The sequence below is a fragment of the Kitasatospora sp. NPDC029312 genome (assembly GCF_055569215.1).
In genome coordinates this window covers 28,244-80,890 of the sequence record NZ_JBVHXY010000022.1, presented here as the reverse complement: position 1 = coordinate 80,890, position 52,647 = coordinate 28,244, and the positions used below count along the sequence as shown (strand labels likewise).

Sequence of the window (52,647 nt, the reverse complement as noted above, 5' to 3'; positions counted from 1 at the left end):
GGATGCCTCCACCGGCCCCGTTGCTGCGGTCCGTTCCGCGCTGCCGGTTCCTGTCCGGCCGAGCATGGGCGACGTCGGGGGCTGCCGGACCTGGTCCAGCGAGCACGGATCGTGGCGGCCGGCCACGAGACCGACCAGACCGTTCGTGGTCGGCCGGACGCAGAGGCGGTACTCCGCCGGGAACCGCGGCAGGGCGCCTCCGCGCAGTGGCCAAGGCGCTCCGCACCGCGTTGTGATCGTCAGTGGCCGGCCGCGAGTTCTCCGCTGAGACGGCCGTGGAGCTCGGCGCTCGGGCTGTTGAGGCCGGTGATCTCGACCGTCTTGCCGCGCCGGGCGTACCTGGTCTCGATGGCGTCGAGGGTGGCGACGGAGGACGCGTCCCAGATGTGGGCCCGGCTGAGGTCGATGACGACCTTGTCGGGGTCGTTCGCGTAGTTGAACCGGCCGACGAGGTCGTTGCTGGAGGCGAAGAAGAGCTCGCCGGTCACGGAATAGACGACTTGGTCGCCGTCGGGATCGGTGACGGAGGTGACGTCGGCAAGGTGGGCGACCCGCTTGGCGAAGACGACCATCGCGGTGATCGAGCCGACGACGACGCCGATGGCGAGGTTGTGGGTGGCGACGACACAGGCGACGGTGATCACCATGACGGCGATCTCGCCGGTCGGCATCCGCTTGAGTGTCGTGGGGGAGACGGAGTGCCAGTCGAAGGTCGCGAAGGAGACCATCACCATGACGGCGACCAGGGCAGCCATCGGGATGCCGGAGACGACCGGGCCGAAGACGATGCACAGCACCATCAGGAACGCGCCGGCGAGGAAAGTGGAGAGGCGGGTGCGGGCTCCGGACACCCTTACGTTGATCATGGTCTGGCCGATCATCGCGCAGCCGCCCATGCCGCCGAAGAAGCCGGTGACGATGTTGGCGATGCCCTGACCGATGGTCTCGCGGGTCTTGTTGGACCGGGTGTCGGTGATCTCGTCGACGAGCTTGGCCGTCATCAGCGACTCCATCAGACCGACCAGCGCCATCGCGAGGGCGTAGGGAGCGATGGTGGTCAGGGTGTCCAGGGTGAACGGCACGTCCGGCAGGCCCGGCACCGGCAGGGAGGACGGCAGCGCGCCCTTGTCGCCGACGGTCGGTACCGCGATCCCGGCCCCGACGGTGATGGTGGTCAGGGTCACGATGGACACCAGCGGTGCGGGCACGACGGTGGTGATCTTCGGGAAGAGCACCATCAGGGCCAGGCCGCCCACGATCAGCGGGTAGACGGCCCAGGGGACGTGGCTCATCTCGGGAATCTGGGCCATGAAGATCAGGATCGCCAGGGCGTTGACGAAGCCGACCATCACGCTGCGGGGCACGAAGCGCATCAGCTTCGCGACGCCGAGCGCGCCGAGCCCGATCTGGAAGACGCCGGCGAGGATGACCGCGGTGACCAGGTATCCGAGGCCGTGTTCGCGGTTCAGCGGGCCGATCACCAGGGCGACGGCGCCGGTGGCTGCGGAGATCATCGCGCGGCGGCCGCCCACGACGGCGATGGTGACGGCCATGGTGAACGAGGCGAACAAGCCGATCCTGGGGTCGACCCCGGCGATGATCGAGAACGAGATCGCCTCGGGGATCAGCGCGAGCGCGACGACCAGGCCCGCGAGGACCTCGGTGCGCCAGAGCTTCGGGTCGGACAACCAGTCGGGCTTGAGGCCGCGCAAGGGGGCGGTCCGCGAAGCAGCAGAAGAGGGCAAGAAACGTACCTGTCGTACTCGGGCGCACCTCTGCGGCGGGCCGAGGTGCGAGGGAAGACGCGGATGGACCGGGGCGGTACCCCGCGGGCAGCTCCGTGAGCGTGGGGCCGTAAGCCGAGACGGAACGGGGCGGGGCTTGCGCGCGAGCGCGGCCGAGCTTACGTCCCGGGTTGAAGCGTCACGGCGGGCAGGTGGCGGCGCCGGGCATCCAGGGCTCGCGCACGCTTCTCTCCTGCAAGAATCGGATCTTCGCCGAGGGCGGCACTCACCCCGACAGGGCACTGCGCGGCGGCAGGCAGCCCGCCGACCTCTGCGGAAACCCTACCCTAACGTTAGGGTAGAGATCGCCGGTGCCCGGACGGGCGTCGACCAGAGGCGACGAGAAGGGCCAGAGGATCACGGGCGTGGACGGCAAGCACATGCAGATCGGCGAGGTCGCCGCACGAACCGAGCTGTCCCTGCGCACCATCCGCCACTACGAGGAGACCGGCCTGGTCGTTCCCTCGGCCCGCTCCCAGGGCGGCTTCCGCCTCTACACCGAGAACGACGTCGCCCGCCTGATGGTCATCCGCCGCATGAAGCCGCTCGGGTTCACCCTCGATCAGATGCGCGACCTCCTCGAGGCCACCGATCGCCTGGACACCGACGAGCAACTCGATGGCGACGAGCGTGCCGAGCTGATCGAGCGGGTGCGCGGCTACGAGCTCGACGCGCAGGACCGGATCACCGACCTGCGGGTCCAACTTTCCCGAGCCGAGGACTTCGCCGCCACCCTCCGCCTGAGGATCGAGGCCGTCGGCCGCTGACGACGAGTGGGGACTCCGCCGAGGCGCCGAAGGCCCTCATCGTCGAGAGGCCCCGGGCGTCGGACGTGGTGATCACCGTGGGCTTGGACGACGCCTCAGGTCAGGCGGAGCCGCGTGGGAGCTCCTGACGCAGGCAGGCGGTGTGGTGCACCCCGGAGCAGTGCCTGAGCCGATGGCAGCAGTAGGAGAGTACCGGCCACCGCAGGGGTTTTGTGGGCGGATGCCAGCCGTCCACGCCGTCGATGTCGCGCTCGGTCCAGCCGCAGGCGAGGCCGGCGCCCTCGGACCTGACGGCCGCCGACCTGCGGGCCATGGTGATGAGCACCGCCACGGGCGGGCAGTGGGCAACTCGGCGCGCCCGGGATCGCGTGGGGGTACTGGCTGAGCCCGCGTCGTGCGCGTCCTACGGGAAGCCGGCTCCCCATCCCGGCCTGGAACAGGAGGGCTAGCCTGTTCCCGACGGCGGGCGGCAGCGGCGTTCGTGTCGGCTGGAACCCGGATGCGAGCCTGTTGCGCCCGGCGTTCGAGTTGCGCAGGCAGCTGACCGACTGCGAGGTGTATGAGCGGTCAGAGGGTATCCGCCAGGCGTCGGTGACCGCGCTGTCCGTGGTGCTAGTCCTGGCTGGCTACGCCTCCGCCCCGCATGAGTGCGCACTGCTGGCTGGTCCGGGCGCGGTGTAAGCGGGGACTCAGTCCGAGGCGGGAAGGGCCCATCGCGGGCAGCCGGACTGATGGCGGTGAATCATGAATACCGTCCCGCCGAGGCCGACGGTGCGTTCCGTACGAACGCGGCAGCACGGCTCATCCCGCGTTCGAGCCGGCGCAGGCACGCCCGGGGCGGGTAGGTCCGGGGCGGGGATGTCCGGGGACGGCTGGTCGGCTGCCGGCCTGGCCGGTGCGGGCGGGGCTGGAACCGCGCGCGGGCGCTGCGCGTCGAGGGCGGCCAGCGGCACACCAAGGGCCTTGGCGCGTGACAGCCTCCGGCTGCGGCGAGGACACCGTTTCGTCATGAGCGACAGCTTGCCCCCGCACACGACGGCCATGCGGGCCGCGACACGGGACCCGCGAGAACCGGCCTCGCTGCGCGGGGGCTCGGGCCGAAGAGCAGGCAGAGGGCCTGTCAGCGCCCCCCGTGCCGTGCCGGTTTCGAGCTCCTCCGAGCCAGACGGGGCGTCCGCCGGCTCTGCGGCCTTCAGCGGAGGGCTGGATGACGATGACGTTGGCCTGCTCGCAGGCATCCAGGCAGTCGGTGGGCCGGACGTCGGCGACCCGGCCAGGGCCTCGCGCAGGTCGGTGAGTTGGGCGCGATGGTCCAGGCCGGGGATCTTGGGGGTGCCGCAGCAGCAGCCGCGGCAGACCGAGACGGTGCAGCGGGCCGCCGCCGGCGCAGGGGCGGCGGCTTTGCGCTGGTTGCGGGGGCTCACGTAGCGGACCTCGGCGCCGGCGCGGTTCCAAGCGGCCTCGCGCAGCAGGCGCAGACCATTGAGGCCGACGATGACGGTGGAGCCTTCGTGCCCGAGGGCACCGAGCGGCAGCGGCAGCGTGAACGCCAGGTCCCAGATGACCAGGCCGGTGATGAACACGGAGGCGATCACCAGGTTCTGTACGACGAAGCTGCGGGCCCGGCGGGAGAGGGCGACGACGGTGGGGACGGTGGCGAGTTCGTCGCGCACGATGACCGCGTCGGCGGTCTCCAGCGCGAGGTCGGAGCCGGCGCGGCCCGCGGCGATGCCGGTGTGGGCGGCGGCCAGGGCTTGGGCGTCGTTGACACCGTCGCCGATCACCAGCACCTTCCGGCCGCGGGCCTCGAGGTGGCGCACGGCCTCGACCTTGTCCTGCGGCAACAGCCCCGCGTGGACCTCGTCGGCGACGATGCCGACCTCTGCGGCGAGGCGGCCAGCGGCACGCGGGTTGTCGCCGGTGACGAGCAGCGGCGGGTTTCCGGTGAGCGTGGTCAACGAGGCGCGGCGGACTTCACCAGCACACTGTGCCGCCCGGCGTTGGCGATCGCCGACAGGAGCGGCGGCATGGTCGCCAGCACCACGGCGCACGGCGGAGCGACGATCATGAACGTCATCGCTCGCAGCAGCGAGCCGGTCAGCGCCGCGCCGAAGGCCAACGGCACCAGGAACACGGCCAGGGTGGCGACCACCATGCCGATCGAGTAGCGCTGTTCGACCTTCTCGATGAACATGAACCCGGCGCCGACTCGGCTGCCGCCACCAGCGCTCAACTCCGCTGCAGGATAGGCGCATTGTCCGCCGCTCGGCAGCCCGCCGCCCCGCCCGTCCGGGAGGGTGCCCGGCGCTCGTGGACGCGGGAGTGTGACCGGTCTGACAGACATGGCGCGGTCCGGACGGGTTACCGGCTGGGGGTGGAGATTGCCGGCATGGACGTGGTCGCGCGCGGAGCGAGCGTGCGCGGGCCCCGGGGAGCGGTGTTCGAGAATCTGGACCTGGGCGTGGATCCCGGCGGGCTGCTGGTGCTCCACGGGCCGGGCGGCTCGGGCCGGACGACGGCGCTGCTCGCGCTCGCGGGGCGAATGCGGCTGGACGGCGGAGCGGTTCAGGTGGGCGGGCACGTCCTGCCCCGCGACGGCCGTCGTGTCAGGGAGCTGGTGGCGGTGGCCCGTGCGGAGCCCGCCCTCGGCCTGGACCCGGACCTGCGGGTGGGGGAGCTGGTGGCCGAGCGCCGCTCGTTGAGCCGTCGGCTGGGCAGGGCGCAGCTCGAGGAGGCGTTCTCGGTCCTCGGCGTCGACGTGGACCGCCGGGCGCTGGTCCGGGACCTGCCGCCGGTGGAGGCACTGGGCGTGGCCCTCGCGCTCGCTCTGGCCACGCGCCCCGCCGTGATCGTCGTGGACAACGTGGACCGCGGGTGCCCGGCGGAGGAGCGCACGCGGGCCTGGCAGCTCGTGGGCCGGGTCTGCCGGGTGGGCTGCACGGTCGTGGCGGGCGCCCTCGACCCTCCCGCACCCGATGCCGGCCTCGACCCGGCGCCGGTGCTGGTGGCCCTGCCCCGACGCAGCCGCCTGCCCGAGCGCCCGGCGCCGGCAGACGAGGCGGATCGGTCGGCGCGACGTCCGTGGAGGGGGCTCGGGCGGCGGGTGCTCGGGCGGCGGGAACCGGACGGCGGGCGCGCCGACGCGCCCCGGGGCGAGGAGGACGCATGACCGCGATCAGGCTGGCCGTGTTGGAGCTGCGCGGCTTCCGGGGCCCGCTGAGGCGCTTCGTCCCGCTCGTGCTCTGTCTGGTCCCCCTGCTGTACGGCGCGATGTACCTGTGGGCGAACTGGGACCCGTACGGGAAGACGAGGCACATCCCCGTGGCGGTGGTCAACGAGGACCGCCCAGCCGACACCCGGCAGGGACAGCGGGTGGACGCGGGCGCCCAGGTCGTGACGGAGCTCAAGGCCTCACGGGAGTTCGACTGGGCGTTCCTCGACGAGGCCGCGGCCCGCGCCGGCCTGGAGCACGGGCGTTACGCGTTCACGGTCCGGATCCCCGCCGACTTCAGCGCCCGCCTCGCCACCGGCCCCGACACCCAACCGGAACAGGCCAGGATCCACATCCTGCTCAACGACGCGAACAACTACATCGCGGGCGTCATGACCGAGGTCGTCCAGGCGAAGCTGCAGGAACAGGTGAACTCCGCCGCTCACGAGGCCTACGTCCGCGGCGTCTACGGCCGGCTCGCGGACATCGGCGGGAAGCTGGACACGGCGGCGCAGGCGGCCCAGGGGCTCGTGAACGCCACCACCGTGGCCCAACAGGGGAGTTCCGCCGCCGCGGGCGCGAGCGCCACGCTGCAGTCCGGCTCCACCCAGCTCGCCGACGGCGCCCAGAAGCTCAGCCAGGCCACGACCCAGGTGCACACGGCGGCCACCGCCCTCACCGAGGCCGCGCCGCAACTGAGCACGGCCGCCGGCGCCGTGGTCAGCGCGGCCACCCTCGTGACCCAGGGCGTGGACGCCGTCCACACCGCGACGTCGGCAGTGAAGCAGGGAACCGCCAAGGCGGTGGCCGGTCTGGACCACCTGGCCGAGGCGCACCCGGGACTGGGCGACGACCCCTTGTTCCAGCGCCTCAAACAGGACATGACGGCAGCCGACACCGCGGCCGGCCAGATCGACGGTCACGCCGCCACCGCCAGTGGCAACGCTCACGCGGCGCTCCAGCAGGCCGTCAGTCTCCAGAAGACGGCCGCAGCCGTCCAGCAGTCGGCCCAGAACGCGCAGACCCCGCTGGCCCTGGTCGACTCCGGCGCCCAGAGCATCGCGGCCGGGACCGCCACCGTGTCCACGGGACTGTCCGCCCTCCAGCAGGGATCCGCGGCGCTGAAGAACGCCGCCGACCAGTCCCACACCGGCGCCACGACGCTGGCCACCCTGATCGACGACGGGAAGAAACAGGTGCCCGTCCTGGATGCCGGACAACTGGACCACGCCTCGCGGGTGTTGGGGACACCCGTCGACATCGACCGGTCGAACCTCCATCCCGCCGGCGTCTACGGCCGCGGACTGGCCCCGTTCTTCTTCGGCATCGCGCTGTGGGTGTTCGGCCTCTTCGCCTACCTCTTCCTGCGGCCGGTCAACACCAGGGCGCTGGCTGCCCGCACCCGGGCCTCCACCCTCGCCGTGGCGGGCTGGCTCCCGGCCGCTGCGCTGGGCGTGCTCGGGGCCGTGATCCTCTACGGCGTCGTCAGCGCCGGCCTCGGGCTGCACGCGGCGGCCCCGTGGAAGACCGTCCTACTCCTCTCGGTCGGCGCCGCCGCGTTCGTCGCCGTCGACCACTGCCTGCGGACCGCGTTCGGTACGGTGGGCGACGTCCTGTCACTGGTCCTGCTCATCCTGCAACTCACCGCCTCCGGCGGCCTGTACCCGATGGAGACCACCCCGGCACCGTTCCAGGCCGTCCACCCCTTCCTGCCGATGACCTACCTGGTCGACGGGCTGCGCGTGACGATCAGCGGTGGCCTGGCCTCCAACCTCACCCGGGACCTCGCCGTCCTGGCGGGTTTCGGTGTCCTGTTCCTGGTCCTCACCTCGCTGGCCCTGCGCCGTCGGCGCGTGTGGACGGTCGCCCGCCTCCACCCCGACCTGGACCTGTGACGGACAGACCCGACCGCCGCCCCGCCCGGGGATGCCGTGCCTGGCGTGGTGCCGACTGCGGCGGCGAGTGGTCAGCGGGTGATGTGCAGCACGCAGATGTCGTCGCGGCGTGCTTCCGGGTGGACGAGGGTGGTGAGGAGCCCGTCCAGGAAACCGGATGGGCCGGCGTGGCTCAGGGCGGTGCGGGGGAGGCGGGCCAGGCCATCGTCGAGGGGCTCGCCCGGATTCTCGACCAGGCCGTCTGTGTAGAGCAGGAGGTGGTCGCCGGGCAGCAGTTGCAGGGTCGCTGCCTCGTAGTGGGGCGCGGCGGTCGCCCCGAGCAGAATGCCTTCGGGGGCTGTCAGGAAGCGGCTGTTGCCCGCCGGCTGTTCGACCTCGCCGAGTGCATGCCCACCGTGCCGGGTGCGGTCGGCGCCTTCCGCCGCTCCGCGCTGCTGGCTGTCGGAGGCGTGGGCGAGGAGACCCTCGCTGAGGACACCGACCTGACCATGGCCATGTGCCGCGCCGGGTGGCGGGTGGTGTACGAGGAGCGGGCCAAGGCCTGGACGGAGGCGCCCGCCTCGCTGGGCGCCCTGTGGCGGCAGCGCTACCGCTGGTGCTACGGCACCCTGCAGGCGATGTGGAAGCACCGCGGCGCGCTCGTCCAGGGCGGGCAGGCCGGCAAGCTGGGCCGGCGCGGGCTGCTCTACCTGCTGATGTTCCAGGTGCTGCTGCCCCTGCTTGCCCCGGTCGTGGACGTCTTCGCGCTCTACGGGCTGGTCTTCCTCGACCCGGTCCGGATCATCGGCCTGTGGGCGGCCTTCCTGCTGGTGCAGATGCTGATGGGCGCGTACGCGTTCCGGCTGGACAAGGAGAAGCTCGGGCCGCTGTGGAGTCTGCCGTTCCAGCAGTTCGTCTACCGGCAATTGATGTACCTGGTGGTGATCCAGTCGGTTGTCACCGTGCTCGCGGGCTCCCGGCTGCGCTGGCAGCGGATGCAGCGCTACGGCACGCTCCGGGTGCCGGCGGGCGGCTGAGCCGGACGACCGACGGGTGGGCGGGAGTCGCGCCGGTGCTTGCGCGGCCCCCGCCGCCGTCCGTCAGCTGTGCTTCCGAGTCACCGAGAAAGAGCTGCCGCCGCTCAGCCCCGAGCTGGTGGCCTTGGTGGTGCCGCCGAAGGCCGTGGTGATGTTGTCCGGGTTGAAGCTGCCCAGGGCCTGCCCGTTGACGGTGGAGCCGCTGCACCCAGGGGCGGGCCGGGAGGGCCGCGTAGGTCGCCGGATGCGGCTCGCGCCGGCCGGCCTGCTGGACACGGTCACTACGGTGAGCCACATGAATATGCAGACAGCGGTCGCGCAGCTGGCCGAGGAAGCCGAGCGGCAGATGCGCTACGGCGTATGGGAACTGACCCCGGGCGACCGCGGCCTCGCGGTCCAGGTCGAGGCCGGGCTGCGCGAGGCTGTCGGCCCGCCGGACGCCCAGGAGATCCTGCCGGAGAAGGACCGGCTGGAACACCTGCGGGAAGTCCTCGCCGCCCTCGCAATCGCCCTTGCCCGCACCCACGGCCGCCTGGCCTGGTTCCTCTCCGGCGCCATCACCGCACTCGAACCCGTCCTGCGCTGGCGCGCCCTGCCCGCCGAAGACGCCTACGCCTTCGGCACCGTCCCTCCGGCCCCCGAGCAGTACACAGAAGCCGAAGACGCCGTCCGCCATCTCCAGACCACCCTCGCCCGCATCACCGCCACCTGACATCGCGTCCGGACAGCGCCGACCGCTCGCGCCAAGGGCAGCCGGCCCGCCGGCAAGCCACCGAATGCGAGCTGCTGCGCCTGCTCGGCTCCGGCCTCACCGACGCCGCCGCCAGCCAGCGACTCGGCATCTCCTCCCGCACCGTCGGCCGCCACATGTCCTCGGTCATGGAACGCCTCGGCGCAACCAGCCGTTTCGAAGCCGGGATCAAAGCCGCCCACGAGGGCTGGATCTGACCCGGACCGCGGTCTGGTCCGCCTCACCTGGCCGAGCGACCCCGCGTCCAGGCCCTCGAGCGGCGCGGCCGCCTGGCCGGCTGGATCGAGGTCTACGACGACCTCGGGAGCTGGCTCGCCCTCGTAGCAGGGAGCCCCGTCGCGGACGCTGCTGACGGCGAACTGCTGCTGTCGGCCAACCCCGCCGACGCGTGTGGCTGCCGGTGGCCGACGCGGCCGGCCTCCACCTCTACCCGGACATCGCAGACGCCCTCGACCGGGCGTCCAACCCAGCGCCGCCGCAGGCCCGGTGCTGCTGCTTCCCCTGACCCGCCGTCACACCTTCGATCGGACTCCCCGGCCCCGTCACCAGGCTCGCGGTACGCGCATCGCCATGCCGAGCGTGATGGCCTGGGCTGCCTTGAGTTGCGCGTCGGACAGGCGCTCAAGGCCCTGGCGCAGTTCGTCTGGGCGGGGGGGATCAGACCGGTGACGCAGTGCATGACCAGACGGGCCCGCAGGAGCCACACCTGGTAGTAGGCGGTGTCGAAGCGGGTGCCCTGGAGCGAGACCTCGGCGACGCCTTCCGCGCACATGGCCTGGGGTGCGTCGGTGAAGGCGGTCACAGCCTTGAGCTGCGTCGTGTTGCCTTCGTGCCAGTTCTGCCAGGTGCCCTGCACGATGGCGTCCGCGCCCCGGATGACCCCGCCGACGACGGTCTGGGCGGCGTCGGGGGCGTACCCGGCGCGCAGCGCCGCCACGTCCCGGGCGTCGATGGCGGCCCAGATCCGTCGGTGGAGGTTCTGCCCCGGGGTGGGGACGGTGTGTTGCGGGGGAGCCGGCGCCGCCGGACGGGGCCTGATGGACCCGGTGACGTGGACCCGGGTCCGCCCGTCGTCCAAGGCGAAGACGTCATAGGCCAGCATCGGGGCGAAGGTGGTCGAGCGGACGGACTCCACGCGGATCACGTCACCCAGGTCGGTGAACTCTTCCACGGCCGTCGTCGTCATCGCGCCGACCGTACGGAACAACTGCGCGTAGCCGGCCAGGATCTGCTCGGCGCCGGCCTGGACCGAGCCCGTCGTCGACGACAGCATCACGGCATCGGGGTGGTAGAGCCTCTCAAGAGCCGCGACGTCCTGCGCGGCCACCGCCGCGCACCACCGGTGGTGAAAGACCTGGCGCGTCACATGCATGGCCCACCCCCGCAACCGAGCGCCCCGCTCCGGCACCACGCTACCGTCAGGCGACCGGAAGCTGGAGGGGTTGAGCCCGCTGGTGCTGCCCCTTCCGACCAAGCGCGAGCTGGCGGCCACGCCGCCGCGCCGCTTCGGGTTCGGCCGGCTGGAGGTGCACCCGGAGTCGGGAGCCGGTCCGCTCGGCTGCGCCGAATGCGCGCGGGTGCTGCTGCTGTTCCAGGTGTTGGCCGGTCCGGGGCTGTCGGCCGCGCCGGGAGCGTGCCCGAGGTGCGGAACGCTGACGAGCGACGTCGCCGCCCTGGTCGACCTGCCCCCGCCCGCAGGCCGCGCCCGGCCCACCGGACGCCACCGACGGCCATGAGCCGAGGGCCCGTCGGCGGCACTTGGATGGCGTGACGGGGAGGCTCGGAGATCGTTACCCGGCCATGAACGTTCGTACAGCTACCTCTTGCTTCGTGTTGATGGGCGTGGTCGCCACAAGCGGGATCCTCGCCGCCGTGCCCGCGTTCGCCGGAGGCATCGGCGTCATCGCCAGCCCGGCCTTCGACAACACCTGCATCACCGTCAACCACCTCAACCAAGCCGTCGGCCATACCACCCACGCAGGCGGAGTCGCCTCCAACCTGGTCCAACTGCCCCTGGACCTCCCCTACCAACACTGCGGCGGAGCAGACTGGCCAGAGTTTCTTGGTCTACTCAGGGCGTAAACCTTCTGCGGAGGCGCAGCCAACCAAGCCAGCAAGGCTTCTATAGCTGCGCTCACGCCCGGCGTGTCGCTGGGTAGTCCGGTCAACAACTCGGTGACGGCCGCCCCACACCACGTCACCTCGACGCGCCGCCCGTCCCGCGCCACGGAGCTTGTCTGCGAGTGATCACCGACGCTGTCTTCCCGCTGGAGGACGCCGCCGCCCACACGCTGGGCGAGACCGGCCGTACCACCGGAAAGATCGTCCTTTCCGTCACGTCGTGACCGGCCGTCCCCGCCTCCCCTGCGTACGTCGCGCGCCGCACCCTCACGCTCTCCACCGCGATCCGCGGCGAAGGCGTCGTCGGCCGCATTGTCGACGAGTCGCTCAGCGTTCGGCGGCCTCCGTGCGGCCACCAGCGGCGCACGGAGGCCATCTCGATCACCGGATCGGGGTGCGGTCGACCTGGCCGCCGCAGGTGAACACGGGCACGGCGACCGAGTGCGGCTGCTGTTAGGCGCAGGCGGCGGAGCACGTGTCGGACCTGCAGCGCGTGAAGGCCGAGGACGCAACTACCGCAGGCGGATGAACGAGATCATCTCGTGGCAGCAGGGACGTAGCCCTAGCTTGGTGGCTCCAGCGATAGCGCCGAGCCGAGCCGTCGTGGTCATTCCGGGGGCGCGACCGGGTGCGCCTGCGGTCATGAGACGGCGGGGCCGGGCGGGCTGGCTCGTGCCCCGATGCGTCGTTCTTAAAGCGACACAGGTTATTGTCATCCGATAGACGACATGCTACAAAGTTGGTGAACGAAGCGTTCCTGTCCTCCGGGACGCTGGAGTGTGGAGGTGACAGTGATGCTGATGCGCACCGACCCGTTCCGGGAACTCGACCGGCTCACCCAGCAGGTGCTGGGCACCACCGGTACGTGGTCGCGGCCGACCGCGATGCCGATGGACGCCTACCGTGCGGGTGACGAGTTCGTCGTCGTCTTCGACCTGCCCGGCGTCGATCCGCAGGCTCTTGACGTCGATGTCGAGCAGAACGTGCTGACCGTGCGCGCGGAACGACGCCCGCAGAACAAGGGCGACGACATCGAGATGGAGATCTCCGAGCGCCCGCTCGGCGTGTTCTCGCGCCAGCTGTTCCTCGGCGACACCCTGGACGCCGACAACATCCGTGCCGAGTACGACGCCGGTGTGCTGACCCTGCACATCCCGGTCCTGGCGAAGGCCCAGCCCCGCAAGATCGAGATCAAGGCAGGGGAGGGTGAGGGTGACCGCAAGGAGATCGAGTCCTGATTCCGGGAGGACGCCATGGCCGCCACGTTCACTTCCACGTGGCCGCCGCCGGCCAACGACCCGTCTCCGCCCACTCCGGTGCGCGGAGACGGGTCGGTCGCGCCACGGCCGCCCCGCGGTGACCGTGAGGTCGCGGTGGTGAAGCTCCACGGCGAGATCGACCTCGGGACCGCCGAGGGCTTGCGCCGGCACCTGATCGCCGTGCTCGAACAGAATCCGGCGGTGACAGTCGACCTGTCCGGCGTGACGTTCATCGACTGCTCCGGGCTGCGGTCCCTCACCGCCGTCCGTCGGCACGCCCTCCGCACCGGCCGCCGCTTCACTGTCCGCAGTCCGAGCCCCGCGGTCGCCCGTCTCCTGGCGCTGCCCACGTGGACGGGGAGCTTCCAGTCGAACCGCGGCCCTCCTGCGACGAGCAAGGAAAGCTGTGACAGCCGGGTGCTGCACCCGCATCCGCACCCCCACGGAGGCGACAGCCATGGGTCTGTCGATGCACGAACGGCGCGTCCTGGCTGAGATGGAGCGGGACCTCACCGCCCGCTACCCAGGCCTCGCCCGCCGCCTCACCTCGTTCCCGAAAACCAGAGCGCTGCTGGTCAAGACGGTGAGTCGGCTGAGACGCCATCCTCGTCTCGCCGTGCTCGCGGCGACCTCACTGACCGCGGTCACTGTTTTGGCCGTGCTCGCCGCCGTGCGGCACTCCGGCGACTACGCGGCCTGGAGCGCCACCATCGCAGCCCTCGCCGCCGCGGCGCTCGCGTTCAGCGCGGCCGGCGTCGACCGTTGAGCCATCCGGTCGCCGGCAGTGCCGGGCCCGCGACCCGAAGGAGGCAGACATGCCAACCGACATCACCAAGCGCAAGGTACCCTTCGCCACGCGCCTTCCTGACCTGGCCGATTGGCTCAATCAGTTGCCGTTCACCCGGCACCTGCGCACCGAACCGCACTCCATCCGGCTTGAGCGGTTTGAAAGGGACGGAACGCTGATCATCCAGGCCGAACTGCCCGGCCTCGACCCGGCCACGACATAGAAGTCGCCCTGGACGACGGGAACCTCACCATCAGGGCCGAACGCAAGGAGGAGCACAACGACAAGCAGCACTCCGAGTTCCGCTACGGGTATTTCACCCGCACCGTCGAACTGCCCGCCGCGGCTCAGGAGGACGACGTCACGGCGTCCTACGACGCCGGCATCCTCACCGTCAGCGTGCCGCTCGACACCGCCCGCCGCGTCGCACGCCGGATCAAGGTCGCCGGCGAGCACTGATGCGGCTGCCGCCACCGAAGTGCTGAGCCAGCGGCAGGCGGTCCCGCCGTCGGCCTTCGCCGGTCAGAGACGAAGGCCGGCGGGAAGGTGCATGCTGGATGTGGCGGGCTTCGGCCGGTGCCCGGTTTCGTGTCCGGGCCCGGCCGTCGTGTCATCATCGGTTTTCGGCCGCCGGTCAGGTTTCTGTGGCGGGTCCGGTGTAGATGAGTTCGGCGGCGGTGTCTGGGCGTGGCGCAGGTGGGCGGCCGCGGACTGGATGGCGGCGATCGCCTCGCCGAGTTCGGTGGCGACGTCGGCCTGCCACTGCCGGGGGTGGGCGGGTCGTCGTAGACGGCGAGATGTGCCGGGTCGATGGCGTTCAATGCGACGGCGAACTGGCGCAGCGGGGGGCAGGCCGTGGGCGGTTCAGGCGTGGGCCGGGATGCGGCGCGGACGTGGCCGAGCGACCCCTCCGCGCCGCACGGGCGGCGCGGAGGGGTCGTCCGGGGGCTGGGCCGGTGAAGCCGGTTTCGCGTCCCGTGCCGCGGCGACGGTCGCCTCGCTCATCGTGGTGCGCAGGTCGGCGACGATCTGCGGCGACCGGTCCGTGTGGACGGCGATGCGGGCGAACGGCGCGGGCGGGCGCAGGTCGATGCTCACCGCGCCGTCGCCGAAGGGGCGCAGGGCTACGAGGTCTCGGCCGCGCGGGTGGCGCCAGATGCCCAGGCACAGCCGGCCGGGGAGCAACAAGCCCCGTTCCCGGGTGCCGCGCAGCAGGCGCCAGGGCTGCCGGGTCTGGGTGATCTGCTGGATTGCCTCCGCGGGTATCCGCACGGTCCGGGTGCCGGTCACGAGGCGTTCCCACCAGGACAGGCCGACCACGAGCTGGCCGCTTTCGACTGTCAGCGTCGCCATCACCTCACACCTCCTCGTGTCCTGCGCCGTCGTGCCGGGCCGCGGGACCGGTCGGGTTGTGGGACGGCTGGGGGTGGGCGCGGGCGGCGAGCAGTGGCGCGGTGTGCCGCTCGGTCCGGTGGGTCGCGGTGTCGGCGATGCCCTGGCGGGGCGTGCCGGGCGATCCGGGCGGCGTGGGGATGGGCCGGAGGGCTGTAGGGCGAGTTCACGGCGGTGCCGTCGAGCCAGAAGTACTTCCAGTCGTGGCCGTTGCGGTCGCGGTAGTTCTGCACGTCGTAGTCGACGCTTCACTGCTGCCAGCAGTGGCCGCAGGTGAACTCCACGCGTTCCAGGGCCAGTTCGGTGATCATGTGGCAGGCACCTCCTCCGCTCGTCTTCGCCCACCAGGCTGGCTCGGCGGGCGGCCCTCTCTGAGTCGTATACCTCCCGTGCCGGGGTCGGAACAAGCGCGGATCATCGGAACAACCGCGGATAAGGGGTTTTCTCCCCTCCACGCCGCATTGGTTGCCGCGACGGCGCACGCGGCCGTCAGCGGCGCCGCCGGTTGCTGTCGCGGCGCAGCCGGTCGGTGTGCGTCGTCAAGGCGGCCTGCCAGCTGTGGGTGGTGGGTGCTGACGTGGGGGCGTACAGCTGCCAGCGGTGCCAGGAGCTCGGCGGCGTCCGGTGCGCCGAGCGCCGCGCGCAGGTCGGAGAGTGCGGGGCGGGCGCTGCGCGGCAGCTCGGTCAGGGCGGTGATCTGCGCGGCGAGCTGGCGCAGATCGGCCGCGCTGCCCCGGGCCCAGGCCGTGACGGCGCGATCGGCGGCCCGTTCGGCGCGGATCGCCTTGACGCGCCCGGCGCCCGTCGCTCCCGCGGCGGCGGTGCCGGGTTTGAGGCGCAGATAGCGGTTCTCGGCGGCCTGGCGGCTGGTCACCCCCATGGGGTGGGCGAGGTCGGCCCAGGTGGCCCCCGAGGCGCGGGCCGCTTCCACCAGCGGCGCTTCCCAGCCTGCGAGTTCGGCGCGCAGCTGGCGCAGCAGCAGGAGCGCGGCCAGTGCCTGTTCGGATCCGCTCGTCCCGGCGGGCGGGGCGGATGGGCGCGGGTTGCGGGCGGTGCGCACTGCCTTGTCGATGGCGTTCAGGGCCGCGGCGGCGGCGAGGAACGAGACGGGCTCGGTGGGCTGGGTGCCGTCGGTGGCGGGCGGGTCGGGTGTCGTAGGCATCGCGTCACTCTCTCGACGACTCCAATATTTGTCATCCGATGGATGACATGTTAGAACATTTTCAGGTGAAGCGCACTGGCAGCCCTTTGATCCCACTGGAGGTGTTCGCGATGCTGATGCGCACCGACCCGTTCCGCGAGCTGGACCGTCTGACCCAGCAGCTGTTCGGCACGACCGGCACGTGGTCGCGTCCGGCGCCGATGCCGCTGGATGCCTACCGCGCCGGCGACGAGTACGTGGTCTGCTTCGACCTGCCCGGTGTGGATCCGGAGGCGATCGACATCGACGTCGAGCGGAACATGCTGACCGTCAAGGCCGAACGCCGCTCCCGCCGCGAGGGCGCCGACGTGAAGTGGGAGCTGTCCGAGCGCCCGGCCGGCGTCTTCTCCCGCCAGATCGTGCTCTCTGACACTCTCGACCCCGAGGGCATCAGTGCCGACTACGACGCCGGCGTCCTGACCCTCACGATCCCGGTCGCCGAGAAGGCCAGGCCCCGGAAGATCGCGATCAGCCACGGCGGCGACCGCAAGCAGTTGAAGGCCTGACCTCGCACACCAGGGCGCCGCTCCTGCTCGGGGGCGGCGTCTGCCGCGTGCCCGGGCGGCGCGACGCGTTATTCGAGCTCACGGACGCGGTCCTGTGCACCGACGGGCCGGTGAGGACCCTGGTGGACCTGGCATGGCGCCCGAGCACTGGCGTGGGCACGGCGCCCTGTACGGCGCGCTGAACAGGGGCCGCCTGGACGCCGACCGGCTGCGGACCGTGCTGGCCGGTCTGCCGCTGCCGCACGCGACCGGCGGCCGCCTGGTGCTGGCGGTGGACGTCTCGCCGTGGCTGCGGCCGGACGCCGGGAGCTGCCCGGACCGCTCGTTCTGCCACACCTACGGCCGCGGCGACGCCAAGCACCAAATGATCCACGGCTGGCCGTACTCGTTCGTTGTTGCACTGGAGACCGGCCGCACGTCCTGGACGGCGGTACTGGACGCGGTTCGGCTGAAGCCCGGTACCGACCTGGCTGCCGTCACTGCCGTCACTGCCGTCCAGCTCCGCGACGTGGCGATCCAGTTGATCGAGGCCTGGCAGTGGAAGGCGGGTGATCCGGAGGTCCAGGTGGTGATGGACGCCTGTTACGACGCCCCGCGCATCGCCCACTTGCTGGCCGATCTGCCAGTACAGGTCGTTGGCCGGCTCCGCTCGGACCGGGTGATGCGCCGCCCGGCACCGACCCGGGCGGAGTTCGCTGCGGCGAACCCGGCCGGGGGCCGGCCGCCCAAGCACGGGGCTGAGTTCGTCTTCGGTGCCCCCGCCAGGTTGGGGCGGCGCGCAGACCGTCACCACCACCGTCACTCGCCGCTACGGCACCACCGTCGCCCAGGCCTGGGACCGGTTCCACCTGCGGCTCACCCGCCGCGCTGCCTGGCTGGACTACGACGGCGAGCTGCCGGTCATCGAGGGCACCGTGATCCGCCTGGCGGTGGAGAAGCTCCCCAGCGGCGGCGTGAACCGGCCGGTCTTGCTCTGGTGGTCACGCACCGATGCCTCATCGGCCGACGTCGACCGCTGCTGGCAATCGTTCCTGCAAAGGTTCGATCTGGAGCACACGTTCCGCCTGCTCAAGCAGACCCTCGGCTGGACCAGGCCCCGCCTGCGCGACTCCGCAGCCGCCGACCGCTGGACCTGGCTGGTCATCGCCGCCCACACCCGACTTCGCCTTGCCCGTCCGCTCGTCGCCGACCTCCGCCGACCCTGGGAACGTCCGGCGGAACCGAACAAGCTCACTCCAGCCCGTGTCCGGCGCGGGTTCAGGAACCTCCACGCGAAGGCCCCCACGCCAGCGCGAGCACCGAAACCAACTCGCCCCGGCCCGGGCCGACCGCCCGGCTCGAAGAACCAGCGGCCGACTGCCCGACACGAGGTGGGCAGAGTCCTCGCCACTGGTGAGGCATACGCCCGACCCGCCAACCATCAGAAGGGCACCAATCCCAGACGAACGGGAGGAGGGCCCGCCTGATAGCGGTGCACTTCGACCGGTTCAGTTGAATGAGCGCATGAAGAGAGACCGGGAACGGAAGCGAGCTCCGTTCGGCATACCGAAGGGCATCGTCCTGCTGGCGACCGCACGCGGTTGGCGCCACAGCCTCATCACGGCAGATGGCGGGCTCGTCTGCGGACACCTACCTGACGTCCCCATAGAGGCTGACGCCGAGCAGACCAAGGAACGCGCCGCCGCGATGGTGAGTGAACTGGGACGCGAATTCCACGGCGCTGTCCTCGAAGTCAGGTGGGAAGAAGCCAAATCGCCCGATTCCTGGACCGGCCGTATCCATCACTCCCCTGGACCACAGCCTGACGAAGCTGACCAGCTCAGGACAGGACGTTAAACGACAAGGTCAGCGTTACCGCGCAGCGCGTGGATTCGGTCCACTGCAGTCTGCGGAATTCGTGTGAGGCACGCGCGCAAGCGGTGCACCGTTGCCAGCTGGACGCTGCCTGGGCCGACAGTGACTGGATCGGGCGCCAGAGGAGCCGTTGAAGCCGCCGCAAGGGCGTGCGTTTGAGAGCCGCCGCAGCAGGCCCGGTGTCCGCTGCGGCGGCCGCGAGAGCACGAGTGTCTGCTTGGAGGGCGCGATGGGGCATCTCCGTACGCGACGGAGAGCCGGTCCTCGGCGGCTTCCCCCAGCTAATCGCCGCACCCGACCGGCCACCCGGCAGGTCGAGCAGGGCTTCGGTCCCGTCGAGGCCGGGCCGGTGCGCCCGTGGGCGTTTGTGCGCCGCAAGCCGGGTAGGCGCATTGGGAGGTCCCCGGTTCACCGGCTCAGTCGGCCCTTCCGCGGTCCGGTGACGGCCCCGGCTGGGGTTGTCGTCGCGCCCGCCCGGACGCAACGGTCCGTACGCCGGAGGACGCTCCTGGGGGACCCGCGATGGAGGTGAGCGGCATGAGTGACATCCGACCCGACGAGCACGCGGACCGGGAGGACCCGCCGATGGGCCCGGGCGGCCCGGGCGGATCCAGCGGCAGGGAAGAACGAGCCGGTGACCACACCGTCCCCGGCACCGCCTCCACGCGGGAGGGTTACCAGCCGGAGCGCGGGACGGGGTCCGGATCGCCGCTGGAGGGCGTCGAGATGGACACGGACGAAGAACAGGAGATCCAGTCCTCCGACACCGAGGACCGCCCTGACGCCGGCCCTGTGCACCGCGCGTCTCGCTGAGTCCCCGCTACCTCCGCTGAGTTCCCGCTCCAGGGCACCCGCCCCATCCTCGTGGCCTGCTCGCCGTGGCAGGCGCGCATGAACAAGGACGCCGGTGTTGCGGGCGGAAGCGGCGCCAGTCGGGGGTGACGGCCAGCTGGCCGGTGTACCACTGGCCGCCCGGGCCGGTGACGGTGAGCTGTCGGCCGTCCGGGACAGCCGACCAGAGCGGGTGCGGCTCGGTCCAGCCCTCGGGCTGGCGCTGGCCGGACCAGCCGTCGCTGCCGCGCGCCGGGCGGGCGGCGAGCTGCTGCGGGTAGACGACGGCGGCCCGGCCGTGGATCAGCTCCGCCCAGGCGGCCCGGCCGCGGTAGGCGGCGAGGGTGCTGTCCACGAGCTCTACTTCTTCGTGGCCCTGGTGCGCAGCCACGGCGATATCACTGCTCCGGAGGACGTCCTGCTGTTGCGCGGCCTGCTCGCGCCCGCCGGCCACATGGCCTGGACCGGCGCCACCGCCGCCGCCCTGTGGTCCGCCCGCGCCGACGGCGGCTGGCGGCGCTTCGTCCTGATCTTCGTGACCGCCGTGACCCTGCACACCGCTTGGGACAGCACCGGGACCTTGCTCGGGTACGTGGCCGTCGGCGCGGCCAGCCTGCTGTTGCTGGGCGCGTTGACCCACCATACGGCGGGGCGCGGCACGACGGAGTTGTAGCCGCGCGCGGTGCGTGTTGGCCGGGGGCTGCCGGGTCGCCGGATCGCCTGGCGGGATCCAGAGGTGGGGTCGGCGTTGTGCATGCAGAACATCCCGGAGGTGGGATCAGCCTCAGCCATCGGCCCGCTGGCGTGCGGATCCGTTTGCGGTGGGCTGTGCCGGTCACCCGCACCACGGGGCATGTGGATCCGCTGACTGTCGTCCTGCGGAGTTGCTGTCTCGGTGGACTGTCTACGGAAGGAACGGGAGTATGCATACCAGTCACGGCTTCGCTGTCATTTTCGCCGCTGGCGCCGTGGCGCTGACGGCGGTGGCCTGCAGCGGCACGTCCACCGGCGGGCAAGGAAGCGGAAGTGCATCGCCCGCAGCATCACTGTCCGTGACCCGGCACCCGACCGAGGTCGCGGGGATTCCCGCGCGTCCGACGGGCACGGAGTTGTCCAGTCTGGAGACGGCCCTTCATCGCATCGACCCCCAGGTCTTCACAGACGGCACCGCCCAGAAACGCTTCTCCACCGCGGGTCACCAGCTGACGCTTGACCAGGCCCGCCAGATCAACGCCGTGCTGCGGCAAAAGCTCTGCTGACCTCCGCTGCATGGCGGAAGCCGCTTCCCCGAGGGGCAGGCGGCCCTGCCGCCACTACCTGCCCGGCGGAGCAGCGGTCGAGCTGTCCCGTGGGCAAAACGGTGCCCTGACCGACCGATGGCTCGCGCGCTGACGAGGCCGGTCGACACACCCGTTCGGCAGATTCCAGTGAGTGCTCCCGGGCACCGCGCAAGGGATTTCCGCGATCTGGGGTAGCTGCGCGAGCAGTGGGTACGCGCGCGGGCATGATGAAGCGGGCACTGTGGCAAGGCCTTCTCGCCGGCTTGGCCGGAGGCGTGGCGATGACGCTGGGGGAGAAGGTGGAGCAGCACTTCACCGGGCGACCGGATTCCCATGTGCCGGCTCGTGTCCTGGAGCGGCTGACCGGTATGAGGGAGCGGCCGGGCCGGCAGCCGTTGGCGTTGAACTGGGCCATGCACTTCGGCCAGGCCGCGCTGTTGGGCACCGTGCGCTCGGCCATGTCCCACGCCGGGCTGCGTGGGGCTGTGTCCTCGGCACAGTTCGCGGTGGTGCGGCTGACCAACGACCAGTTGCTGGAGAACGCGACCGGTGTCGGCGCCCCGCCGGCCACCTGGCCCCGCAAGGAGCTTCTGGTGGACGTCTTCCACAAGGCCGTCTACGCCTTCACGACCGGAGCTGTCGCCGACGCGCTGGCAGCCCGCACTGGCCCCGGCCCCGGCCAGCGCCACGCCGCCGCCCGGCCTGGTCGGCAGTCCGGGGCCGGACCCGTGCCCGCCTAAGGACCGGTGTCGACGGTGAGCGACTTTCCCGGTCTGCCCGACCTTTCCTCGCAGGGCGGCGACTCGTGTACGCCCGCAAGGGCGGCGCGCCAACCTCGACGCTGCCACCGCTCTCGCACGCGCAAGACTGGGCGCGTAGAGGCTTAGCTGCTGAAGCCCACACTGCGGGCGGGCAGCGTCGGATCCCCTGAGGCCCAGGTGGCTCCGACGCCCACAACCGATAGAAGCTGTTGGCAGCTGCTGTCGGCGTACACGAAGGCGGTGGCATCCGTGTCGTTGGCCGCGGAGACCGCTCCGCCGGGCAGTGGCAAGCAACGGTCGTTGGGCGGGTTGAAAAGCGCGTCCTGGCTGCCGGTGTCGTACCTGATGTACGTGAACTGTCCGCCCGCGGCGGAGGCAATACCTGTCGTCATCGTGAGCAGGGCAACGGCGCAACCGACGGCCGTTGCGGCCCTGCGGATTGAATGGATTGTGGTCATAAGCAGCTAACGACCTGGGCGCCCGATGGTGACGCATGGCCAGGAGCGTGTGACGGCGGCATGGCTGACCGACCAGCTCTGGGACCAATTCGCGGTACTGCTGCCCGAGCGCCCGACGGTCGATCCGTCCCGCCCGCTGGGCTGCCACCGGCCTCGCATCGGTGACCGGATCGTGTTCGACAAGTTGCTGCAGCTACCGCGGTTCGGCTGCTCCTACCAGGCGATCGCCGACACGAACTGCTCGGTGACCACCGTCCGCAACCACCGCGACGAGTGGGTCCGGCTCGGCCTCTTCGCCGAGCCTGAAACGCTCTGGCATGACCGATGGTTACGGAATTCCGCTCGGCCGGGTCCTGGCCGGAGCGAACCGCCACGATTCGCCGCTGCTCGCGCCGACTCTGGACCTGTTGGACGACCTCGGGCCGCTGCCCGACGACATCACCGCGCACCTGGACGCCGGCTATGACTCCGACAGGACCCGCGCCGAACTCGCCGCCCGCAACATGCACGGTCGCATCGCGCACAAGGGCGAGAAGGCGCCGATCCAGGCGGTCGACGGTGGCACGTCGAGCGCACGCACGCCTGGCAGAACGCCTTCCACCGCCTCGCTCGCTGCTACGAGCGCCGCACCACCGTCATCGACGCCTTCTTCGACCTCGCAGACACCATCATCACCGTCCGTAACCTGATTCCGACGAGTCTGGACCACCCACCGCTGAGACGACCGTCCCAAGCGACGCCCATGACCGATCACGCATCACCAGGGCACGGGCGTTCCGTCCCAGGAGAAGAAACCACCGGTCGGGCCGTCGTCCGGCAGCAGGGCCAGGCGCAGGGCACCGTGAGCGGCCTCGGCGGGGTCGCCGCCGGCAGCGGCGGCCCCGGGGGTGAGATCGGTTGCCCGCGCGCCGGGGGCGAGCGCGTTCACCTTGAAGCCCTCCTCGGCCAGCGTCTGGGCGTAAAGGACGGTGAGGGCGTTGAGGGCAGCCTTGGAGGAGCGGTAGGCGGCGGCGCGACCGCTTCCCGGGGTGAACTGGGGGTTGGGGTTCTGGCTCCAGGCCAGCGACGCGGTGCCGCTGGAGACGTTGACGATGCGCGGGTGCGGGGACCGGCGCAGGGCGGGCAGGAAGGCGTTGGTCACCGCCACCACTCCGAACACGTTGGTCTCATACGTGCGCCGGAACTCCTCGACACCGGTATCTACCGGTGGGGCGAGTGAGAGTGCGACCCCGGCGTTGTTGACCAGCACGTCCACGTGGTCCACTTGGGCCGCGGCCTTTGTGATGCCGTCGGGATCTGTCACGTCGAGGACCAGCGGGAGGGCGCCGGCGCCGATCTCCCCGACGGCCCGCTGCCCGCGACCGCCGTCACGGGCGCCCACGTACACGGTGAAGCCCTCGGCGACGAGCAACCGGGCGATGTGCTTACCGATGCCCTTGTTGGCACCGGTGACCAGAGCTGTGCGATCGTTCATGGCAACTACGGTTCCCTGGTCGTGGGCGCGCTGCCAGGGACAGCCTGTACCAGGCAGCGGAGGAGGCGGCATGGCGCGGCAGGAGCTGGCCCACTACCTGCGGGACCGCCGGGCGGCCCTGCGTCCGCACGAAGTCGGCCTGACGGAGACGGGCACCGCTCGCCGTACACCGGGCCTGCGCCGCGAAGAGGTGGCCGAACTCGCCCACATGTCGGTCGACTACTACACACGGCTGGAGCAGGCCCGGGGGCCGCGGCCATCGGCCCGGATCCTGGACGCGCTGGCCCAAGCACTGCGGCTCACCCCGGCCGAGCGCAGCCACCTGTTCCGCCTGGCGGGATCGAGCGCGCCGTTCGCCACCAGCGCCGTGCGACGGGTACGCCCGCACGTGGCCCGGATGCTGGACCGGCTGCCGCAGACCGCTGCCATCGTCACCGACGCGGCCTACGGCGTCATCGCCTGGAACCCCCTGGCCCAGGCACTGCTGGGCGACAACCTCACAGACGGGACCACGAACCTCGCCCGGCGCCGCTTCCTGGGCCAGGGCCGGATGCACGAGAGCTCCAGCGCGGAGGAGTTCGGGCACATCGTGGTGGCACGGCTGCGCCGGGCCGCCGACCGCTACCCGCACGACCCGCAGTTGACCACCCTGCTGGCCGAACTGCACGCCGACAGCGAGGAGTTCCGGCAGATCTGGGCAACGCGTCCCATCCACGCCCCCGGCCACCGCACCAAGACTCTCCACCACCCCCAGACCGGCACACTGCGGTTGAACTGCGACGTCCTGCTCGTACCCGAGGACGACCAAGAAGTCGTCTTGATCACGGCCGACCCTGGATCACCTACCGCACGAACTCTGCACAGGCTGGCCAGGCAGACGGCCTGAAACAGAGGACTGGCGCGGCTCTCTCCAGCCGTCACAGCGTGGCAGCTAACGTCATCACCGGGACCTGTACCCGCCGTGTCGGCAGGAGCTGCTCCCCACGCCCCACTGCGAGGTCGGCCTCGTCCATCCGCTGTCACCGCTGCTCGCGCAGCGCGGCCAGTACTCCTCGGTGCGGCGCAGGGCGGCCAGCAGCGGCTCTGGGGTGGTGCCGAAGACCGGCGCGGCCCAGTCGTCCCAGGCCAGCCACTCGTCCCGCGCAGGTTCGTAGGGGGCACGGGCGCCGCCTGGCCCGGTGGTCTCCAGCTGCCGGTAGGTCTCCTCGGCGATGCCTAGGCGCCTGCCACCGCCGGCCTGAGGCAAGGGCGGGGACCGGGGTCGCATCACGCCCGCTACGCCCCTCTGACCTTCTTCGACTTCCCGGCCAAGCACTGGATCCACCTGCGGACCACTGCTCCGACGAGTTCACACGAGCCAACGTCACCCGAGTGCTGGCTCGTGCGCCGCCGCCCTGGCTATCGTCTTCAAGCTCGTCGAGTTCGCCAGGCAGCGGTGGCGGGCCGTGAACCCATCCCACCTCGTTGCCCTTGCCCGCGCCGGAGGCCGCTGCGAACGCGGGGCAGCTCATTCAACGTCCTGGAGGGATGCCGCATGAGCGTTGTTCACCTTCGGCCGGCCGCTCCGGCCGACAGTGAGCTCTGCTTCCAACTCCACAAAGCCGCTATGGGCGACTACGTCGCGGCCATCTGGGGCTGGGACGAGGCGGACCAACGCGCCCATCACGAGCGCGGGTTCGATCCCAGTCGTTGGCAGATCATCACCGTCGACGGGGCCGACGCGGGCGTTTTGATCGTGGTGTACGGCGCGAGCGAGGTCTACCTGTCACGTATCGAACTCCATCCCGACTATCAAGGGCGAGGCATCGGTGCTCAGCTGCTCCAGTCCCTGATCGATACCGCCGGTCAGCGGGACCAGGCCCTCGTTCTTGACGTACTCGATATCAACACCCGTGCTCTGGCCTTCTACCGGTGGCACGGTTTCCGGGAGGTCGTCCGGCACGGCGAGAACAACAGGAAGATTCGCATGCGCTTCACTCACCAGCAGACCAACGAGTAATGCGTGTCCGGCCGGGCGGATCGGCCGAACGCCACGGCGGCTCCATCGTGGGCGGCCAGGCGGGCAGCTCGCGTTCCAAATCGCCGAGCATCGCGATAAGGCACCAGCTGCTGGTACGGCCCGGCCAGCCTCCTGTCGGCCCGGCCGTTGCATGGCTCTGGCGCCAGTTACGCGTGAGCAGCAGGAACCGGGCAGCAGGAACCGGAACGACCATTCGTCAGGGTGCCTCTTCAGCGTATGGCTTCCTCAGCTCCCTGAGGGATCCCAGCCCCCGCTCGGTCGCTTCGGAGTTCCATGGTCCAGGGCCACAGTGGCGTGTCCGTGGATGGAGAAGATGCCCTCGGAGTCTTGTTTCAAGTCGGGGATGCGTGATCGTCGAAATGCGGGGAAGGCGGAGAATCGTGTCATCTCCGCTTTCCGATCTGCATATGCAGGTGCGGCATGCCTTGAGGCAGGCGGGGTTTCACCTGGTTGGTGAGCATGAGGAGGACGGCAGGCCGGGGCTTTCTTTGATGGAGGTGTCGGCCGGGGTGGTGGTGCGCTGGACGGCCTCGGACGGGTTCACCTCACTAGTGAAGGACCAGCGAGCCTCCGGCGACAGCATGAAAGCGGTCGTGCAGGCCGCGGTCTCGCGCCTGCTGGTCCAGCTGGGCCACACGGTCACAGAGCCGTCCGAGCGCGGTGACCTCCTGGTCCAGACCGATCCGGGTCTGTGGTGAGGGCCGATTCAGGTCTTCGGCGATCCGGATCGGGGTGGTGAGGAGTCGAGCTGGTCGGTCGCGGCGGGCGGGCCGGAAGTCGAAGGCCCGGGTGAAGCGCCGGACGGCTTCGGCGACCTTGTCGTGCACCCGGATGTGTCCGACGGAGCGCGGGCGCTGCACGCAGCCGGGCTGCGGCTCGCGACCTTGACCAACGGCTCAACCGCCACCACCGAGCGCCTGCTGGACGGCGCCGGACTGCTGGACTGCTTCGAGGCGCTGCTCGATGTGAGCGCCCCGGCCGCCTGGAAACCGGCCGCCGCTGCCTACCGGTACGCCACCAGCACCCTGGCCGCCGCACCGGAGGAGACCCTGCTCGTCGCGGTCCACCCTTGGGACATCGACGGCGCCCGCCGCGCGGGGCTGCAGGCCGCTTGGCTCCAGCGAGCGGCGACCGGCTATCCGGCGATCATGACGGCCCCGCACTACACGGCGAGCGATCTGCCGGACCTTGCCCGCACGCTTACCCGGGCTACTTCCTAGCCCCCGCCTGGGCCCCGGCGGAGTACGTGGTCGACGAAGAGCCGACGGCTGGTGAGCCGTCGGCTCTTCACGGTCGGGCCGCAGTCCGTTCGCCAGCTACGGACTGGGTGGGGCGGAGCCGTTACGCGGCGACGGCGGCGTCGGAGGTGGAGCGGCCCTGGCGAAGCGTGGCGAGGACGTGGTCGAGGGCGAGCGCGCCGGGGCCGGTGAAGGCCAGGAGCAGGAAGGCCCAGCAGTACATCACGGAGGGCTCGCCGTGGTTCTGCAGCGGCAGCAGTGCGTCGGCCTGGTGCTCCACGAAGTAGGCGTAGGCCATCGAACCCGACGAGACCAGGGCCGCGCTCCGGGTGAACAGGCCGGACATGACGAGGACCCCGCCGACCAGCTGGATGGCCGCCGCGTACCAGTAGGGCCAGGTGCCGGTGGGGACGGTGGCTCCGGTGCCCATGGACCCGCCGAAGACGCCGAAGAGCGAGGAGGCACCGTGGCAGGCGAAGAGGAAGCCGATGACGATCCGGAAGAGGCCGAGCGCGTACGGACGGGCCTTGTCGATGGAGTCGGTGAGAGGCATGGGTTCGGTCGTTCCTTCGATGGGGGACGGGAAGGGCCGACGCCAGAGGTTAGGTGAGGCTTGCCATAGCTGTAAAGCCGTGCGGGCTGAGAGTCGCTCACGGATCGGGTCGCACGAATTTGGTTTGCCGACGATCGATCAGCCGCCGCGCGCTCTCACTGGTAGGTGATGGCGCCTTTGGCCGCCTCATCGAGCCGTGGGTGTCGGGAGGGCGCGCGGTGGGCGCAGATGCCGATCGCCGGCTCGCTTTCACCTGCCCCGCGCCGGCCCTGGGCCACCAGGTCGGCTTCGACGACCTCACGCATCGGCCCGTCGGGCGGGGAGGCGGTCAGTGCGGATCCGTCGGTCCGGTGGGCTGGGCCGGGCGCAGTTGCACGCAGCATTCGCCGGGGCTGGGGGCTAGGACGGCTTCGATGCCGCCGATGTCGAGGCCGTCGACGTAGCCGCTGAGGAAGGCGTGGTTCATGCCGCACACCAGGCCGGGTGCCTTGGCAGCCAACGGGTGGAAGGGGCAGTTGCGCAGGCGCACTTCGGTGGGGGCCTCGCGGACCGGTTCGAAGCCGTACGCCTCCAGCATCCGCTCGCACAGGTTGAGTCCGCGTTCGGCGCCGAGGCGGCCCGGGCGGCTCAGTTCGCGTTCCGTCCGGCCGAGGTCCTGCCCGCGGCGTCCGGCCGCCTCGATCGCCGCGTCGGCCGCGCTCCGGTCGCCGGTCTCGGTGAGGATGGCCTCGAGCAGGAGGTCGGCCAGGAGTTCGTGGCGGCGTTCGGGGATGGAGACGGTGATCTGGGTGTCGGTCGGCTCGTACACCTTGGGTTGGCGTCCGACCTTTCGTACGCCGTTAGGCGTGCCGTAGCGGGCTCGCAGCAGGCCGGCGTCGACGAGTTTGTCGAGGTGGAAGGCGGCGAGTTTGCGGGAGATGCCGACGCTGGCGGCGGCCTCGTCCCGGGTCACGGGGTGGCCGGCGCGCCGGATGAAGGCGAACATGCGGCGCCGGGACTCCTCCCCGAGGACGCTCACGGACTCGATCGCCTCGGTCGGGTCCGTCGTCGCTTCGTCACTGGACACGCGACCACGATAACTCCCACGAGTGATGCCAGGGGCCTTCTCGGGGTGTCCTGACCTGCCCGGCTTGACGACCTGCCTGAATAACGACAAGACTTATTGGCGAAATTACGGAAGGGGCAGCGTCATGGCCAGCGAGCAGCAGCTGCAGGCGAAGCAACCGGTCAGCGCGGTGATGGCGGGCCCGTACGGGCACCCGTTCCACCCGATCCTGGTGACCGTGCCGATCGGCGCCTGGGTGGCGAGCCTGGTGTTCGACATCGCCTCGCACGCGGTAGACGACCCGGGCTTCCTGACCCGCAGCTCGATGTGGCTTATCGCGGTCGGCGTCCTGGGCGCGCTGGCGGCGGCGACGGTCGGCTTCCTCGACCTGCTGGCCATCCCGACCGGCACCCGCGCGTTCCGCACCGGACTGATCCACATGACCCTCAACCTGCTGGTGACCGGCGCCTATACCGGAGCCTTCTTCTGGCGGCACTCCGCAGGCACCTCCGGCAGCGTCGGCGCCGGGATGCTCGCCCTGTCCGCCGTGAGCATCGCGGCGCTGGGCGTCTCCGGCTTCCTCGGCGGCAAGCTCGCCTACCGCTACGGCGTGCGGGTCGCCGACGAAACCACCCAGGCCGAGGGCTACACCACGCGCACCCCGCCGGGCCCCGGCGCCGCCGGCTCCTCCCACTGAACCGACCCTCACCACCCGGAGCAGCTCATGGACATCGCAGCACTCATCACCTGGCTGGTCACCGCACTCGGCGGCTTCTACATGCTGGGAGTCTGGATCCAGCGCGGGGGCGTACGCCAGCAGCGCACCGGCACCAGCCGCCTGCCCGCGCCGGTACTGTTCGGGCACTTCGCGCTGGCCGCCGCCGGCCTGGTGGTGTGGATCGTCTACCTCGCCGCCGACAAGACGGCGCTCGCCTGGACGGCCTTCGGACTGCTGGTCCCGGTCGCACTGCTGGGCTTCGTCATGCTGCTGCGCTGGATCCCGGTCTACCGCGCCCGCACCGCCCCCGTCGCTGCCGGTGCTGGCGCCGGTGCTGATGCCGATGCCGATGCTCCGGCCGAGCGCCACTTCCCCATCGCGGTCGTCCTCGGCCACGGCCTGTTCGCGGTGGTGACCGTTGTCCTGGTCCTGCTCACCGCCCTGGGCATCGGAGGCAGCTGAGATGAACCAGCACTCCGCCCTCGGTGTCGACGTGATCGACGACCGGGACCTGCCGCCCCGGCTCCCGGCCCAGGCCCTGCGGGTCGTCCACGACGCCGACCGGGTCGATCTGGCGGCGGCCGAGCACGCCGCCGCGCGGTTCCTGCACGCCCTGGGCATATCCACCGACTCGGAGAGCCTGCGCGGCACGCCGGGCAGGATGGCCCGCGCCTACGCCGAGCTGTTCAGCCCCCGCGCGTTCGACCTGACCACCTTCCCCAATGACGAAGGCTACGACGAACTCGTTCTCGCCCGCTCCATACCGCTGCGGTCGGTGTGCGAGCACCACCTGCTGCCGTTCGTCGGCACCGCCCACGTCGGCTATCTGCCCGGCCGCCGGATCCTGGGCCTGTCCAAACTCGCCCGCGTCGTCGAGTACTTCGCCTGCCGCCCGCAGGTCCAGGAACGCCTGACCAAGCAGGTCGCGGACTGGCTTCAGGAGCACCTCGAGCCCAAGGGGGTCGGCATCGTCATCCAGGCCGAGCACACCTGCATGACCCTGCGCGGCGTCCAGGCCACCGGCGCCACCACCCTCACCTCCACCCTCCTCGGCACCCTGCGCGAGGACGCCCGCTCGCGCAGCGAGTTCCTCGCCCTGGCCGGGCTCCCGAGCTGAAACCCCCGCACCCCCCACACCTGCACGGAAAGACCGACTTCGTGGAAATCTGGATCAACCCGGCCTGCAGCAAGTGCGCCTCCGCACTGTCGCTGCTGGACTCCGGCGGCGCCTCGTACACGGTGCGGCATTACCTCGAAGAACCGCCCACCGCCCAGGAGATCGACGACGTGCTGCAGCGCCTCGCTCTGGAACCCTGGGACATCGCCCGCACCGGCGAACCCGTAGCGGCCGAGCTGGGCCTGGGCTCGTGGCCGCGCGAAGAGAGCCACCGCACCCGCTGGATCGAGGTGCTGGCCGCACACCCGGTCCTCATCCAGCGGCCGATCATCACCGCGGACGACGGCACCACCGTGATCGGCCGCTCGCCCGAGGCGGTCCGCTCCATGCTCGCCTCGTCCCCGGTTCGCTCCGGTCCGTGACAGCCGAGCACGGGCCGCACCCGCTGGTGCACGCCGCCCGCTGAGGTCGTGCCGCGAATCCACCAGGGCTGCCTCGGTGAGAAACCCGGGCGGGTGCGCGGCGCGACCCGGGAACCGACCCAGGTAACGATCGGGGCATCGAGGAGACGAAGCCATCCCTTCCGCCGGCGATGGCGCTCGACCGTGCTCGCTCGCGGCCTGCGCACCGACGACGGAGCAGGGCACCTACGACGACGTGATCGTCCGCGGCGACCCGGCCGGCCGGGAGTTCATCGTCTTCCGGACGGCTCAGGGGGGCCGTACGGGTGTCGCTACCTTCGGTGCGCCGCCCCGTGCCACCGTCCAGCACACGGATGCGCTGACGACCGCCGACACGGTCGTGACCCCCGAGGGCGCCGAAGCCGCGGTCTGGGCCGCCGCGATCGACGTGATCCGCAGGCCCGCGCCGCGCTACGAAGGGCGCCTCCTGCACCGGGATTTCCAGCCCGGAAACGTGCTGTTCAACCTGCCGCCCGAGGACCCGGCCGGTGCCGCCAGTGCCCGGATCACCGTCGTCGACTGGGCAGCGGCCTCCTGGGGCCCGGCGGACCTCGACGTTGCGCACTGCTCCACCAATCTCGCGCCAGGGTCCGGCACCAGGTCAAGATGGACGCGGTCCGGCACGGTCTTCACGTCGGGCGAGCGGAGGAACTCAAGATACGGGCCGACACCCTTGCCGAGCGCCACACCGCATGGTCGTCCGTCACCTCGTGCAGGGCCCAGTCCATCGCCTCGTCCCAAAACCGGGCCATGGCCCGCGGATCCGTGCAGTCGACCACCACCCGGGCGATCGGCCCGGTGTCGCGGTACATCTCCCGAGGCTCCAGCACGCAGAACTCGTTGCCCTCCGGGTCGGCGAGGACCGTCCACGGCACGTCGCCCTGGCCCAGGTCGACGGGCGTCGCACCGAGAACTTCAAGGCGCGCGACCAACTCCGCTTGATGGGCCGCAGAGGTGGTGGCGAGATCGACGTGCACACGGTTCTTCGTTGCCGTCTTGGGTTCCGGGACGGCAACGACGTCGATGCATATGCCGACCGGGTCCAGCCAATTGAAACCAGCTGGTTTGGCGGCGGTCGCGCCAGATCCCTCGCCGGCAACACTCCAGCCGAGCGCCTCCGCCCAGAACCGGCCGACCGCCGAGTCATCAAGAGCCTTTATGTTCACCAGGACAGGTCGCAGTGTCATGCTGGCGATCCTATGTACCCTCTCTGCAACGACATCTAGAAGTCGTTGCAGAATGACGTCTCTGAGGGAGAATCTGTCACGCTCGGCTTCGCCCGTACGACCGCTCCATGCCTGCCGGGTCGCCCAGTCGGTCACGGTGCCCACCCCGCCCGCGGCCCCGGGGGCGGTGCCGCCCAGGACGAACGCGGCAATCGTCTCGTTGACCGCCATCGCGTTGCTGCGCGCCGGAGCGTCCGGCGCCCCGGGCCGTGGGGCCCATCTCGGAGCGAGACAGGCCGAGAATCTGCCCGGCCGCCTCCAGTCCGGCCGTGCCCTCCAACCGCCAGGTCTTGTGCCGCGTCCTGGTGTTGCCGTCGGAGGCGACCAGGCCGTGCAGCGCGAGGTCGCGCAGCGACTGCCGGATCACGGTGTTCGACGCGGCCCTCGGGCGCAGCAGTCGCTGGAGCTGGTCGGCGGTGGCGACCTTGAGGACACCGAGGGCGGTGAGGGTGTCGGGCGGCACGCAGGGAGTTGGTCGAGCCGTTCGGGTTGGCCGCGCCGCGTACGAACGCGGTCCGGCCCGGCCGGGACGGCGGCAGCGGTTCGACGGTGCCCTGGTCGTCGTTGTCCTCGGGCCGGGCTGGGCGCTGACGGGTGCTCATCGGCGTCTCCCGGTGGTCGTGGTCCGCTGCTGCCTCTGAGGGATACCCGGCGTTCCTGACAGTGGGTCATTCGGCGTTGCCCCCCGTGCAACCGGTGGATTTCCGCCTGGGCACGGTCCCCTGCTCGCGGTACGGTCGGGGTCACGGTTGTCGACAAGGGGGGTGGGCGCATGCTGTCCGAGGTGCTGAGCGCGCTGGCCATGTCCGGTGGGACGGCGGTGATCACCGCGGCCGGGACCGAGGCGTGGGAGGGGTTCCGAGGCCGGGTGGCCGCCTGGTTCGGGCGGGGCAACGCCCAGCGTGAGAACGCCGAGCTGGAGCGGCTGGGCCGCACTGCCGCCGAGCTCGCTGCGGCTGAGGGCGGGCAGTTGGAGCGGCTCCGGATCCGCCAGGAGGCCTCCTGGCAGGCCCGGTTCGAGGCGTTCCTGGAAGACCTGCCGGAGGATGAGCGCGAGCGCGCCGGCGAGGCGCTGCGCGAACTGCTGGCTGAGAGCGGGGCCCAGGCCCAGGTGTCGGCCGGGGACGGCGGGATGGCGGTCGGCGGAAACGTGCACATCAGCGCCCAGGAAGGCTCGGTCGCCGCCGGTGTGATCCACGGGGGCGTGCGGATCGGCCACCCTCAGGTGCCGGATCCGTCCCAGGGCTGAACGGACCGGCCACGCCAAGCCCGTCACCGGCCTCGTCACCGCCGCCGTTCACAGGGGTGCGGGCGAGCAACCACAGCTTCGCCGTCGGCCACGCCGACCAGGTGGCCTACTACGCCGGCCGACATGCCCCGGCCGCCTGGCCGCACCAGGTCGGGGCGGTCCCGAACACCGCGCACTGCTTCCAACGCCGGGCCGTTCCCGATACTCCCGGCGTCCCCGCTGGCTGCCGGATACTGGTCGGCACCGCCGGGACCGGCAAGACCCAGCTGGCAGTGAACGAGGCCCGCACCGCCTGGCAGGCCGGGCAACTCGACCTGCTGGTCTGGCTCACCGCCGACAGCCGCGCGGCGATCACGACCGCCTACGCCCAGGCCATCGCCGAGATCACCGGTCGGGACCCGGCCGATCCGGAACAGGGCGCGCGGGAATTCCTGGCCTGGCTCCGGCCGGGCGGGGCCGGGGAGGCGGTTCGCCGACTGATCGTCCTGGACGGGCTGGTCGACCCCGACGACTTGCGCGGACTCTGGCCGCCGGACCAGCCCGCGGGACGGACCCTGATCACCACCTGGCGCCGGGACCTGGCCCGCGAGGGGCTCGGCCGACAGGTCGTCACCGTGCCGTCGTTCAGTTCCGCCGAGGCCTTCGGCTACCTCACGGCGGTGCTCGCCGCGGCCGGCCGAGCCGAGCCGCCCAAGCAACTGGAGGCCCTCGCCCGAGAGCTGGGACACCTGCCGCTCGCGCTCGCGCAGGCGGCCGCCTACCTGGGCAGCACCGGTCTGAGCTGCGCCGACTACCTCCGCCTGCTCGGCGACGACGGTCGGCGGCTGGCCGACCTCGTACCGGACCCGGGCGGACTGCCGGACGAGCAGAGCCTGCCGCTGCCACACGCCTGGGACCTCGCGCTGGAGCGCGCCGACGCCTCGGCACCGGTCGGGACGGCGCGGCTGCTGATGGAACTGGCGGCACCGCTGGCCTGCGACGGCATCCCGGCTGCGGTGCTGACCGCTGCGGTCAGGCACCTGGACCGGCAACGGAGCGACGGCCCGGCGCAGGACTCGGACCCGCACGAGCGCGCCGACCAGACGCTCGCGCTGCTGCACCGGTGGAGCCTGCTCGACTACGACCCGGCGGACCAGGACCGGTCCGTGCGGATCCACCCGATGGTGCAGCGGGCCGTCCGCGAGAGCGCGCCCGCGAGCCGGGCCGCAGAGCCGGCCGCCGTGGCCGCGAACCTGCTCCTCGTCGCGTCCCGGAAGTCGGCGGACGAGGCGAACGCGACGACGTTCTTCCTGGTTCCCCCGAGGGATGACGCGCCGCACCTGCGTTCGCGCGCCCTCGATTTCCCTCCGGACGTGCTGCGCTCCAACGTCGAGGCGCTGACCCGCAATGACCCGGTCTTGATGCTGGGCTCCGGCGAGCCGGGGCTCCGGTACGGGTGGAGTACCGGTCGGGGGTTGCACGACCTCGTGCTCCGGGTGGGCGACACGCTGGCGGACGACGGCCGGCCACAGGCCGCACTGGACTACTTCGAAGCGCTGCTGCCGACGACGGCCGACCGGCTGGGAGCCCGGCACGAGTCCGTGACGAAACTGCGCGGCCGGATCGCGAGGCTGCGGGCGCAATCCGGCGACCTCACCGCCGCGATCACCGAGTACCGTCGGATGATCGACGACCAACTGACGCTGCTGGCACCGGAGTACGAGCTGTACCCCTCCCAGCGGATCCGCCTGGTCGAGGAGGTCACCGAGCTGCGCTACCGCCTGGCCCACTGGCTCGAACAGGCCGGTGACCTGCCGGGTGTCGCACGCGTCTATCGCGACCTGCTCGCCGATGACGGCTACATCGCGGCCGTCGGCGGACGGACCGGCCCGCCCGACTTCACTTTGCGCCGCGACGCCGCCGAGTGGCAAGGGAAGGCGGGAGACGCGGCCGGGGCAGTGGTCGTGTACCGCCAGCTCGTCGACGAGCAGTTCCACACACGGGGGCCGGAGGACTCGGGCACCTTCGACACCCGTTTCCGCTTCGGCCACTGGCTGGGCGAGTCGGGCGACGCGCGAGGGGCCGTGACCGTCCTGACCGACCTGCTCAACGACCAACTCCGCCTCGAGTCGCGCGAGATCGCCCAGGGCACCCGGGATCCGCGGGCCAACCCCTACGCGGTAGCCACCAACATCGACCGGTCCGCAATCTTCCGCACCCGCGCCGCCCTCGCCCGCTGGCGCGGCCAGTCCGGCGACCCGCGCGGCGCAGTGGCCCTCCTCTCCGACCTGTTGAACGAGCAACTGCGCGTCCTCCGCCCGGACCACCCCGACCTCGCGACCACCCAGCAGGCACTCACGTACTGGCAGGAACGATCCCGGGGCAGGGGGTGGCTACGGGGGAAGTAGCCCCTGCCGGCGTCGAAGCGGACGCACTGGAGGAGCTCACCAAACTGTTGGCGCTAATAAGGCCCGACGACCCGTGGAGTGATGACGTGAACCGCTACCTGCCTGACCCGTCCCTCCCTGTCGCGGACCTGGGCTCGTCCGTCCACGCAGCCCTACGCGCCCCCCGTGGGGCCGGCGCCCCGCTGCTGGCCCTCGCCCACCCGTCCCCTGCGCCCGGCGGGAGCTGGCACGTCACCGTGCTGGAGACGGCGACCGATGACGTGCGCTTCGGCTTCCACACCGGCAGCGCGCAGTGGGACCGCACGGCCGTCGAGCGTGAGTTCCGCCAGCGGGGCTACGACTCGACGGCGGGCGCGCTCCGCCAGGAGTGGAGACAGCGCTGGCCGACGGGGGCCGCTGCACCCACCTGTTCTCGGACCCGCACGACCAAGACGACTGGTGGTCGTAGAACGGCGCCAAGGGCGGCACAGCCTCCAGCTGCTCTGCGGCCTCCCGCTCCAGCCGTTCCTCGCGGTCCTGGTGGCAGGGCCAGCAGCGGCGGTGTCCGTGGTCGGCGCCACGTTGCTGACGCCTATGAAGTACCGGAGCCCGTCATCCGCAGCGGGTTGACGGGCTCCAGAGTTCGCATGTCACCGAGTAGCGGCCCTGGCGGCTCGCCCGGCTCTACTTGGCCGTTACCGCCAGGTTCCCTGCGGCGGGTGCTCTGGCATGGTGCTCGGGTGTGCCAGCTGTCCGGCGGCGGCGTCGGCCAACCACTGAGCCCAGCGGTCGATGAAGGGGTCAAGGACTGCGATGCTCACCTCGGTGAAGGGCCACGCCGCCTGGCGCACGTCCATACCTGGCCCCAGCGCCGCCCAGGCTTCGGGGCCCGGTGTGAGGGCGAACGGATCAATCGTTGGAGGCGCTTGGGCCAGCAGCGGACTCATCATGAACGCTGTCTCGTACCAGTGGTACTCGCCTTCGGTCCGTGCATCGCAGTACCAGTGGGAGTGGCTGCGCCCCTGGTAGCCCCAGTTGGCATCACACTCCAGCGAGATGGTGGCGCAGGCGGGGACGTCGAACCGCGGGGTCGTGGGCTGTTGCAAGCCAAGATCCATCTCTTGAGCGGTCGACATCTTGAGCCGGCCGCGGTTCAGGGTCACCGTCCACCCGCCCAGCGAGCCTCGTTCGACCCGTACCGAGGTTGCGGCATGATGGGACTCGGGCTGGATGGCTACGCTTTTCGATCGCCTGGCCCCGGGTCCTGCCCATGGGCGCTGGCGCCGTCAACCCGGCTGGCCTCGCCTTCTACGACCGCCTCGGCGACCGCGTCCGCACCTGGATCACCCTCAACGCGCCCTTCGTCCACACTGTCTTCGGTCATATCCCCGGCCGCATACGGACGTTCGAGGCCCTCCCGGCCGCCCACCACCTGCTGCTCGCCCACGGCCTCGCCGCGTCGATCCTGCACGATCGCGGCCTGGAGGTGATGCTCTCCAACAACCTCACCCCGGTCGAGCCGGCCTCCTCTGATCCCGCCGACCTGGCTGCCGCCGAGACCTACCACGCTCTCCACAACTGGCTGTTCACCGACCCCGTCCTGCTCGGCCGCTACCCCGACCTCTCCGCCCTCGGCGTCTCCGACGACATCCACGGCGCCGTGCGCGACGGCGACCCTCGACCTCATCCATGCCCCCGGTCTGGACGATCTCGGCCTCAACTTCTACAACCCCACCCGCGTCGCCGCCCCCGCTGAATCCGGCTTGCCCTTTGACCTCGTCGACATCCCGACGTTCCCCACACCGCCTTCGGTTCGCCCGTCGTCCCCGACGCCCTCACCCCCCTGCTCCTCGGCCTCCGCGACACCTACGGCAAGGCCCTCCCACCCATCACCATCACCGAGAACGGCTGCTCCGTCACCGAGGAGACCGCCTCCGACCAGCCCCGCATCGACTTCATGTCCGCCCCCTTGGCGCCCGCGCCCGGGCCGTCGCCGAAGGAGTCGATGTCCGCGGCCACTACACCTGGTCCCTCCTCGACAACTTCGAATGGGCCGAGGGGCTGTTCAGTCAGCGCTTCGGTCTGGTTCACGTCGACTTCGAGACGCAGGTGCGCACGCCGAAGGCCTCGTACGGCTGGTACCGCGACCTGATCGCCGTCCATCGCGCGCGATTTGCGAAGTAGACGGGACCCTGGGCGGACGAGCCTAGGTCGAGCGGCAGTGGGGTCGACTTGATTCGAATATCGAGCGAAGCATCATGAAGGTGGTGGTGGCCTCTGCCGTTCCGGTCTCTCGGCCGCGTCGACCGAGCTGGTCCCTGAGGCCGTGACGTTCGCCCCTCGGCCGCTGGTGGCGAACCCGGGGCGGGCTGGGATGACGAGCCCAGATGGTCCTGGGTAAAGATCCGCCTCGGAGGTCAGTGGAGGCCCGACGCCTTGCGTGGTGGCGCATCTAGCAGGGGGACATCCAGTGGGAGGCGTTGGTTCGCTGGGGCGTTGGCGTGGATGAGGGGCTAATTCCTCTGCTCCTCGCAGGCGATCCGGCAGGTTGCCGCTCCTCGTCCTGATCGGCAGGCCATAGGGAGCCAGCCGAGAAGCCTGCGGCGAGTCCGCAACCGGGGCGCGGTGCCGCGATGGCCCTAGCGGGACGGTCCCTGGGGGCAGCCGGTGGACGGAGGCCTTCGGGTGGTGTAGCAGGAGGTGGCACGGGCCAACCTGCTGCACATGAGCAGGCAAGACACCGCAGGATGGCGTGGGGCGGCATTGCGCGCGCATAGATGTGGGATTTGCTGCTCTCGTTCACAGCCGAACCCCCTGCACTCCCTGCACTCGATGATGGTCGCGGGGTGGCCTGCTTGCTGGTCACGCTCCGTGACGCCGCTGGCATGGGATCGCGGATGCCAGGGGTCGATGATCGGGGGCAGTCCGGGACGACCATCGAGGCAGGACTTTTCTGACGGTATGTCAGCAAAGTCAGCATTGGGTCAGCATTGGTCGTGGCAAACGCTGGCACAGACGGTCAGGCGTCGGAACGCGTAGAACGCTTGGAAGGGCCGAGGCGAGCCGGATAGGCGACCAGGCCGGCCCCCCTGAGTCGGGGAGTCGAGCGGGTGTGACCGCCGGCTCCCCGCCGGAGGCAAAACCGCTGGTCAGAGTGCTCGTCCCCGCGGTTTCAGCGGGGTGGTGGGGAGTTCGGGGGCGGGCAGGCGCTCGCCCGGGTAGCCGTGGACCTCGCCGAAGCGGTCGGAGTTCACGGACTTCATCCAGTCCTCGCGGGCTCGGGTAATGTCTTCGTTCGACCGCCCGATGAAGTTCCACCACATACCACGCATTCGACGGTTCTTCCCAGGTCAGAGGCCTGATCGACCATCCGGGGTCAGCAAAAGGTCAGCAAGAGCGCCCGGGAGTCGACAACCATGGTCACCATCAACCTCATCCGCGGCATGGGCAGCTTCTTCAAGGAGTGCGAGCACCCCGAGAGTCGGTGGCCGAGGTGCCCGCACGAGTACAAGATCCGCTACCGTAACGCGGCCGGGCGCCAGGCCGAGGAGTCCGGCTTCACAACCCAGGAGAAGGCCAAGGCGCGTCTGGCCGAGCTCTACCAGGCCCGGAAGAACTCCCCGCAGAGCCAGCGCAAGGCGGAGCGGATCCAGAAGTACGGCCCGATGCAGTTCGGGGACTACGTCGCGGAGTGGAAGGCCGGCCAGCGTGACCTCAGTGCTTCGTCCCGTAGGCACCTCGAATCACTGCTGGAGCACCATCTCTTCCCGGCGTTCCGCAGTCGTCGGATGGGCACGTTCGACCACAAGGTCGTCGAGACCTTCATCCAGGCCATGGAGCGCAACGGAGTCGGCCTCGCCACGCAGTCCAACGCATTCGACAAGCTGAAGTCGATACTCCTCGATGCCCACCGGCTCGGTCTGTACGACGAGAACCCGCTAGCCGGCGTCAAGCCGCCCCAGTACGACCCCAATCGCGCCGTCCTCCCCTCGCCCACCCAGCTCCAGGGGATACGCAGGGCCGGTGACGACACCTTTCTACTCATCGCCGACCTCATGAGCGGCTGCGGCCTGCGCAACGGTGAAGCCGCGGCGGTTAACCTCAAGAACATCGTCGCCGACGACGTCTACCGCGTCACCGAACAGGTCAACCAGACGACCAGGGACTACGCGCCGCTCAAGCACCGCAAGAAGGGCGACTACCGCGACGTTCCGCTCCCGGCGCGGGTCCGGCACTCCATCGAGTGGTACGCCGACAAGTATGGAACCATCGACGGCTACCTCCTCCGCCACCCCCGGGACCTCAGCAAGCCCTTCTTCCCGTGCCACCTCCTCCAAAACCAGTGGCAGCGCGTGGTGAAGCAGTCCGACGGCGTCGACATCCCAGACGGCATGGTGCTCTACGGCCTCCGTCACTTCTTCGCCTCGAACTGCCTCAGCCACAACATCCCCATCACCGATGTCGCCGAGTGGATGGGCCACAAGAGCCTCGATGTCACGTTCAAGATCTACCGCCACCTCATGCCCGGCTCCATCGGCCGCGCTGCCCAGGCCCTCGACCTCGGCCTCGCCGCCTGAAAACACACGGAGGGCCTGCCTCTGTGGGCAGGCCCTCCGCGGGTAGTCTGTCGGGTCACACAACGGACATGCGCTGCTGCTTCACCCACGCCTGGACGTCAGACAACTTGAACTGCAGTTTCGCGTTGGGACCACGCCCGAACCTGTACGGAACCAGTCCCGACCTGGGCCCCTCCCGGTACACCCACGTAACCGACATGTTCAGATACTCGGCTGTTTGCTTGACGCTCATGAACTGCGGCTGCATCGCTCCTCCACAACGGACTCTCGAACAGGTTCGACGCGGAGCACTATCAGTTCGAACACCGGATTAGCTCAGGCCGGGCCACCATGGTAGGTATCGGCGCCGACTGATGTTCGAGTCTGCAGGCGTCCGGCGATGCTCGCAACGTCTTGATCGGTTAGATCCCGGACGATCCCGAGCTGGTCTGCCTGATGCTGACCTCCTTCGACGACGACGACGCCCTGCTCGACGCGATCATGGCCGGAGCGGCTGGCTACGTCCTCAAGCAGCTCAAGGGCGCCGACCTGGTCAGCGCTGTCCGCACGGTGGCCTCCGGCCAGTCCATGCTCGACCCGGCCACCACACACAAGCTGATGGAGAGCCTGCGTCACCACGAGGAGAGCGAGACGGACGCCGCGCTCGCCGGGCTCACCCCGCGCGAGCGGGAGATCCTCGCCCTGGTGGGGGAGGGCAAGACGAACTGGCAGATCGGCCAGGAGCTCTACCTCGCCGAGAAGACGGTGAAGAACCACGTCTCGCGCCTGCTCGCCAAGCTGGGCGTCGAGCGCCGCCTCCAGGCCGCCGTCCTCGCCGGCCGGCTGGCTGAACGCGCCGACGGGCTCCGCGGCCAGCAAGCGTCCCTCCGTCTCGGGCGGCTCCGGCTCACGCCCCGTCAGAGTCTCGCTCACCAGCTCACCAGCTCACCAGCTCACCAGCTCACCGGCCTCGCCCGACTCCGTGATCCGGCACGGGGTGGCGGCCACCAGCTGACCGCGTGTGTCGAACACGGCCTTGCAATCCCCGTTCTTCGCCGCCTCGGCGATGTCGGCCTTCATCGCGGTCGCCGGCTCCCGGTCCGACAGGTACTCCTCCGCGGAGGCGGCGATCACCCGGGCCGCAGCCTGGGACTTGTCACGGAAGGCGATGTGCTCACGCTCGGTGATGGCCAGCCCGAGCGGCACCGCCGTTGCGGCCACCGGCACGACGGCCAGCGCGAGCAAGGCCAGCACGATCCGGCGGGTCACGGCGCGTCCGCCACCTCACCGAGGCGAAAGCCCCTGCCGTAGGCGGTCTCGATCAGTCCCGGGACGCCGAGCTTGCGTCGCAGCGCGGCAATATGGACGTCCACCACCTTCGTGGGCCCGTACCAGTGCGCGTCCCAGGCGCTCTGCAGGATCTCCTGGCGGGTGACCACCCGGCCCGGATCCGCGACGAGGCAGGCCAGGACGTCGAACTCCTTCGGCGTGAGGGCGACTTCGCGGCCACTCACGGTCACCCGACGGGCACGACGGTCGACCGAGACGGGGCCGTGGCGGACGGGTTCCTGCTCCGACGTGGTATTTCGAGAGCGGACGACGGCTATGGGTGGGCGGGAAGCGCGAGGCGTTCGATGCGGGCGGCCAGGTCGGGGTCGCTCTCGGTGCGGCCGAGCCGGCACATGGTGGTGGTGCGCACCGTGGTTGCCTTGACGCCGCGCATGCTCATGCACAGGTGCTCGCCGATGGTGAAGACCGCGACGTCGTCGGTGCCGGCGGACTTGGCGAGGTCGTGGGCGACATCGTGGGTGATGCGTTCCTGGAGCTGGAGGGCGTGGGTGTGGGCCTCCAAGTGCCGCACCAGCTTGGACAGGCCGAGGACGGCGGTGTCGGGGACGTAGGCGATGGAGACGTCGAGGCGGAAGGGGAGCAGGTGGTGCTCGCAGACGCTCCACGCCACGATGCCGGTCAGCAGCACGAAGTCGCCGTACTGCCTCTCCTGGGCGAAGCTGGTGTCGAGCCTGCCGGGGTCGTGGTCGAGGAACTCGGCCCACCAGTCGGCGACTCGGCGGGGCGTGTCCGTGAGGCCGTCGCGGTCGGGGTCCTCGCCGAGGGCGAGCAGCAGCTCGCGGGTCAGCTCCTGGACGCGCGGGCGGTCGACGGGGCGACGGCGCTGGGCCTGTACGGATATGGACGTCATGGGTCATCCCCTAGGGGTGAGTTGGCGGGGTGGCCGCGAGACACGGCAGGTCAGAGGTGGGTGGCGCCGGGCAGGCAGCCGAGGATCGGCACCGCAGTGAACGCCTCCGCGTACCGGGTGCCGATGCGGGCTCCCCAGAGCCGGCCGAGGTTCTCGGCCATGGGACCGAAATGCTGCTCGATCGGCTGGCTCGTGTGCTCGCGCAGCGCGGCCATCTTGGTGTCGAAGGACGCGGTGGCGTCCACGATCACGTCAGCGCGCACCGGGCCGTCGAGAGTGAGCGAGTTGTAGGTGTCGCAGGTGAAGAACCGGCTCGGACGGCCAGTGGCGATCCGGGGCTCGGGGACGGCCGCCAGCACGGTGGTGGCCACCACCCGGTGCCCGGGGTGGACGTCGTCCAGCGGGTGGGTGATGACGATGTCCGGCTGCGTCTCCAGCAACAACTGCCGCACGGTGGCGTGGTCGAGCCGGGGGACCTGCCACAGCTTGGTGCCGAGGACGGCGGAGCCCTTGCGGGCCTCGGCGTCGCGGACTTCGTCGCGGTGCGGGATGACGACGGTGACGACGGCGCTCCGGGCGTGGAGGGCGAGGGTGGCGCCGGCCCACAGCTCGGCGTCGTCGGGGTGCGCGAAGGCGGCCAGGACCGAGCCCGGCATGGCACCGCTCACCACAGCCCGAGCTTTTCGACGACGTCGGCGGGCTTCGGCAGCTGGGGGCTCGCGTCGCCGTGGGGGGCCAGGGGCACGTCCAGGTCGCGGTGCACCCTGATCATCGCCTCCCAGCGCAGCACCTCGGCCCAGGCGGTGGTGATCGCGTGACCCTTGGCGCCGGTCAGCCGCCCGGAGTTGCGCAGGTCGTGAAGTCGCATGCCGTCGCGCAGCAGGGTGGCGGCGACCTTCGGGCCGACGCCTCGGACGCCTGGGATGTTGTCGGACTTGTCGCCGGTCAGGGCACGGAAGGCCGGCCACTGGGCGGGGGTGACACCGAAGCGGGCGTGGACCTCGTCGGCGGTGATGATGCGCTGGGAGGTCTTGCGGGAGCGGTTGAGGATGCGCACGCGGTCGTCGAGGAGCTGGTAGAAGTCCATGTCCCGCGACATGACCAGGACCGCCCGGGATGCGGCGGCCCGGGTGGCGAGGGTGGCGATGACGTCGTCGGCTTCGGCGTCCTCGACCTCGACCCACCGGATCCCGTACGCGTCCAGGCCGTCCTTCACCGGAGCGAGGAACTGCAGAGGCTTGAGTGCCTCCGGTGTCGCCTCCCGGTTCGCCTTGTACTCCTGGTCGGCGGCCACGCGCTCGGTCGTGCCGTGCTCGCCGTCGAAGACGACCAGGACCTCGGGCGGCGCGACGTCGAGGTCGTCGCGGATCGTGGCGCGCAGCAGGGCGAAGAAGGCGAACAGGCCGGTCAACTCACGGGCCTTGTCGCGGGAGAAGATTGGGGCGGGGAAGCCGAAGGTGCCAGCCCACAGGAGGTTGAACCCGTCGACGAGCAGCAACGGCGCAGGCGTTGTGGGGGTTTCGGGCATCACGACACCGCCTCCAGGAAGAAGTCAGCGATTCGGCGGGGCTCGAATTGGGCTGCCCGCCGATACACGGTCTGTGTAGTCGCGGCGTACAGTATGTCATCTTCCAGCAGGGTTTGTGCCGCCCTGTGAAGAGCGGCCGGGCCGTCGTCGTGGTCGACGAGCAGGTGCTCGACGTCGCCGGTCGGGCTGATCAGGGCTGGCAGGTTGCCGACCCGGTAGGCGATGACCGGGGTGCCGACGCTCATCGCCTCCAGCGCCACCAGGCCGAAGGTCTCCTTGTGGCTGGGGACGATCACCACGGCGGCACCCGCGAGCCAGGGCAGCACCTCATCCCAGGCCAATGCCCCGTGCAGCCGGACCCCCGAAGTCCGGGCCGCTGCACGGCAATTGTCGAGGAGCTCGGATTGCGAGCCCGCGCTGGCCTCGAACCCGGCTTCGGCGAGCGCGACCTCGGCCGGCCGGCCCCGACCGGAGGCGGCCTCCAGCAGGTCGAGTACGCCTTTCTCCCGCCCGAGCCGCGCGAGGACGCGCACCGGACCGCTGCGCCGCAGCTCCTCGCGCACCTCCGGCGCGGGCGGGGCCACGGCGGGGTCGGGCAGGAGCGCGTTGGGGACGACGCGGAGGTTGCGCGGACCCCAGCCGGTCAGCTCGTCGCGGACGACCGCGGAGGGGACGAGGACGCGTGTGGCGCGGGCGAGCGCGGGCCCGGCGTCGAGGGTGTGCGGCTTGACGTGGGCGGCGAGCGCCCGGCGGACATGGCCGGGGATCTCACCGCGCAGGCGGCCCAGGCCCCACAGCGCGTCGGTGAACAACACGGTGTCGATGCGGTGCTCGGTGATCAGGTCCCGGATCTGACGCGTCAGCCTGGTGTCCTGGTAGGTGACGGCGCGGCGCAGCACGTCGTCGTCGCACGGGAACCGGACGTCGTCGAGGCGCAGTCGGGCGATGGTGACGCCGGGGAGGCCGGGGGCTTCGGGCTGGGGCGCGGCGGTGGCGATGACGGGTCGGTGGCCGTTCTGGGCGAGGCCGAGGGCCAGAGCTGCCGTCGCCCGTTCGATGCCGGCCGGGGCGTTTGGAGCCCAGGAGGCGAGGACCAGCAGGACGCCGCGGGAGGAGGGGCGGCCGATCACCGGGCGCTCACCTGCTTCAGGGCGGGCACGGGCCGGGTCTGGCCGGGGTGCGAGGCCTCCCATGGGAAGACGACCCAGTCGTCGACGGTCCAGGCCCACCGGTCCGGAGTCTGCGCGCAGCCGCGGTTGCGGAACAGCGCCGCCGTCATGATCTCGGCGCTGTGGTCGAGCCGGTTGTTCAGCGCGTCTGAGACTGCGGCGTACGTCGCTCCGGTGCCGACGATGTCGTCGACGAGAAGCACCGTCCCGGAGAGGCGCCCGGGCAGGGAGTCGGCGAGCTGGACCTCGACGTCGCCGGTGGCCTGCTGGAACGGAGCGTCGCTCTTGTTGTGCCTGGCCGCGACGGTGTGGAAGGGCACCTTGAGGTAGTCGGCCATGAGACGGGCCGGGTTGATCCCGCCGGAGGCGATGCCGACCACGCAGGTCACGTCCGGCTCGATCCCGACGACGGACTCGGCGATCAGTCGGGCCGCGTCGAAGCACTGGTAGTGCGTCGGCGCGAACGGGACACGCTGCGTGAAGACCCGCCTGCCGGTGCGCGAGGAGCCGGTCACGAGGAACTCCCGGAAGTGGGCAGGCGCAGGTCGGCCGGGCCGGTGACGGGGATGAATGCGGCGATGCCGGTGGCACCCCGGGTGTTGCGCCAGGCGTAGCCGTCGGCACGCAGGACGGTGAAGCCGCCTGCGCTGGTGCGGGTGCGCAGCCGGATCCGGACGCCGTCGGGGACGGTGAGCGGGCCGACGATCTCCTGGGCCTGCTCGTCGGTGAGCATCTGCTCGGCGGCGAGCGCGGCGCCGGAACCGATGGGGAGCATCTGGAGGAACGTCACCCCGCCGGCGCCGAGTTGGGCGGCGCGCTCCAGCAGCTCCTGGGCCTCGTGCCGGTTCGACTGCATGAGGACCATCTGGAGCTGCACGAATAGGCCCTCGTCCACGGCGGCGCGGATGCCCGCGATGGCGCGCCGGTAGCTTCCCTTGCCGCGCCAACGGTCGTGGGTGGCCTCGGTGGCGCCGTCGAGGGACACCCGGATGGCGTCGAGGGCGTCTACGAGTTCCTCGGCGCGGCGGGCGAGGTGCCAGCCGTTGGTGGTGCAGCTGACCACGCTGGTGCCCTGGCGGCGGATCGCGCGGGCGAGGTCGGGCAGGTCGCACAGCAGCAGTGGCTCGCCGCCGGAGAGGTCCACGCCCAGCACCCCCGAGGCGGCGATGTGGCCGGCGAGGATGCGCCGTTCAGCGGCGGTGGATTCGCGCACGCTCTTGTCGTCGAGGCACTGTGGGCAGTCCAGGTTGCAGCGCACGATCGGGGACCAGCACATGCTCAGCGGGAAGTCGAACGAGAGGTCGGAGGGGTCGGCCTCCGGCCAGCCGGCCACCTGCTGGTCGTCCAGGGCGACGCAGCCGGCGGGCAGCGGCTGGGGCGGCAGGTGGTTGGTGCCCACCGCCGGGTCGTGCACCACGGTGGTGGCGCCGAACGTGGCGGCGGCGAAAGCGCGGATCATCGGGTGATCACCTCGGCATCGGTCAGGTGCCTGTCAGCGGCGGCAACAAAAGCGTCGCCGCGGTCGGAGGGAGTGGGAAGGGACAGCAGGTGCCGGTAGTGGGCGAGCGTCGCGGGCCAGGAGGCGAGCTTGGCCTGCCACTGGGCGGCGGCGTCCGGCGGGTCGAGGTGGAAGCCGACAGCCTGTCGCAACGGGATGACGAGGCAGCCGGAGGCGATCAGGGCCGCGCCGAGGTGGGTGTCCTCCATTCCCCAGCCCAGCGCCCCGAACTCCTCGTCGAAGCCGCCGACGTCCAGCAGGTGCTCGCGCGGAACGGAAAGGAGCGCGGTGACGGCCATCCTGGGCAGGTCCCAGTCGTAGTAGAACCGCCCGTGGCCGAGGTTCTGGAAGTCCTCGGTGGCATCCAACGGGCGCCCGTCCAGTTCCTCGGTGAGCGTGATGCCCGAGTACGGCAGGACCTTGCCCGCCGGAGGCGTCCAGGTGACGCGGTGGTCGGCCGCGAGGAGCGCGGGCCCCTTGGGCAGCAGCGGCCCGCCGCAGGGCGAGGGCCGGTAGGTGACGTTGTGCCGGAACCCGGTCAGCACGGTGTCGGTCGCGGCGCGGGCGGCGACATCGGCGAACACGTGCGGGGGCAGCACCATGTCCGCGTCGACGAACAGGATGGTCGGCGCCTGGGCAAGGCGGGCACCGGTGTTGCGCGCCGCCGCCGAGCCGCGCCGCTCGGCCAGGCGCACCGCGGTGGTGACTACCGGGTGCCGGCGGCCGATCTCGAACGTCGCGTCCGTGGAGGCGTCGTCCACGAGGATCACCTCGACGTCGGCCGCGTGTTGCTGGGCGCCGAGGGCGTTCAACACCGTCGGCAGGGCGTAGGCGGTGTTGCGGGCCGGGATCACGACCGACATCGTCCGGCCTGCGGCGGCCTGCGCGGCGGTGGGCTGGTGCCAGTTCAGGCCGGTGCGCGTGGTGAACTCGGTCGTGAAGTACCGGTGGGTGTTGGGCCAGGCCTTGAGCGCCTCCGCAAGGCTGCGCATCACGGCCACCTCCATTCGTCGAGCACGGCGGCGGCCTGGGGCCAGCCGCGGGGGTCGGAGATCCAGTGCAGGACCGGGCGCTCCGGCAGGGCCAGGATGTCTGTGAGCAGGACCAGGTAGTCGGGTTCGAGGACCAGCAGCACCCGCTGCGGGACGCCGTTGGCGGCGAAGTCGCGCCGCAGTTGCCCGTTGACGATCAGGCGCAGCCCCTCGACCCGGTTGGTGCCGAGGCGCTGGTCGTACGAGGCGATCAGGTCGTCCGCGTGCACTAGACCGTAGGCCGCGGACAGGAAGCGGATCCGGCTGCGGGCGTGAGGGTGATCGCCGAAGCGGGCGTGCAGCTGCGGGGCGATTCCTCCGGTGTACCGCTCCAGGGCGGGCAGGAGGCGGACATCGGGGGCCTTGCGGCGCGAGCAGCCCGCGATCACGAGGTCGCCGATCACGCCGCTCGCACCACCCGGAAGCCGATGCCCGGTGAGCTGAGCTCGGCCGGAGCGGCGTTCAGGAACGTGCACCGGGCGTACAACGGCAGGGAATTGTAGGAGCCGCCGCGTAGCACGAAGCCGTCGCCGATCGTCTTCGAGGCGGTCCACTCCCAGCAGTTGCCGGCCATGTCCCACAGCCCGGTCGGAGTCCGCCCGCGGGGGTGGGAGCTGACCGGGGTGAGCCGTCCGCACGAGTCGCGCAGGTTCGCCCGCCCCTCGTTCGGCTCGTCCTCGCCCCACGGGTACCGGCGGCGTTCGGGCCCGGAGGCCGCCCACTCCCACTCCTTGGACAGCGGCAGCCGACCGCCCAGGTCGGCCGCGATCCGGGCCACCTGCGCGTGGGCCAACCCGACCAGCGGCCGGTGGTCAGGGGCGAGACCGAGTTGGGCGGGCGTGACCGGCGTCGCGGTCCACTCCAGGTCGATCACCCGCAACGGCTTCTGCCGGTCGCCGAACAGGCAAACACCGCCCGGCACCGGCACCCAGGAGAGCGGGTGGCCGGCAAGGTTTGGTGTCATCGCTTCCCCCTTCATCCGGCGATCAGGAACAGGTCTTCGGTGTTCACACCGGCCCACACCTTGGACTTCGCGAGGTTGGGACGCAGCCCACAGCACGCCAGCGCCCCGGTGACGGCGTCGAGGGCCTCGCCGGCCTTCTCGGCGCCGTCGCAGAAGACGCAGTAGTTGTCCGCGAACCGCACCGTGCGTAGCCCCGCAAGCCGCGCGTCCGCGCGGGACAGACGCAGGTTGATCAGCAGCGGCGACAGCGCAGTGCCCGGGACGAGTGGACACGGCAACGGCTCCAGCACCCGTTCGAACAGGCTCAAGAACGAGCCGTCCGCCACGTGCTCGGCCAGCCAGTCGGTGACCTCGGCCGCGCACGACCCCTCCGACACCCGCCTCACGTCCACGTCCGCCACCCACCGGAAGCCCTCCCGCAGGTGCCGGTCGGAGTCGCGCAGCGCGGTGATCCGGTTCCGCCCGGCTCGGTAGCCCGACACCCAGTCGGCGAACGCCCGTTGCTCCAGCACGGGCTCTACGGCTGCCCGCATCGCCCGCTGGACGACCCGGTCGGCCACCGTCGGGATCACCGAGGGCATGACCTTGCCGGTGTACGTGGTGATCGCCACCTCGCGCAGCGGACCGGGCCTCCAGGAGCCCGTCCGAAGCTCCTCGGCCAGGGCCTCCAGCCGACCGTCCAGGCCCTGCCGGAACTGCGCCCAGCTCATCCCGTCGGCGCCCGGCGAACCCGCGCGGCGCATGCAGGCCCGCGCGGCGGCCTTGAGATGCCGGGGCTCGACGAGGAACGACATCATCGAATGGGCGCGCGGAGGGCGGGAGTTGGCTATAGTGGGCTGTGCCTGGACGGCATGCAGGATCCCGCTCTCCTCCGCACCGCATACTTGGCCGCTACCCAACACGCGCGGCCTCGGGGAGCCGGAACGACCGCGCCGTCCAGGCACCTTGCTGTCATCACCGGCCACGCTCGTCCTCCCAGAGCAACGTGTGCAGCCGCGGGGTGAGATTCCAGCCCCGCTCCAGCACCTCGTCCGCCAACGCCCGCATCCCGCCGAGGATCGCCTCGCTGCTCGTTCCCTCCGGCATGACCCAGACGTCGGGAAGCGAGAACTCCTCCACCAGAGAAGCGACTTCGTCAAGCTGGGCGGCATCGTGGACGACGAACTTGAACCGGGCCTTGCCGCAGGCCGCCAGCACCTCCAGCGCTTCCGGGACGGTCCGTCGGTCCCCGAGCGCGGCGAAGGCCTCCAGCTTCGGCGACACGTTGAACGCCGCGACCAACTCGACCAGCTCCGGCTGCGGAACGACGGTGCCATTCGTCTCCACCTCCACCCGCCGACCCGACAGTAGCTGCACCAGGTCGACGACCCGGGCCTGCTGGAGCAGCGGCTCGCCGCCGGTGACCACCACCAGCCGCGGCGAGCGGGCCATCACCCAAGCCGCCAGATCCTCGACGCCGTGCCGAGTGGACACCTCGCGCGGGTCGAACCGGGACCAGTCCCACGTCTCGGGGGTGTCGCACCCCGGGCAGTGGAGGTTGCACCGCGACAGCCGGACGAACAGGGACTGCTGCCCCACGCTCGGGCCCTCGCCCTGGAACGTCGGCCCGAAGCACTCCGCCACCAGCAGACCCTTGTCGGCGCCGGCCTCACCCTCGGACAAGCTCACCGCTCCTCCAGCACGAACTCGGCCCAGCTGCTCGCCGTTTCCGACACCCGCACCGACGTCAGCCGGCCCGGCAGCGACGGCTCCACGTGCTCCACGAACCAGCCGGCCAGCCAGCAGGCGAGGTTCTCCGACGTCGGCGCGACCGGCAGGACGTCGTTCAGCACCCGGTGGTCGAGCGTGCTGTCGATCAGCTTCTTGACCGGGACGAGATCACCAAAGTCCGTGACGAATCCGGGCGCCACCAGCCGGTCGGCGGTCAGGACGAACTCCACCGCGTAGGAGTGGCCGTGCATCCGCGCGCACTGGTGGCCCTCCGGCAGGTCGGGCAGGAAGTGGGCCGCCTCGAACCGGAACGCCTTCCCGATCCGGTGCCGACCAGACACAGCGATACCGTTCATCGGGCCACCCCCGTGGGCGCGGTGGCGTACTCCGTTGGGTCCTCGACCTCGGCGAGCACGAACGCCTCGATCCGCTCGGTGCACGTCCCGCACGTCCCGCAGTGCAGCTCGCCGCCGCGGTAGCACGACCAGGTGTCCGCGAACGGCACACCGACCTGACGGGCGACCCTCACGATGTCCGCCTTCGTCTGGTCGATGAACGGCGCCAGCAGCTGGAAGCCCTCGGCGATGAACCCCTCGTTGCCGACCCGGGCCATCTCGGCGAACACGTCGAAGAACTCGGTGCGGCAGTCCGGGTAGACGGCGTGGTCGCCGGCGTGGGCACCGAACGCCACCGCGTCCGCCCCCGCGGCGACCGCCGCGCCCACGGCAATCGACAGCATGATCGCGTTCCGGTTGGGCACCACGGTGCTGCGCATGGTGTCAGCCGTGTAGTGGCCGTCGGGCACCTTGACCGACGAGTCCGTCAGCGCCGAGCCCGACAGCAGGCGACCGAGCCTGCTCAGGTTGACCACCTCGTGGCGGGCGCCGAGGCGGCCGGCCGCCCGCTGCGCGAAGTCGAGTTCCTTCCGGTGACGCTGGCCGTAGTCGAACGAGAGCAGCGTGAGCCGGCTGCCGCTGTCGGCGAGCCAGTAGGCGACGGTGGTGCTGTCCAGCCCACCGGAGGCGATCACCACTGCGTGTTGCGGGGAAGCGTGTTCAGTCATCTCCATACGTCTTTCCTCGTAGTCCTCCGCTGTCGGAGGGCGGAGTGAGTCCGGCGTGCGCACGCTCGTAACGGCCAGCGGCGCGGTGGCGGACTCAGACCGGTGTGGACGCGAGCACCTCCCCCCTGACGATCGGGGGCGGAGTTGCTGCCGGACGGGTGGGGCAGAGGAGCCGGGCGGCTGCGGACGCGAAGCACGCACGGCGTACATGCAGAAGCCGCACGGCAGGAGCGCCTCCGCGAAGGCCGTCGGCGGCCCGCAGGGACTGCTCGCAAAGGGCGAGAGCGTCTCCGGCGATTCGGACGTCGGCCGAACGGACCAAGGTGCTACGGACCGTGCTGCAGATGTCGGCCAGTTCCCCGGCGCCGGCGTCATCGAGAGGAGCGGATCTGGTCCACCACGTGAGTTCCGCGGCGATGTAGACCAGTCCCCGTTCACGCGAGAACCGCGGGAGGCCGTCCTGTGTCACGGGCACAGGCCAGCGTGCCGGGAGGACAAACCGCACCGGTTCGGACGGAGGCAAGGCTAGGCTGCGCCGATGTCGGGGACGGTCCGGGCGACGTCCGCTCCGTGCGCAACTCCCGGTTCCCCCAGTTGGTGGCTCGCGACCACCCCCAGGAGGCCGAGAACGGCCATGTTGCCCAGGAGCCACAGCGTCCACAACACAGTGGCGAATCGGTCGTGGTCCACCTCCTCGCTTCGCGCCCAGGAGGTCCTGTCGGTGGCGAACCGGGGAGGGCGCCGCAGCGGCATGGAAGAGATGCTGAGGATGAAGGATGCGTTGCTGTGGAGGTCCAATCGGGGCCGGACGTGCGGCGCAACGAACGGTTCGGCCGGTGCGTCCGTCTGGGCGCTGGCCGGAGCCGGACGGGCGGCCGGGATAGCCGGCGGGGACAAGACCATGCTCATCAGTCGACTCCTATCACCGACGTGGCCGAGAGGGTGCTGCACGAATCGACTTGGATCAAGGGCGGAAGCAGTGTCCACGGCCGGGTCCTTTCTGGAGGTGATGCCGATCGCGCCCCGAAGCACGGTTGGGAGGGTTGGGCAGCCGTCGAGTCGCCGGAGCCCGTGAGGTGGGTCGGTCCGGCCGGGCTGCCAACTTCGGGCGGGTCATACCGAATCACCAGCCAAAGCCCCTGTGACAGTGCAGACTTGTTGCATCGTGCGGCGTTGATGTTGAAAATCTGCCCATGACCTGCGAAGTCAGCGGTCAAAATTCTCTGAAGGAGCGCAATGACGCGATGTGGACAGCTCGCCGTGTTGCGCAGGGCTGCCGGCTACACCCAGGAACAGCTGGCGGTGGCAATGGACGTGGACCGGACGACCATCCATCGGTGGGAGAACGGGAAGGCAACGCCGCGCCCGTGGCAGATGCCGAAGCTCGCCCGACTCCTTAAGGTCCCCCAGGATGAGTTGCGTGCCGTCATCTTCGGGAACCTGGATGCCGATGGCGCTCCGCAACCGGGACCAGTGGCAGGGTCGGGGGGGGGGGGGGGGGGGGGGGGGGGGGGGGGGGGGGGGGGGGGGGGGGGGGAGGAGAGGGGGGGGGGGGGGGGGGGGGGAGGGGCACGGAGCACCGCACGC

The 52,647-nt window shown here is 70.9% G+C and carries 63 protein-coding genes and 13 pseudogenes; 39 read left to right on the top strand and 37 right to left on the bottom strand.

Annotation, left to right across the window (positions count from 1 at the left end):
* Window positions 1-239: 239 nt before the first annotated feature.
* A complete protein-coding gene (locus ACZ4WV_RS19735; RefSeq protein WP_465748318.1) occupies window positions 240-1,745 on the bottom strand; it encodes a SulP family inorganic anion transporter in 1,506 nt (501 codons plus the stop codon).
* Window positions 1,746-2,149: 404 nt separating this feature from the next.
* On the opposite strand from ACZ4WV_RS19735, the gene ACZ4WV_RS19730 reads away from it, so the two are divergent.
* On the top strand, window positions 2,150-2,551 hold the full coding sequence (locus ACZ4WV_RS19730) for a MerR family transcriptional regulator (RefSeq protein ID WP_465748316.1): 402 nt from the start codon (window positions 2,150-2,152) through the stop codon (window positions 2,549-2,551).
* A gap of 100 nt (window positions 2,552-2,651) precedes the next feature.
* Here the strand turns inward: ACZ4WV_RS19730 and ACZ4WV_RS19725 are convergent, their stop codons facing one another.
* The 3 genes and pseudogenes from ACZ4WV_RS19725 to ACZ4WV_RS19715 all read right to left on the bottom strand — a co-directional run.
* Complete coding sequence (locus ACZ4WV_RS19725) at window positions 2,652-2,882, bottom strand: hypothetical protein (RefSeq protein ID WP_465748314.1); 231 nt, start codon at window positions 2,880-2,882, stop codon at window positions 2,652-2,654.
* Window positions 2,883-3,688: 806 nt separating this feature from the next.
* Window positions 3,689-3,975: pseudogene (locus tag ACZ4WV_RS19720) on the bottom strand ((2Fe-2S) ferredoxin domain-containing protein); the annotation flags it as partial.
* Between the two features lie 18 nt (window positions 3,976-3,993).
* A pseudogene (locus tag ACZ4WV_RS19715) lies at window positions 3,994-4,745 on the bottom strand (HAD-IC family P-type ATPase); the annotation flags it as partial.
* Between the two features lie 243 nt (window positions 4,746-4,988).
* On the opposite strand from ACZ4WV_RS19715, the gene ACZ4WV_RS19710 reads away from it, so the two are divergent.
* Together ACZ4WV_RS19710 and ACZ4WV_RS19705 are read left to right on the top strand one after the other, a co-directional pair.
* On the top strand, window positions 4,989-5,720 hold the full coding sequence (locus ACZ4WV_RS19710) for an ATP-binding cassette domain-containing protein (protein WP_465748312.1): 732 nt from the start codon (window positions 4,989-4,991) through the stop codon (window positions 5,718-5,720).
* On the top strand, window positions 5,717-7,657 hold the full coding sequence (locus ACZ4WV_RS19705) for a YhgE/Pip family protein (RefSeq protein WP_465748310.1): 1,941 nt from the start codon (window positions 5,717-5,719) through the stop codon (window positions 7,655-7,657). Before ACZ4WV_RS19710 ends, ACZ4WV_RS19705 begins: the two co-directional genes overlap by 4 nt.
* 71 nt (window positions 7,658-7,728) lie before the next feature.
* Here ACZ4WV_RS19705 and ACZ4WV_RS19700 read toward each other — a convergent pair whose 3' ends face one another.
* Complete coding sequence (locus ACZ4WV_RS19700; protein ID WP_465748391.1) at window positions 7,729-8,001, bottom strand: SpoIIE family protein phosphatase; 273 nt, start codon at window positions 7,999-8,001, stop codon at window positions 7,729-7,731.
* Window positions 8,002-8,016: 15 nt separating this feature from the next.
* On the opposite strand from ACZ4WV_RS19700, the pseudogene ACZ4WV_RS19695 reads away from it, so the two are divergent.
* Window positions 8,017-8,673: pseudogene (locus ACZ4WV_RS19695) on the top strand (glycosyltransferase family 2 protein); the annotation flags it as partial.
* A 63-nt stretch (window positions 8,674-8,736) separates the two neighbouring features.
* Here ACZ4WV_RS19695 and ACZ4WV_RS19690 read toward each other — a convergent pair.
* Window positions 8,737-8,949 carry a hypothetical protein gene (locus ACZ4WV_RS19690; RefSeq protein WP_465748308.1) on the bottom strand — a complete coding sequence of 71 codons (213 nt, stop codon included), beginning with the start codon at window positions 8,947-8,949 and terminating at the stop codon, window positions 8,737-8,739.
* Window positions 8,950-8,968: 19 nt separating this feature from the next.
* On the opposite strand from ACZ4WV_RS19690, the gene ACZ4WV_RS19685 reads away from it, so the two are divergent.
* Complete coding sequence (locus tag ACZ4WV_RS19685; protein ID WP_465748306.1) at window positions 8,969-9,385, top strand: hypothetical protein; 417 nt, start codon at window positions 8,969-8,971, stop codon at window positions 9,383-9,385.
* Between the two features lie 62 nt (window positions 9,386-9,447).
* A pseudogene (locus ACZ4WV_RS19680) lies at window positions 9,448-9,621 on the top strand (response regulator transcription factor); the annotation flags it as partial.
* A 92-nt stretch (window positions 9,622-9,713) separates the two neighbouring features.
* Here ACZ4WV_RS19680 and ACZ4WV_RS19675 read toward each other — a convergent pair.
* A complete protein-coding gene (locus ACZ4WV_RS19675) occupies window positions 9,714-10,796 on the bottom strand; it encodes a nuclear transport factor 2 family protein (protein WP_465748389.1) in 1,083 nt (360 codons plus the stop codon).
* Window positions 10,797-10,878: 82 nt separating this feature from the next.
* On the opposite strand from ACZ4WV_RS19675, the gene ACZ4WV_RS19670 reads away from it, so the two are divergent.
* From ACZ4WV_RS19670 to ACZ4WV_RS19635, 8 genes and pseudogenes are all read left to right on the top strand, one after another.
* Window positions 10,879-11,160, top strand: a complete 282-nt coding sequence (locus tag ACZ4WV_RS19670; protein ID WP_465748304.1) for a hypothetical protein — start codon at window positions 10,879-10,881, stop codon at window positions 11,158-11,160.
* Between the two features lie 106 nt (window positions 11,161-11,266).
* Window positions 11,267-11,506 carry a chaplin family protein gene (locus ACZ4WV_RS19665; protein WP_465748302.1) on the top strand — a complete coding sequence of 80 codons (240 nt, stop codon included), beginning with the start codon at window positions 11,267-11,269 and terminating at the stop codon, window positions 11,504-11,506.
* Window positions 11,507-11,661: 155 nt separating this feature from the next.
* A pseudogene (locus tag ACZ4WV_RS19660) lies at window positions 11,662-11,769 on the top strand (zinc-binding dehydrogenase); the annotation flags it as partial.
* A gap of 570 nt (window positions 11,770-12,339) precedes the next feature.
* Window positions 12,340-12,783: an Hsp20/alpha crystallin family protein gene (locus ACZ4WV_RS19655; protein WP_465748387.1), complete on the top strand. Its 444-nt coding sequence runs from the start codon at window positions 12,340-12,342 to the stop codon at window positions 12,781-12,783.
* Window positions 12,784-12,798: 15 nt separating this feature from the next.
* Window positions 12,799-13,299, top strand: a complete 501-nt coding sequence (locus ACZ4WV_RS19650) for an STAS domain-containing protein (RefSeq protein WP_465748300.1) — start codon at window positions 12,799-12,801, stop codon at window positions 13,297-13,299.
* A complete protein-coding gene (locus ACZ4WV_RS19645; protein ID WP_465748298.1) occupies window positions 13,262-13,570 on the top strand; it encodes a DUF3040 domain-containing protein in 309 nt (102 codons plus the stop codon). The genes ACZ4WV_RS19650 and ACZ4WV_RS19645 overlap by 38 nt, the downstream gene beginning before the upstream one ends.
* 49 nt (window positions 13,571-13,619) lie before the next feature.
* The gene (locus tag ACZ4WV_RS19640; protein WP_465748296.1) at window positions 13,620-13,814 is read left to right on the top strand and encodes a hypothetical protein; all 195 of its coding nucleotides are present in this window, start codon (window positions 13,620-13,622) and stop codon (window positions 13,812-13,814) included.
* A complete protein-coding gene (locus ACZ4WV_RS19635) occupies window positions 13,811-14,050 on the top strand; it encodes an Hsp20/alpha crystallin family protein (RefSeq protein WP_465748385.1) in 240 nt (79 codons plus the stop codon). Before ACZ4WV_RS19640 ends, ACZ4WV_RS19635 begins: the two co-directional genes overlap by 4 nt.
* A 405-nt stretch (window positions 14,051-14,455) precedes the next feature.
* On the opposite strand, the gene ACZ4WV_RS19630 is transcribed toward ACZ4WV_RS19635, so the two are convergent.
* Window positions 14,456-14,944: a hypothetical protein gene (locus ACZ4WV_RS19630; protein ID WP_465748294.1), complete on the bottom strand. Its 489-nt coding sequence runs from the start codon at window positions 14,942-14,944 to the stop codon at window positions 14,456-14,458.
* Window positions 14,945-15,290: 346 nt separating this feature from the next.
* Complete coding sequence (locus tag ACZ4WV_RS19625; protein ID WP_465748292.1) at window positions 15,291-16,145, bottom strand: hypothetical protein; 855 nt, start codon at window positions 16,143-16,145, stop codon at window positions 15,291-15,293.
* A 110-nt stretch (window positions 16,146-16,255) separates the two neighbouring features.
* Between ACZ4WV_RS19625 and ACZ4WV_RS19620 the strand changes: the two genes are divergently transcribed.
* From ACZ4WV_RS19620 to ACZ4WV_RS19590, 7 genes and pseudogenes are all read left to right on the top strand, one after another.
* Complete coding sequence (locus tag ACZ4WV_RS19620; RefSeq protein ID WP_465748383.1) at window positions 16,256-16,690, top strand: Hsp20/alpha crystallin family protein; 435 nt, start codon at window positions 16,256-16,258, stop codon at window positions 16,688-16,690.
* Window positions 16,687-18,156 (top strand): annotated as a pseudogene (locus ACZ4WV_RS19615) (NF041680 family putative transposase). The gene ACZ4WV_RS19620 and the pseudogene ACZ4WV_RS19615 overlap by 4 nt, the downstream one beginning before the upstream one ends.
* Window positions 18,157-18,193: 37 nt before the next feature.
* Window positions 18,194-18,526, top strand: coding sequence for a hypothetical protein (locus ACZ4WV_RS19610; protein ID WP_465748290.1), 333 nt, complete (start codon window positions 18,194-18,196; stop codon window positions 18,524-18,526).
* Window positions 18,527-19,081: 555 nt separating this feature from the next.
* Window positions 19,082-19,357 carry a hypothetical protein gene (locus ACZ4WV_RS19605; RefSeq protein ID WP_465748288.1) on the top strand — a complete coding sequence of 92 codons (276 nt, stop codon included), beginning with the start codon at window positions 19,082-19,084 and terminating at the stop codon, window positions 19,355-19,357.
* A gap of 97 nt (window positions 19,358-19,454) precedes the next feature.
* Window positions 19,455-20,048: a PrsW family glutamic-type intramembrane protease gene (locus ACZ4WV_RS19600; RefSeq protein WP_465748286.1), complete on the top strand. Its 594-nt coding sequence runs from the start codon at window positions 19,455-19,457 to the stop codon at window positions 20,046-20,048.
* 250 nt (window positions 20,049-20,298) lie between these two features.
* Window positions 20,299-20,634, top strand: a complete 336-nt coding sequence (locus ACZ4WV_RS19595; RefSeq protein ID WP_465748284.1) for a hypothetical protein — start codon at window positions 20,299-20,301, stop codon at window positions 20,632-20,634.
* A gap of 245 nt (window positions 20,635-20,879) precedes the next feature.
* Entirely contained in the window at window positions 20,880-21,395 is a 516-nt protein-coding gene (locus ACZ4WV_RS19590; protein ID WP_465748282.1) for a hypothetical protein, read from the top strand.
* A gap of 143 nt (window positions 21,396-21,538) precedes the next feature.
* On the opposite strand, the gene ACZ4WV_RS19585 is transcribed toward ACZ4WV_RS19590, so the two are convergent.
* Window positions 21,539-21,874, bottom strand: coding sequence for a hypothetical protein (locus ACZ4WV_RS19585; protein ID WP_465748280.1), 336 nt, complete (start codon window positions 21,872-21,874; stop codon window positions 21,539-21,541).
* 25 nt (window positions 21,875-21,899) lie between these two features.
* Between ACZ4WV_RS19585 and ACZ4WV_RS19580 the strand changes: the two are divergent.
* Window positions 21,900-22,593: pseudogene (locus ACZ4WV_RS19580) on the top strand (transposase).
* A 38-nt stretch (window positions 22,594-22,631) separates the two neighbouring features.
* Here the strand turns inward: ACZ4WV_RS19580 and ACZ4WV_RS19575 are convergent.
* Window positions 22,632-23,348, bottom strand: coding sequence for an SDR family oxidoreductase (locus ACZ4WV_RS19575; protein WP_465748278.1), 717 nt, complete (start codon window positions 23,346-23,348; stop codon window positions 22,632-22,634).
* A gap of 70 nt (window positions 23,349-23,418) precedes the next feature.
* On the opposite strand from ACZ4WV_RS19575, the gene ACZ4WV_RS19570 reads away from it, so the two are divergent.
* The gene (locus ACZ4WV_RS19570) at window positions 23,419-24,234 is read left to right on the top strand and encodes a helix-turn-helix transcriptional regulator (protein ID WP_465748276.1); all 816 of its coding nucleotides are present in this window, start codon (window positions 23,419-23,421) and stop codon (window positions 24,232-24,234) included.
* A 54-nt stretch (window positions 24,235-24,288) separates the two neighbouring features.
* Here ACZ4WV_RS19570 and ACZ4WV_RS19565 read toward each other — a convergent pair whose 3' ends face one another.
* Window positions 24,289-24,618, bottom strand: a complete 330-nt coding sequence (locus ACZ4WV_RS19565; protein WP_465748274.1) for a hypothetical protein — start codon at window positions 24,616-24,618, stop codon at window positions 24,289-24,291.
* A 15-nt stretch (window positions 24,619-24,633) separates the two neighbouring features.
* Here ACZ4WV_RS19565 and ACZ4WV_RS19560 point away from each other — a divergent pair.
* From ACZ4WV_RS19560 to ACZ4WV_RS19545, 4 genes and pseudogenes are all read left to right on the top strand, one after another.
* Window positions 24,634-24,886, top strand: a pseudogene (locus tag ACZ4WV_RS19560) (IS256 family transposase); the annotation flags it as partial.
* Between the two features lie 68 nt (window positions 24,887-24,954).
* Window positions 24,955-25,347 (top strand): GNAT family N-acetyltransferase, encoded by a 393-nt coding sequence (locus ACZ4WV_RS19555; protein ID WP_465748272.1) that lies wholly within the window; start codon window positions 24,955-24,957, stop codon window positions 25,345-25,347.
* Between the two features lie 368 nt (window positions 25,348-25,715).
* Window positions 25,716-26,066 (top strand): hypothetical protein, encoded by a 351-nt coding sequence (locus ACZ4WV_RS19550; RefSeq protein ID WP_465748270.1) that lies wholly within the window; start codon window positions 25,716-25,718, stop codon window positions 26,064-26,066.
* A 123-nt stretch (window positions 26,067-26,189) separates the two neighbouring features.
* Window positions 26,190-26,588: an HAD family hydrolase gene (locus ACZ4WV_RS19545; protein ID WP_465748268.1), complete on the top strand. Its 399-nt coding sequence runs from the start codon at window positions 26,190-26,192 to the stop codon at window positions 26,586-26,588.
* 121 nt (window positions 26,589-26,709) lie between these two features.
* Here the strand turns inward: ACZ4WV_RS19545 and ACZ4WV_RS19540 are convergent, their stop codons facing one another.
* The 3 genes from ACZ4WV_RS19540 to ACZ4WV_RS19530 all read right to left on the bottom strand — a co-directional run bounded on the left by ACZ4WV_RS19540 (window position 26,710) and on the right by ACZ4WV_RS19530 (window position 28,225).
* Window positions 26,710-27,159 carry a DoxX family protein gene (locus tag ACZ4WV_RS19540; RefSeq protein WP_465748266.1) on the bottom strand — a complete coding sequence of 150 codons (450 nt, stop codon included), beginning with the start codon at window positions 27,157-27,159 and terminating at the stop codon, window positions 26,710-26,712.
* A gap of 155 nt (window positions 27,160-27,314) precedes the next feature.
* A complete protein-coding gene (locus ACZ4WV_RS19535) occupies window positions 27,315-27,464 on the bottom strand; it encodes a hypothetical protein (RefSeq protein ID WP_465748264.1) in 150 nt (49 codons plus the stop codon).
* Between the two features lie 23 nt (window positions 27,465-27,487).
* A complete protein-coding gene (locus ACZ4WV_RS19530) occupies window positions 27,488-28,225 on the bottom strand; it encodes a helix-turn-helix transcriptional regulator (RefSeq protein WP_465748262.1) in 738 nt (245 codons plus the stop codon).
* A 124-nt stretch (window positions 28,226-28,349) separates the two neighbouring features.
* Between ACZ4WV_RS19530 and ACZ4WV_RS19525 the strand changes: the two genes are divergently transcribed.
* From ACZ4WV_RS19525 to ACZ4WV_RS19505, 5 genes and pseudogenes are all read left to right on the top strand, one after another.
* A complete protein-coding gene (locus ACZ4WV_RS19525) occupies window positions 28,350-28,901 on the top strand; it encodes a DUF2231 domain-containing protein (protein WP_465748260.1) in 552 nt (183 codons plus the stop codon).
* A gap of 27 nt (window positions 28,902-28,928) precedes the next feature.
* The gene (locus tag ACZ4WV_RS19520; RefSeq protein WP_465748258.1) at window positions 28,929-29,384 is read left to right on the top strand and encodes a hypothetical protein; all 456 of its coding nucleotides are present in this window, start codon (window positions 28,929-28,931) and stop codon (window positions 29,382-29,384) included.
* A 1-nt stretch (window position 29,385) separates the two neighbouring features.
* Entirely contained in the window at window positions 29,386-30,039 is a 654-nt protein-coding gene (gene folE / locus ACZ4WV_RS19515; RefSeq protein ID WP_465748256.1) for a GTP cyclohydrolase I FolE, read from the top strand.
* Between the two features lie 41 nt (window positions 30,040-30,080).
* Entirely contained in the window at window positions 30,081-30,461 is a 381-nt protein-coding gene (locus ACZ4WV_RS19510; protein WP_465748254.1) for an ArsC/Spx/MgsR family protein, read from the top strand.
* 352 nt (window positions 30,462-30,813) lie between these two features.
* Window positions 30,814-31,083, top strand: a pseudogene (locus ACZ4WV_RS19505) (phosphotransferase); the annotation flags it as partial.
* Here the strand turns inward: ACZ4WV_RS19505 and ACZ4WV_RS19500 are convergent.
* Together ACZ4WV_RS19500 and ACZ4WV_RS19495 are read right to left on the bottom strand one after the other, a co-directional pair.
* Window positions 31,041-31,687 (bottom strand): annotated as a pseudogene (locus ACZ4WV_RS19500) (VOC family protein); the annotation flags it as partial. The pseudogenes ACZ4WV_RS19505 and ACZ4WV_RS19500 sit on opposite strands and share 43 nt — an antisense overlap.
* A gap of 76 nt (window positions 31,688-31,763) precedes the next feature.
* The gene (locus tag ACZ4WV_RS19495; RefSeq protein WP_465748252.1) at window positions 31,764-32,189 is read right to left on the bottom strand and encodes a hypothetical protein; all 426 of its coding nucleotides are present in this window, start codon (window positions 32,187-32,189) and stop codon (window positions 31,764-31,766) included.
* A gap of 309 nt (window positions 32,190-32,498) precedes the next feature.
* Between ACZ4WV_RS19495 and ACZ4WV_RS19490 the strand changes: the two genes are divergently transcribed.
* The gene (locus ACZ4WV_RS19490; RefSeq protein WP_465748250.1) at window positions 32,499-32,975 is read left to right on the top strand and encodes a hypothetical protein; all 477 of its coding nucleotides are present in this window, start codon (window positions 32,499-32,501) and stop codon (window positions 32,973-32,975) included.
* A gap of 56 nt (window positions 32,976-33,031) precedes the next feature.
* On the top strand, window positions 33,032-35,362 hold the full coding sequence (locus tag ACZ4WV_RS19485) for a tetratricopeptide repeat protein (protein WP_465748248.1): 2,331 nt from the start codon (window positions 33,032-33,034) through the stop codon (window positions 35,360-35,362).
* Between the two features lie 674 nt (window positions 35,363-36,036).
* On the opposite strand, the gene ACZ4WV_RS19480 is transcribed toward ACZ4WV_RS19485, so the two are convergent.
* Complete coding sequence (locus tag ACZ4WV_RS19480) at window positions 36,037-36,504, bottom strand: hypothetical protein (RefSeq protein ID WP_465748246.1); 468 nt, start codon at window positions 36,502-36,504, stop codon at window positions 36,037-36,039.
* Window positions 36,505-36,611: 107 nt separating this feature from the next.
* On the opposite strand from ACZ4WV_RS19480, the gene ACZ4WV_RS19475 reads away from it, so the two are divergent.
* Window positions 36,612-37,097: a family 1 glycosylhydrolase gene (locus tag ACZ4WV_RS19475; protein ID WP_465748244.1), complete on the top strand. Its 486-nt coding sequence runs from the start codon at window positions 36,612-36,614 to the stop codon at window positions 37,095-37,097.
* A gap of 110 nt (window positions 37,098-37,207) precedes the next feature.
* On the opposite strand, the gene ACZ4WV_RS19470 is transcribed toward ACZ4WV_RS19475, so the two are convergent.
* Window positions 37,208-37,360 carry a hypothetical protein gene (locus tag ACZ4WV_RS19470; RefSeq protein WP_465748393.1) on the bottom strand — a complete coding sequence of 51 codons (153 nt, stop codon included), beginning with the start codon at window positions 37,358-37,360 and terminating at the stop codon, window positions 37,208-37,210.
* An 18-nt stretch (window positions 37,361-37,378) separates the two neighbouring features.
* Between ACZ4WV_RS19470 and ACZ4WV_RS19465 the strand changes: the two are divergent.
* A pseudogene (locus ACZ4WV_RS19465) lies at window positions 37,379-37,525 on the top strand (family 1 glycosylhydrolase); the annotation flags it as partial.
* 965 nt (window positions 37,526-38,490) lie between these two features.
* Here ACZ4WV_RS19465 and ACZ4WV_RS19460 read toward each other — a convergent pair.
* Window positions 38,491-38,664, bottom strand: a pseudogene (locus ACZ4WV_RS19460) (pirin family protein); the annotation flags it as partial.
* 93 nt (window positions 38,665-38,757) lie between these two features.
* Between ACZ4WV_RS19460 and ACZ4WV_RS19455 the strand changes: the two are divergent.
* Window positions 38,758-39,918, top strand: coding sequence for a tyrosine-type recombinase/integrase (locus ACZ4WV_RS19455; protein WP_465748242.1), 1,161 nt, complete (start codon window positions 38,758-38,760; stop codon window positions 39,916-39,918).
* 55 nt (window positions 39,919-39,973) lie between these two features.
* Here the strand turns inward: ACZ4WV_RS19455 and ACZ4WV_RS19450 are convergent, their stop codons facing one another.
* The gene (locus tag ACZ4WV_RS19450; protein WP_465748381.1) at window positions 39,974-40,150 is read right to left on the bottom strand and encodes a helix-turn-helix domain-containing protein; all 177 of its coding nucleotides are present in this window, start codon (window positions 40,148-40,150) and stop codon (window positions 39,974-39,976) included.
* A gap of 185 nt (window positions 40,151-40,335) precedes the next feature.
* On the opposite strand from ACZ4WV_RS19450, the pseudogene ACZ4WV_RS19445 reads away from it, so the two are divergent.
* Window positions 40,336-40,761 (top strand): annotated as a pseudogene (locus ACZ4WV_RS19445) (LuxR C-terminal-related transcriptional regulator); the annotation flags it as partial.
* An 81-nt stretch (window positions 40,762-40,842) separates the two neighbouring features.
* Here ACZ4WV_RS19445 and ACZ4WV_RS19440 read toward each other — a convergent pair.
* From ACZ4WV_RS19440 to ACZ4WV_RS19365, 16 genes are all read right to left on the bottom strand, one after another.
* The gene (locus ACZ4WV_RS19440) at window positions 40,843-41,166 is read right to left on the bottom strand and encodes a hypothetical protein (RefSeq protein ID WP_465748240.1); all 324 of its coding nucleotides are present in this window, start codon (window positions 41,164-41,166) and stop codon (window positions 40,843-40,845) included.
* Window positions 41,163-41,411, bottom strand: coding sequence for a winged helix-turn-helix domain-containing protein (locus tag ACZ4WV_RS19435; RefSeq protein ID WP_465748238.1), 249 nt, complete (start codon window positions 41,409-41,411; stop codon window positions 41,163-41,165). The genes ACZ4WV_RS19440 and ACZ4WV_RS19435 overlap by 4 nt, the downstream gene beginning before the upstream one ends.
* Before the next feature lie 89 nt (window positions 41,412-41,500).
* A complete protein-coding gene (gene folE / locus ACZ4WV_RS19430) occupies window positions 41,501-42,097 on the bottom strand; it encodes a GTP cyclohydrolase I (protein ID WP_465748236.1) in 597 nt (198 codons plus the stop codon).
* Between the two features lie 50 nt (window positions 42,098-42,147).
* Entirely contained in the window at window positions 42,148-42,753 is a 606-nt protein-coding gene (locus ACZ4WV_RS19425) for a PIG-L deacetylase family protein (RefSeq protein ID WP_465748234.1), read from the bottom strand.
* A gap of 8 nt (window positions 42,754-42,761) precedes the next feature.
* Entirely contained in the window at window positions 42,762-43,625 is an 864-nt protein-coding gene (locus ACZ4WV_RS19420; protein ID WP_465748379.1) for a 5'-3' exonuclease, read from the bottom strand.
* Window positions 43,625-44,755, bottom strand: a complete 1,131-nt coding sequence (locus tag ACZ4WV_RS19415) for a glycosyltransferase family 4 protein (RefSeq protein ID WP_465748232.1) — start codon at window positions 44,753-44,755, stop codon at window positions 43,625-43,627. Before ACZ4WV_RS19415 ends, ACZ4WV_RS19420 begins: the two co-directional genes overlap by 1 nt.
* On the bottom strand, window positions 44,752-45,309 hold the full coding sequence (locus ACZ4WV_RS19410) for a phosphoribosyltransferase (protein ID WP_465748230.1): 558 nt from the start codon (window positions 45,307-45,309) through the stop codon (window positions 44,752-44,754). Before ACZ4WV_RS19410 ends, ACZ4WV_RS19415 begins: the two co-directional genes overlap by 4 nt.
* Window positions 45,306-46,253, bottom strand: a complete 948-nt coding sequence (locus ACZ4WV_RS19405) for a radical SAM protein (RefSeq protein ID WP_465748228.1) — start codon at window positions 46,251-46,253, stop codon at window positions 45,306-45,308. Before ACZ4WV_RS19405 ends, ACZ4WV_RS19410 begins: the two co-directional genes overlap by 4 nt.
* Entirely contained in the window at window positions 46,250-47,284 is a 1,035-nt protein-coding gene (locus ACZ4WV_RS19400) for a glycosyltransferase family 2 protein (protein WP_465748226.1), read from the bottom strand. Before ACZ4WV_RS19400 ends, ACZ4WV_RS19405 begins: the two co-directional genes overlap by 4 nt.
* Window positions 47,284-47,727: a hypothetical protein gene (locus tag ACZ4WV_RS19395; RefSeq protein WP_465748224.1), complete on the bottom strand. Its 444-nt coding sequence runs from the start codon at window positions 47,725-47,727 to the stop codon at window positions 47,284-47,286. The genes ACZ4WV_RS19400 and ACZ4WV_RS19395 overlap by 1 nt, the downstream gene beginning before the upstream one ends.
* Complete coding sequence (locus tag ACZ4WV_RS19390; RefSeq protein WP_465748222.1) at window positions 47,724-48,287, bottom strand: formylglycine-generating enzyme family protein; 564 nt, start codon at window positions 48,285-48,287, stop codon at window positions 47,724-47,726. Before ACZ4WV_RS19390 ends, ACZ4WV_RS19395 begins: the two co-directional genes overlap by 4 nt.
* A gap of 11 nt (window positions 48,288-48,298) precedes the next feature.
* Complete coding sequence (locus tag ACZ4WV_RS19385; RefSeq protein WP_465748220.1) at window positions 48,299-49,081, bottom strand: RNA-directed DNA polymerase; 783 nt, start codon at window positions 49,079-49,081, stop codon at window positions 48,299-48,301.
* A gap of 160 nt (window positions 49,082-49,241) precedes the next feature.
* Window positions 49,242-49,949: a 7-carboxy-7-deazaguanine synthase QueE gene (locus ACZ4WV_RS19380; RefSeq protein ID WP_465748218.1), complete on the bottom strand. Its 708-nt coding sequence runs from the start codon at window positions 49,947-49,949 to the stop codon at window positions 49,242-49,244.
* Window positions 49,950-49,951: 2 nt separating this feature from the next.
* Window positions 49,952-50,338 (bottom strand): 6-pyruvoyl trahydropterin synthase family protein, encoded by a 387-nt coding sequence (locus ACZ4WV_RS19375; protein WP_465748216.1) that lies wholly within the window; start codon window positions 50,336-50,338, stop codon window positions 49,952-49,954.
* An 11-nt stretch (window positions 50,339-50,349) separates the two neighbouring features.
* A complete protein-coding gene (queC, locus tag ACZ4WV_RS19370) occupies window positions 50,350-51,060 on the bottom strand; it encodes a 7-cyano-7-deazaguanine synthase QueC (protein WP_465748214.1) in 711 nt (236 codons plus the stop codon).
* A gap of 525 nt (window positions 51,061-51,585) precedes the next feature.
* The gene (locus ACZ4WV_RS19365; protein ID WP_465748212.1) at window positions 51,586-51,750 is read right to left on the bottom strand and encodes a hypothetical protein; all 165 of its coding nucleotides are present in this window, start codon (window positions 51,748-51,750) and stop codon (window positions 51,586-51,588) included.
* A gap of 546 nt (window positions 51,751-52,296) precedes the next feature.
* Here ACZ4WV_RS19365 and ACZ4WV_RS19360 point away from each other — a divergent pair.
* On the top strand, window positions 52,297-52,647 hold a 351-nt coding region (locus ACZ4WV_RS19360; RefSeq protein WP_465748377.1), incomplete at its 3' end, for a helix-turn-helix transcriptional regulator.

Excerpts from the sequence above, each read along its gene's own strand:
- ACZ4WV_RS19385 (WP_465748220.1), bottom strand. The coding sequence starts at position 49,081 with ATGTCGTTCCTCGTCGAGCCCCGGCATCTCAAGGCCGCCGCGCGGGCC.
- folE (WP_465748236.1), bottom strand. The coding sequence starts at position 42,097 with ATGACGTCCATATCCGTACAGGCCCAGCGCCGTCGCCCCGTCGACCGC.
- ACZ4WV_RS19645 (WP_465748298.1), top strand. The coding sequence starts at position 13,262 with ATGGGTCTGTCGATGCACGAACGGCGCGTCCTGGCTGAGATGGAGCGG.
- ACZ4WV_RS19590 (WP_465748282.1), top strand. The coding sequence starts at position 20,880 with ATGATGAAGCGGGCACTGTGGCAAGGCCTTCTCGCCGGCTTGGCCGGA.
- ACZ4WV_RS19610 (WP_465748290.1), top strand. The coding sequence starts at position 18,194 with ATGAAGAGAGACCGGGAACGGAAGCGAGCTCCGTTCGGCATACCGAAG.
- ACZ4WV_RS19640 (WP_465748296.1), top strand. The coding sequence starts at position 13,620 with ATGCCAACCGACATCACCAAGCGCAAGGTACCCTTCGCCACGCGCCTT.
- ACZ4WV_RS19490 (WP_465748250.1), top strand. The coding sequence starts at position 32,499 with ATGCTGTCCGAGGTGCTGAGCGCGCTGGCCATGTCCGGTGGGACGGCG.
- folE (WP_465748256.1), top strand. The coding sequence starts at position 29,386 with ATGAACCAGCACTCCGCCCTCGGTGTCGACGTGATCGACGACCGGGAC.
- ACZ4WV_RS19585 (WP_465748280.1), bottom strand. The coding sequence starts at position 21,874 with ATGACCACAATCCATTCAATCCGCAGGGCCGCAACGGCCGTCGGTTGC.
- ACZ4WV_RS19625 (WP_465748292.1), bottom strand. The coding sequence starts at position 16,145 with ATGCCTACGACACCCGACCCGCCCGCCACCGACGGCACCCAGCCCACC.
- ACZ4WV_RS19605 (WP_465748288.1), top strand. The coding sequence starts at position 19,082 with ATGAGTGACATCCGACCCGACGAGCACGCGGACCGGGAGGACCCGCCG.
- ACZ4WV_RS19620 (WP_465748383.1), top strand. The coding sequence starts at position 16,256 with ATGCTGATGCGCACCGACCCGTTCCGCGAGCTGGACCGTCTGACCCAG.
- ACZ4WV_RS19685 (WP_465748306.1), top strand. The coding sequence starts at position 8,969 with ATGAATATGCAGACAGCGGTCGCGCAGCTGGCCGAGGAAGCCGAGCGG.
- ACZ4WV_RS19705 (WP_465748310.1), top strand. The coding sequence starts at position 5,717 with ATGACCGCGATCAGGCTGGCCGTGTTGGAGCTGCGCGGCTTCCGGGGC.
- ACZ4WV_RS19575 (WP_465748278.1), bottom strand. The coding sequence starts at position 23,348 with ATGAACGATCGCACAGCTCTGGTCACCGGTGCCAACAAGGGCATCGGT.
- ACZ4WV_RS19535 (WP_465748264.1), bottom strand. The coding sequence starts at position 27,464 with ATGCGTGAGGTCGTCGAAGCCGACCTGGTGGCCCAGGGCCGGCGCGGG.
- ACZ4WV_RS19520 (WP_465748258.1), top strand. The coding sequence starts at position 28,929 with ATGGACATCGCAGCACTCATCACCTGGCTGGTCACCGCACTCGGCGGC.
- ACZ4WV_RS19420 (WP_465748379.1), bottom strand. The coding sequence starts at position 43,625 with ATGCCCGAAACCCCCACAACGCCTGCGCCGTTGCTGCTCGTCGACGGG.
- ACZ4WV_RS19450 (WP_465748381.1), bottom strand. The coding sequence starts at position 40,150 with ATGAGCGTCAAGCAAACAGCCGAGTATCTGAACATGTCGGTTACGTGG.
- ACZ4WV_RS19595 (WP_465748284.1), top strand. The coding sequence starts at position 20,299 with ATGCATACCAGTCACGGCTTCGCTGTCATTTTCGCCGCTGGCGCCGTG.
- ACZ4WV_RS19555 (WP_465748272.1), top strand. The coding sequence starts at position 24,955 with ATGGGCGACTACGTCGCGGCCATCTGGGGCTGGGACGAGGCGGACCAA.
- ACZ4WV_RS19570 (WP_465748276.1), top strand. The coding sequence starts at position 23,419 with ATGGCGCGGCAGGAGCTGGCCCACTACCTGCGGGACCGCCGGGCGGCC.
- ACZ4WV_RS19675 (WP_465748389.1), bottom strand. The coding sequence starts at position 10,796 with ATGCATGTGACGCGCCAGGTCTTTCACCACCGGTGGTGCGCGGCGGTG.
- ACZ4WV_RS19455 (WP_465748242.1), top strand. The coding sequence starts at position 38,758 with ATGGTCACCATCAACCTCATCCGCGGCATGGGCAGCTTCTTCAAGGAG.
- ACZ4WV_RS19475 (WP_465748244.1), top strand. The coding sequence starts at position 36,612 with ATGGGCGCTGGCGCCGTCAACCCGGCTGGCCTCGCCTTCTACGACCGC.
- queC (WP_465748214.1), bottom strand. The coding sequence starts at position 51,060 with ATGACTGAACACGCTTCCCCGCAACACGCAGTGGTGATCGCCTCCGGT.
- ACZ4WV_RS19390 (WP_465748222.1), bottom strand. The coding sequence starts at position 48,287 with ATGACACCAAACCTTGCCGGCCACCCGCTCTCCTGGGTGCCGGTGCCG.
- ACZ4WV_RS19405 (WP_465748228.1), bottom strand. The coding sequence starts at position 46,253 with ATGATCCGCGCTTTCGCCGCCGCCACGTTCGGCGCCACCACCGTGGTG.
- ACZ4WV_RS19525 (WP_465748260.1), top strand. The coding sequence starts at position 28,350 with ATGGCCAGCGAGCAGCAGCTGCAGGCGAAGCAACCGGTCAGCGCGGTG.
- ACZ4WV_RS19400 (WP_465748226.1), bottom strand. The coding sequence starts at position 47,284 with ATGCGCAGCCTTGCGGAGGCGCTCAAGGCCTGGCCCAACACCCACCGG.
- ACZ4WV_RS19630 (WP_465748294.1), bottom strand. The coding sequence starts at position 14,944 with ATGGCGACGCTGACAGTCGAAAGCGGCCAGCTCGTGGTCGGCCTGTCC.
- ACZ4WV_RS19540 (WP_465748266.1), bottom strand. The coding sequence starts at position 27,159 with ATGCCTCTCACCGACTCCATCGACAAGGCCCGTCCGTACGCGCTCGGC.
- ACZ4WV_RS19650 (WP_465748300.1), top strand. The coding sequence starts at position 12,799 with ATGGCCGCCACGTTCACTTCCACGTGGCCGCCGCCGGCCAACGACCCG.
- ACZ4WV_RS19655 (WP_465748387.1), top strand. The coding sequence starts at position 12,340 with ATGCTGATGCGCACCGACCCGTTCCGGGAACTCGACCGGCTCACCCAG.
- ACZ4WV_RS19425 (WP_465748234.1), bottom strand. The coding sequence starts at position 42,753 with ATGCCGGGCTCGGTCCTGGCCGCCTTCGCGCACCCCGACGACGCCGAG.